Below are 41,791 nucleotides of genomic sequence, written 5' to 3' on the forward strand. Positions count from 1 at the left end.
GTTCACCACGATGCTGCCGCTCTGCTTCAGCTGGGCGCTGGTGTCCGGGTAGTACGGGTTGTTCACCTGGTCGAAGTAGCTGTTCTCCAGCACCATCTTGGTCGCACCGCGCGAGTAGTTGCCGTAACTGCTGATGTTCTGAAGGTAGTTGTTGTACAGGTGGGCGTAGGCGAGGTTGTCGGCGCTGGGGTTGCGCTGGTTGTTGTCGTGGAACCAGTTGTGGTGGATCGTCATCCGTGCGGTGACGTTGCTGGTCCAGCCGATGCCGAACGTCTTGTTGTGGTTGCCCAGTTGGTTCCAGGACACCGTTACGTAGCTGGTGTCCTTGCGTGAGTCGATGTAGCCGTCGTTGATGTTGGTGAACTTGTTGTGGTCGATCCAGACGTGGTCGGCGGTGTCCATCTGGATGCCGTCGTAGTCGTAGACCTTGTCGTCGGGGTCGTCGGAGGCCACGGCCGTGTCGCCGATGGTGAGGTTCCGGATGATCACGTTGTGGACGCCCGAGCCGAGGAAGAACCCACCGTTCTTGATCCGGCCGTTGGTCCCGACCCCCACCAGGGTCTTGTTCGAGGTGACCGGGATCTCGTAGCCGTAGTCCGGTACGGTGATCGTGCCGTTGACCCTGATCACATAGGCGGCGCCGGCTGTGGCGTACTTGATCAGGTCGGAGTAGGTCGTGACGGTGACCGTGGCGCCCGCGGCACCGCCGGTGGTGCCGCCGCCGGTGGAGGCGAACCCGTCCGCGGTGTTGGACCAGCTCCGGGCGGCGACCGACGTGGCGGCCTGCGACGACTGCGTGGTGAGGCCGACGAGCATGCCGGGTACAGCGAGGGCGAGCGCCGCGAGTGCGTAGCGCCGGTTTGCCTTGATTCCGGTCATGGTGGTGTCCCTTGTCCTTTCGGTGGGTGTGATGCCGGCTGGGTGGGTGAGATGTCAGCCGACGGGGTTCCAGCCGTCGGAGCCCGCGAGGTACTTCTGCGGGGTGTAGCTGGCCGCGGTCGAGTCGCTCATCTGCGGCCGGTTCGCGTTGACCGTCGCGCCGGAGCCGGTGTTCCTGTATTCGAAGAACCGGGCGTTCTTCCAGCTGTTGCTGGACATGTCGGTCCACGGCTGGGAGGTCTTGACCGTGGCGCTCAGGTTCGACTCGCGGTACAGCACCTGCGCGTCGGCACGCCACGGCCGGCCCAGGTTGGTGTTGTTGTTCGCCGCCCCGGTGATCGTCGACTTGTAGAACAGGAAGCCGTAGGTCTTGCCCGCCGCGGTGCTCGCGGCGGTGAGCGTGCCGCCCGTCGAACGCTTCTCGTGGATCGAGCAGTTGTTGAACACGATGGTGCCGCCGCCGAAGACGAAGTCGACGGTGCCCTCGACGTAGGAGTTGACCATGTAGGCGCGGGTGGCGTCGTTGACCAGGAAGGTGTCCTGGTCGCCCAGCAGCCGTACATTGCTGAACACCGCGCGGTCGGCGTTGAGATGCAGTGCCACCGCCTGCTGGCCGCTGGTCACCGAGCTCTCGTCGAAGTCGTTGGATACGGTCAGGTCGGTGGCCACGAAGTCGTGTCCGTAGGCGAACACGGTCGCGCTGCCCGAGGTGCCGTACGCGCCCGCGTAGTGGTTGTTCACGATGACGGTCGAACTGGCCGAGCTGCCCAGCCCCTGCAGGGTGATGTAGGGCTTGTTCGACGGAATCGTCACGATCTCCCGGTAGGTGCCCGGTTTGATCGTGATGACCCGGCGGGTCGTGTTGTTGGCCGGCACGGCGTCGACGGCCGCCTGCACGGTCCGGTAGGTGCCGGTGCCGTCGGACGCCACCGTGGGCGTGTTCGTGGACCCGGCGACGAGGTTCTTGGCGACCGCGAGCTGATACGTACCGCCGGCGACCGGGGCGGTCGCCGCCTGCGACGGCTGCGCGGCGACTCCGACGGCACCTGCCGTCGCGGCGACCATGAAGGCCGCCACGAGCGCGTGCCGCAGTCTTCTCAGTAGTCCTTCTGACACCTTGGCCTCCTGACCGAGGGCGGGGCGGGGGACGAGCGCGCCGTGGTGACCGGCACGACGGGAGCGCACGATGGGAGCGCCGCAATGGGAGCGCTCCCACCTCTGTAGATGCTTCGACGGCCGGGCCGACAACGGAAACTTCCGAGAAATTCGCCGTTCATCTCACGGCGGCCGGGACGACGGCGGCCGGCCGGGCGCCGCCGCGACGGCCCCGCCTGGCGTTCCGGCAGGCCACGCGGCATGCGAGGCTGTCACCGGGCAGACACCCGACACCTCCAGGAGCACCCATGGCCCTCGACGTCGCCGCCATCCGCGCACAGGTACCCGCGCTGAAATCCGGTACGGCCCGCTTCGACGCACCCGGCGGCACACAGACACCGCAGCCGGTCATCGACGCGATCGTGGACGCGCTGTCCCGTCCGCTGGCCAACCGGGGACGCGTCACGGAGGGCGAGCGCAACGCGGAGGCCATCGTCGAGGGGTCCCGCGCCGCCCTCGCCGACCTGCTCGGCGCACAGCCGGACGGCATCGTCTTCGGCCGCAGCTCCACGCAGCTCGCCTACGACGTCTCCCGCACGCTCGCCAAGGACTGGGGGCCCGGCGACGAGGTGGTCGTCACCCGCCTCGACCACGACTCCAACATCCGGCCCTGGGTCCAGGCGGCCGAGGCGGTCGGCGCCACCGTCCGCTGGGCGGACTTCGACCCGGCCACCGGCGAACTCCACCCCGAGCACATAGAGACCGTGCTGTCGCCGCGCACCCGGCTGGTCGCCGTGACCGCTGCCTCCAACCTCATCGGCACCCGCCCCGACGTCCCCGCCCTCGCCGCCCTCGCACACGGCGTCGGCGCGCTGCTGCACGTGGACGCCGTGCACTACGCCGCCCACGCGCCGGTCGACCTCACCGCGCTCGGCGCGGACACCCTGGTCTGCTCGCCGTACAAGTTCCTCGGCCCGCACCTCGGTGTCCTGGCGGCCCGGCCGGAACTGCTCGAGACGCTGCGCCCGGACAAGCTGCTGCCCTCCTCCGACGCCGTGCCCGAGCGTTTCGAACTGGGCACGCTGCCCTACGAGTTGCTGGCCGGGGCCCGCGCGGCGGTGGACTTCCTCGCCGGTCTGGCACCGCAGCCTTCCGGCACCCGCCGCGAACGTCTGCTCGCCGCGTTCGCGGCACTGGAGCCGCACGAGGACGCCCTGCGCGAGCGGATCGAGCGGGGACTGGCCGGCCTCCCCGGCGTCACCGTGTACTCGCGCGCCACGCGGCGCACCCCGACGCTGCTGTTCTCCCTGGACGGCCACGACTCCGCGCAGGTCGCGGCACACCTCGCGGCGCACGGCGTCGACGCCCCGGCCGGCTCGTTCTACGCCCTGGAGGCCTCCCGTCGGCTCGGCCTGGGCGACACGGGCGCCGTACGGGTCGGGCTCGCCCCCTACACCGACGAGGAGGACGTCGACCGGCTGCTGGCGGCGCTGGGGAGCCTCGGGGCGTGACGGCGTCCGGGGCCCCGAGACGATCCCCCAAGCCGACCGGCACGCCCCGGTGTAGCTGGACGCCTGGGTGTGAGGCCGGGTGGGTCCGGGCCCCGCGGTCACAGGCGGTCCCACCGTTCCTGAAGACTGAGCGGGAGTGAGTCCTGTCGCCAGACCTGCTGCTCAGCCGGACGCCCCGAGCGGTGTTGGGTGTCCTGGTCGCCCGCGTTCGCTCCGTGTCCGGCCCGCACGGATCGTGTCCGTGGTCCGTGGTCCGTGGTCCGTGGTCCGGGGGCGCGGGGGCGGGGTCCCTCACGCCCCGGGGCGCCCGGCCGGGCCTGGACGGTCCGATGCCCCTGCTCATCACTCCGGTGAGCAGGGGGCGGTACCGTCCTCCCCCAGTGCCTCGAGGGCCTGGGAGGTACCCCCAGCCTGATCGGGTGCCCCAGGGCGCGCCTGCCGATCGCCACGGCGGCTGCGTCGTGGCGGGTGGTCCTCCTGTTCGTGCCGGTGAGGGGTTTGTGCCAGTGCTGGGCGCCCCAGCGGCTCACAACCCCTCGGTCGGGCGTCCCAGCCAGGTGACCGGGCCGGCGTCCGGGACCGGGATCTCCTGGAAGCCCAGGCGGTCGTAGAAGGCGCGGGCGGGGGTGTTGGCCGTGCTCATGCAGAGGTGGACGGCCGGGATCCGCCGGTCGTGCAGGGCCCGCAGGAACGTCCGCATCAGGCCGCGGCCGTGGCCGCGGCCCTGCCATTCGGGGAGCAGGTCGATGTGCAGGTGGGCCGGGTAGGCGGCGACCTGCGGGACGACCATCCGCTCGGGGCGGTGCAGCAGGCGGACGATCGCCTCGTCCGGGGTGCCGGGCTCGCCGACCGGGTCGGGGTAGCGGTCCGCGACCAGCGGCAGCCACTTGGCGCGGAAGTCCTCGGCGAAGCGCGGCGTGTCGGCGGTGCCCAGGATGTAGCCGACCGCCAGGCCCTCGCCGTCGTCCAGGACGAACGCCAGCTCCGGCTCCAGATGGACGTACGGGTCGGCGAAGGTCGCCGGGAAGATCGAGGGGTCCGCGTAGAACGGCCGGCTGTCCTGGCCGACGTGCGCGGTGCGGACGCAGATGTCGTCGAGGGCCTCGCGGTCCTCGGGACGGTAGGGACGTACGACGGCAGACTGGGTCACCGCAGCATCCTGCCCGGCTGAGAGCGCTCCCACAAGGGGTACGGCGCGATGGGACGGGGCCCGGCACCGGCGCTCCCGAGCGTCGTGGGCATACCGGGACGGGGCCCGGCACCGACGCGGCTGGCGGGCCGCGTCTGGCGGCAGCAGGCCGGGGGCTCACCCGCGGCAGGAGGCCGGGGGCTTCGCCGCCCGCCGGGCCGGGGCCGGCGTACTGGCGTACTGGCGGCGCGCGCGTTCTGGCGGCGCGCGCTGCACCGCGATCCGCGGCTCTACCCCGACCGCTGGGGTTCGGCCCCGCCCGGTGGCTCGACCGCAGCCGGCCACCACTGTCGGCATTCCTGCCGTTGGCGGCCGGCAAGCACCGGTGCATCGGCGGCCGCTTCGCGCCGGTGGTGATCGCCGCCACGAACGCCACCGCGATCGCCGCCCTGGCACTGGCCCGGCCCTGGCCCGGCGGCCGGAGCCAGGGCCCAGGCAGTGCGTCCGCCCAGGGGCGAGCGCGACCGTACGGCCCGCCACCCTGCGGACGACCGCCTGCGGACGACCGTCCGGACCCGGCAGCGCTCCCCCGACGCGGCCTGGCCCGCGACCACACCCCGCTCCTGTCGTCACCCGCCCAGGTGACGCGCATCCGTCCGGGGCGCGGCGCGGCCCGGAGCGCCCGGGCCGCGGCGAAGGGCGCCCTGAAGCGGGACGGAGCGCCCGTCTGCGGCCCCGCGCCCGGGCGGGACCGCGCGCGCCGGGTTACGGCCGCAGACCCGGGCGCCTCTTCGCGTCACAAGAATCACTCTGTCCACCCGGATGCGCCCCGCGCCCGTCGTGGCGCATTCTTGCTGTGCCGCCCGCTCGGCGGCGCGCGGACGAGGTAGGGGCGATGACTGGGAGCGCCAGGGACACGGAGGGGATACCCGAGCAACTGGCCACGCTGCTGGTGGACGCCACGACGGATGCGATCAGCGCGGCCGACGGCCACTCGGGAGGGGTCTACCTGCGCTCCGGCGTGCCCGGACTGCTGCGGCTGGCGGTGCTCGCCGGGCTGCCCGGCGCCCTGTTCCGGCCCTGGTGGCGGCTGCACGCGGACAGGCCGTTCCCGGTGGCCGACGCCTACCGGCTCGGCGTCCAGGTGGTCCTGCCGAACGCCGCGGAGACGATGCGCCGCTATCCCCAGTTCGCGGCGGGGCTGCCGTTCCCGTTCGGGTCGCTGTACGTGCCGGTCGTCGGCGGGTCGACGACCTTCGGCGTCCTGACCGTGCTGCGCCCGCCCGCCGCGGACGCCGCCGAACTGCTCGCGCAACGCGACCGCATGGCACAGCTCGCCGAGGACCTGGGCACGGCGCTGCTGCGCCTGGAGGCCGGCCGGCGGACGGTCGCCTGGGACGACGACCCGGTGTGCGTCCGGCAGCCCGGCACGCGTCCGTCCGCGGGGCGGGCCGGAGGGTTCGCCTGGGACCCGGTGACGGACGTGGTGACCGTGGACGAGCGCCTGCCCGACCTGCTGGGCGTGCCCGCCGGGGACATCGCGGGGGTGGACGCGCTCGCCGACGCCGTCTGCCCGGAGAGCCCGGAGCAGGTCCTGACCGCGCTTCGCCAGACGGCCGGGGGGCGGCCACCGGCGCTGCCGCTGTACATGCGGACCGCCGACGACAGGCTGCGGGTGGTGGAGCTGTGGAGCCCTTACGCCGCACCCGTCCCGCACGGCCTCCCGTCCGGCGCGCACCCGGTCCGGGGCGTCGTCGTCGACCCCGGGCCGGGCGCGGCGGCCGACGCCGCGGCGGACCTGCTGCCCGACGGCGTGCTCTGCACGGACCGGCTGGGCCTGATCCTCTACGCCAACCCGCGGGCCGCCCAGCTGCTGGGCCGGCCGCGGTCGGAGCTGCTCGGCCGTCAGCTGTGTGAGAGCGTGCCGTGGCTGGGCCGGCCGCAGTGCGAGGACCATCTCCGCAGCGCCCTGCTGTCCCCCGACCCGGTGCACTTCCACCTGGGGCGAGCCTCGTCGGACGGCGCCGGGGCGGCGGACGAGGGCACCTGGCTCGACGTGTCCGTCCATCCGGGAGACACCATCCTGACGTACACGCTGCGCCCGTCGGGCCGGGTGGCGGACACCGCATCCGGTCTCGCACCCGTGCCCGAGCAGGACGGGAGCGGCGTAGCGGCGGCCTCCGGGGACGCGTCCATGGCGCCGGTGTACCGGCCCATCGTCCTGGCCATCGCGCTGACCGAGGCGGTCACCGCCCGCCAGGTGTCGGCGGTGGTGGTACGGGAGCTGCTGCCCGCGTTCGGGGGCGGCCGGCTCGCCATCTACCTGTTGCAGGACCGGCACCTGTACCTGGCCTGGGAGACCGGTTTCCCGCCCGGGTTCCTGACGCCCTTCGAGGGCGTGGGGCTGGACGCGCGGCTGCCCGGTGTGGAGACGCTGACCAGCGGCCGGCCGCTGTTCTTCGACTCCATGCAGCAGCTGGGCGCCGCCTACCCCGGCCTGCCGCTGGACGCGACCGAGGGCTCCCGCGCCTTCCTCCCCCTGATCGCCTCCGGGCGGCCGGTCGGCTCCTGCATCCTCGGCTTCGACCGCCCGCGCAGCTTCAGCACCGAGGAGCGCACGGTGCTCACCGCGCTCGCCGGGCTGATCGCCCACGCCATGGAGAAGGCGCAGCGCTACGAGAACGAGGCCGCGCTCGCGCGGGGCCTGCAGCAGGCCCTGCTGCCCCGTCGGCTGTCGCTGCACCCGCAGGTGGAGACCACCGGCCGCTACCTGCCGGGCACCCAGGGCATGGAGGTGGGCGGCGACTGGTACGACGTCGTGGAGGCCGGGGACGGGCTCGCCCTGGTCATCGGCGACGTGCAGGGGCACGGTGTGCAGGCGGCGGCCACCATGGGGCAGCTGCGCAGCGCGGTGCGGGCGTTCGCGCTCGGGGACCACCCGCCCGACGAGGTCATGAGCGGCACCAACCACCTGCTCATCGACCTCGACCCCGGTCAGTTCGCGAGCTGCTGCTACATCCGTCTCGACCCGGCCACGGGGCTGGCGCGGGTGGCGCGGGCCGGGCACCCGCCGCCGATCCTGCGCCGCGTGGACGGCCGTACCGAAGTGCTCGACCTGCCCGGCGGTGTGGTGCTCGGGGTGGACCCGCACGCCCGGTACCCGGTCGCCGAACTGCACGTCGAGCCGGGCGACATCCTCGCCTTGTACACGGACGGGCTGGTAGAGCGGCCCGGCATGGACATCGACGACGGCATCGCCGCCCTCCGGGTGGCCCTGGCGCGGGCCGGCGCCCCGGCCGCCCGCGCGGGCGGCCGGGGCCGCGCGCTGGCCGGTGTCGCCGAGCGGCTGACCGCGACGGCCCGGCACCTGACCGACCGGCCCGACGACATCGCCCTGCTGCTCGCCATCCGCCGCGCCCCGCAGGCCGCCCGGGCCGGAGGCCGGCACTGAACCGGCCCCGCGCGCGGCGTACGGTCTGTCACCTTCTGTGATGTCTCTCGCCTCTTGGGGCGCAACGGTGTAGACATAGGCGCATGGTCCGACTTGTGGGTCGCTCCGGGCCGCGGTCGACCCTCCGTTCCAGCGGTCCCCGCACCCGGCGCGTGCCCGGCTTCGTGCTCGAGGTGGACGGACAGCCGGCGCGGCGGGCTCCGGGCGGTGTGCCCACCCGGCCGGAACCGCACGGCAGACCGACGCCGGGCCGGGCCGCCCGGCTGCGGTCGGCGCTGAGCGGACGCAGCGTGGCCGGGCAGGTGTTCGTCCTGCAGGTGGTGATCGTGCTGTTGCTGGTCGTCGCCGCGGTGGTGGCGCTGGTCCTGCAGGTGCGGCGCGACAGCGACCTGGAGGCCCGCAACCGGTCGGTCGCGGTCGCCCAGGCGTTCGCGAACGCGCCGGGCACCCGTGAGGCACTCGACGCCCCCGACCCGGCGGCCGTCCTGCAGCCCCGGGCCGAGGCGGCGCGCAGGGCGGCCGGTGTGGACTTCATCGTTGTCATGAACACCAACGGCATTCGCTACACGCACCCCAAGCCGGACCGCATCGGCAAGCGGTTCGTGGGGACGATCGCTCCCGCGCTGGCCGGCCGGACCGTGACCGAGGAGATCGACGGGACGATCGGACGGCTGGTGCAGGCGGTCGTGCCGGTCAGGGCGCCGGACGGTTCCGTGGTGGGGCTGGTGTCGGCGGGCATCACCACCGACAACGTGGGCGGCGTCGCCAACCGGCAACTGCCCCTGGTCCTGGTCGCCGCCGCCGCGGCCCTCGCCCTGGCCACGGCGGGCACCGCGCTGGTGAGCCGGCGACTGCTGCGCCAGACGCACGGCCTCGGCCCGCACGAGATGACCCGGATGTACGACCACCACGACGCGGTGCTGCACGCCGTCCGCGAGGGCGTGCTGATCGTCGGCGGCGAGGGCAGGCTGCTGCTGGCCAACGACGAAGCGCACCGGCTGCTCGGCCTGCCCGCGGACGCCGAGGGACGCCATGTCCGCGACCTGGGCCTGGCCGCGGACACCGTCGGCCTGCTGGCCTCGGGGCGGGTCGCCACCGACGAGGTGCTCCGGGTCGGGGACCGGCTGCTGGCGGTCAACCAGCGGCCGACGGACACCCAGGGCGGCCCGCCCGGCAGCGTCGCCACATTCCGCGACTCCACGGAGCTGCGTGCTCTGTCCGGCCGGGCGGAGGCGGCACGCGAACGCCTCGACATGATCTACGACGCCGGAGTCGGCATCGGCACCAGCCTGGACGTCACCCGCACCGCCGAGGAACTGGCCGAGCTCGTGGTGCCGCGGTTCGCCGACTTCGCGACCGTCGACCTCTACGAGGCCGTGCTCGGCGGGGGCCAGCCGGAGACCGCGACCTCGCTGCGCCGTACCGCCGCCACCGGCATCCGCGAGGACTCCCCGCTCTACCCGGTGGGCCGGCACATCGAGTTCGTCGAATCCTCGCCGCACGCGCGCAGTCTCCGGGCCGGCCGGGCCGTGCTGGAGCCGGACCTGCGCGCGGTGTCCGGCTGGCACGAGCAGGACCTGGACCGGGCCGCGCGGATCATGGACCACGGCATCCGCTCGCTGATCGTCGTGCCGCTGCGCGCCGGGGCGCTGGTGCTGGGCCTGGTCAGCTTCTGGCGCTCGCGGAAGCCCGAGCCTTTCGACGCGGAGGAGCTGGCGCTCGCCGAGGAGCTGGTGAAGCGTGCCGCGGTCTCCATCGACAACGCGCGCCGCTACACGCGCGAGCACAGCATGGCCGTGACCCTGCAGCGCAGTCTGCTGCCCCGCAGCCTGCCGGAGCAGTCCGCGCTGGACATCGCCTACCGGTACCGGCCCGCGCAGGCCGGCGTCGGCGGCGACTGGTTCGACGTGCTGCCGCTGCCGGGGGCCCGCGTCGCCCTGGTGGTCGGAGACGTCGTCGGGCACGGGCTGCACGCGGCGGCCACGATGGGGCGGCTGCGTACGGCGGTGCACAACTTCTCCGCCCTCGACCTGCCGCCGGACGAGTTGCTCACCCTGCTGGACGAGCTGGTCGGCCGCATCGACCAGGCCGAGGCGCCCGAGCACGGCGGCGCCCCGGTCATCGGCGCGTCCTGCCTGTACGCGGTGTACGACCCGGTGTCCGCGACCTGCACGGTCGCCCGCGCGGGCCATCCGCCGCCGGCCGTGATCGGGCCGGACGGCGATGTCGGTCTCGCGGAGGTGCCCGCCGGGCCGCCGCTGGGCCTGGGCGGTCTGCCGTTCGAGGCGGCCGACATCGAACTGCCCGAAGGCAGCCGTCTCGTGCTGTACACGGACGGGCTGGTCGGCGGCCGGGGGCAGGACATCGACGAGGGCCTCGACCTGCTGCTCGGCGCGCTGGAGCGGGCCGGTCCCTCGCCGGAGGACACCTGCCGGGCGGTGCTCGACGGGCGGCTGCCGGCCCGGCCGAGCGACGACATCGCCCTGATCGTCGCCCGCACCCGGGCGCTGCCCGCCGACCGGATCGCGGAGTGGGAGGTGCCGTCGGACCCGGCGGCCGTCGGGGAGGTACGCGCTGCCGTCACCCGCAGGCTCGCGCGGTGGGGCCTGGAGGAGCTGACGTTCACCACGGAGCTGATCCTGAGCGAGCTGGTCACCAACGCGATCCGCCACGGCGGGGAGCCCATCGGCGTCCGGGTGCTGCTCGACCGGACTCTGATCTGCGAGGTCTCCGACGGCAGCAGCACCTCGCCACATCTGCGCTACGCGACCATGACGGACGAGGGCGGAAGAGGCCTCTTCCTCGTCGCCCAACTCGCCGAACGCTGGGGCACCCGCTACACCCCGTCCGGCAAAATCATCTGGTCCGAACAACCCCTCCCCTGACCCTCCGCTCAACTCATCCGAACACCGACGCAGGCCGCAGGCCGCAGCATCGCGGGACCCCGCCCGAGATCGGCGCTCAGGCACTCGCTGTCGGCCTCGCCCTCTTGCTGCTGCGCCTGATCAGCTCCGGCTGTGAGTAGTTGAGGCACAGAAAGTGCCGCTGAGATTGATCTTCCTCGGGTCCGCCTGCCGTGCGGGCGCTTCGAGCTGAGGAAGGACGGCGCCGGCACGCAGCTCGCGCGGATCCGGGATGTGGTTTACAGCGTGCCCGGGGGAACGCCCCCCGATGGCCAGCCCGATGCCACTGCTTCCCCCGGTGATGAAAGCTGTCTTCCCCGCAAGTCCCAGATCCACGGCGGCAGCCTGTCAGCGGACGCCGACACGATCAACCCACTTGATCCAACTGGTCTGGACTTGGTTGGGCGGTGTCGTTCGAGGTTGTTCCGGGTTTCGTGTGGAGGACGTCGCGGGCCTGGTCGGCGGCGCGGGCGAGGCTCTCGGAGACGTAGTCGAGGAAGCGGGCGATGTTCTCCAGGCGGACGGCGGCCGGGGTGCCGGGGACGAGGATGCCGACGCCCTGGCGGGCGGTTTCGGCGACCTGGGCGGTGGAGCGGACGCTGGCCATCATGGCCTGGTACCAGACGTCGTCGTCGATGGCGTAGCGCTCGCGGCGGCGTTCGTCGCGTTCCCGGCGGACGAGGTCTTGGCTCTCCAGGAACGCGATCGCCTTGGAGATGGACGCCGGGCTGACCTGGAGGCGCTGGACGAGTTCGGACGCGGTGAGGCTGCCCGCGTCGCTGGTGCAGAGGCAGGCCATCACCCGGGCCATCATCTTCGGCGTGCCCGAGCCTATGAAGACGGTGGTGAGCGTCTCCTCGTACTCGCGCACCGCCTCGGCGTCGCGCCCGTGGGCCTCCGGGGGCAGCGTCGCGTCACGGGGTGCGGCCGGCTTGCGCCGGTGGGTGCGGCGCTCGGTGGCGCGGTGGGCAAGGTCGGCGCGGTAGGCGGTGGGGCCGCCGTTGCGCATGACCTCGCGGGTGACGGTTGAGGTCGGGCGGTCGAGACCTCTGGCGATCTCCGCGTAGGCGAGGCCGTCGGCCAGTCCCAGCGCGATCTGCCGGCGTTCCTGCTGGGTGAGCCTGCCTCCCGGCATCGCGGTCTCCTTCACGGTTCGCGGTCCTTCGTGGTTCCTGGGGGCTGCAGCATAGCGTTCACCTTCAATTCATTGCAACGAACCGAATGAGGGGTTGTTGCGTTACAACCCAAGCCATTGCAACGATACATCGGCCTTCACCAGCACTTATGACGTCGAAATGCAACGAGGAGGTTGCCAAATATTCGAATGCAACGTAGCGTTTCCAACATCGGAAACGACGACCCCAAGGAGCGCACGATGCAGAAGTTCGCCACCCCCGCCCCGGTCTCCGCCGTCCTCGACATCCCCGCGGGACGCATCCAGTTCATCGCCGCCGACCGGGCCGACACCACGGTCGAGGTCCGGCCCGCCAACGCCGCCAAGAGCCGCGATGTGAAGGCGGCAGAGCAGGTCGAGGTCACCTACAGCGAGGGCGTCCTGCGGATCGAGACCCCGGAGGCGAAGAACCGGATCCTCGGCAACCCCGGATCCGTCGAGGTGACGGTCCAGCTGCCCGCCGGCTCCTGCGTCGAGGCCAGGGCTGCGAGCGCCGAGTTCCGTGTTGTCGGCCGCCTCGGCGACGTCGCCTTCGAAGGCGCGTACTCCCAGATCAAGATCGACGAGGCCGCGAGCGTCCGTCTCACCGCGGTCGACGGCGACGTCGAGGTCGGCCGGCTGGGCGGATCCGCGGAGATCAGCACCGCGAGGGGCGACATCCGGATCGCCGAGGCCGTGCGCGGCACCGTCACGCTCAGCACGCAGAAGGGCGACATCTCGGTGGGCGCGGCCCACGGGGTCTCCGCCTCCCTGGACGCCGGCACCGGCTACGGCCGGGTCAGCAACAAGCTCCTGAACGCCGACGGCGCCGCAGCCGGCCTCAACATCCGCGCCACCGCCTCCCACGGCGACATCACCGCCCGCAGCCTCTGAAGGAGCGGAACCAGGACCATCCGGCCGGGCCCACCGCGATCGCGATCCTCTCGGTCGTCGCCGAGGACCCGGCCGTCCCTCCCCAGGGGTCTGCGATCCAAGCGCAGGACCCGGAGAAGCCGCACAAGACGCTCTCACCCGACCAGGGGGAACACATGACGAAGAACAGCACTTCCTCGACCAGCTCGAAGTGGACCGGCATGGTGCCGGTTGACGACACGGCCCTGGCCGTCACCGACACCGGCAGTCCCGGTATCCCGGTCGTCTACCTCAATGGCCAGTTCGCCACTCAGGGGTACTGGCGACGGGTCATCGCCGAACTGGGCACGGGGTGGCGGCACATCACCTACGACGAGCGGGCCCGAGGCGCATCGAAGCGTTCGGCGGACTATTCGTTCGAGGCGGCCGTCCGCGACGTCGATGCCGTTCTCGCGGCCAGGAGTGTGGACCGGGCGCTGGTGGTGGGCTGGTCCTACGGGGCGCTTGTCGGGGCGCACTGGGCCGGCCGGAATCCGGAGCGTGCCTTGGGCGCGGTCCTGGTCGACGGTGCGTTCCCGTACGACTGGCTCGACGAGGCCATGGAGCAGCGGATCCGGAAGCTGTTCAGGCGGATGAGCTGGTTCCTGCCGCTGTTGCGCCCGACGGGCCTGGCCCCGCGGATGACCGCCGAACAGCAGGCCGACAGCAACATCGAGGTCGGCAGGCTCTCCCGCGAGCGCGAGCTGGGCCCCGTGCTGGACAACATCACCGTCCCGGTGCGATATGTGGTCGCTTCGGGGACGTCCTTCGGAAGCCGCGGCGACGAGCAGGAACGGATACGCACCAGCCTCGACGCGGTGACCGCCCGCAATCCGAACATCCAGATCGGCGCGAAGGTCGCCAGCAACCACGGTGCGATCCTCAAGAAGGACTTCCCGGCCGTCGCCAAGGCCGTACGCGAGGTCGCCGGCCTCGACCGCCGGGGGCGCTGAGGACAGACCAGCGGACTGACGGTCGGCCAGGCAGCGCCGGCCGTCAGTCCTTGTCCTCGTCGTCCTCGACGGCGTCTGGTTCCGGAGGGCGCGCAGGCCCTGGCCGGGGCCGCCGGCCTTGTCGGTCGCGACCATCTCCGACTTCACCCCGCCGCCGAGGTCCAGCAGGGTGTCCAGCGTGTACAGGCTGTCGCGCGGAGTGCCGCGCACGACCATCGCGCCGATCCCCGCGGCCTGGTCGTCGACAGCGTGCCCCTCTGCGGTCTGGTCGTCGGCCTGGTCCTCGTTCTCGTCATCGCCCGGCCGCTCACCGCAGCGACCACCCGCGGGGTCTCGGACGGAGGCTCCGACGGCCGACGGGCCCGGCGCGGCCTGTTCCCCCGCCAGACCGCGGGACGGGAAGACGGCCCATAAGTATGGCTGATGGGCTCATAGGGCGGACCCGTGTACTGACTTAGGCTTGCCTTAGCTTAGGCTTCCTGTTCGAGTCGCTTTGTCCTCGCTCGAAGGGAACCTGATCATGCCCCGCCCCCTGCGGGTAGCCATCGTCGGAGCCGGCCCCGCCGGGATCTACGCCGCCGACGCGTTGCTCAAGTCCGAGGTGGCCGCCGGCCCCGGTGTGTCCATCGACCTCTTCGAGCGCATGCCGGCCCCGTTCGGCCTGATCCGCTACGGCGTCGCGCCGGACCACCCCCGCATCAAGGGCATCGTCACGGCCCTGCACCAGGTGCTCGACAAGCCGCAGATCCGCCTCTTCGGCAACGTCGACTACCCGTCCGACATCAGCCTGGACGACCTGCGCGCGTTCTACGACGCCGTGATCTTCTCGACCGGCGCCACGGCCGACCGGGCGCTGCCCGTCCCGGGCATCGACCTCGACGGCTCCTACGGCGCGGCCGACTTCGTGTCCTGGTACGACGGCCACCCGGACGTGCCGCGGACCTGGCCCCTGGAGGCCGAGAAGGTCGCCGTGCTCGGCGTCGGCAACGTCGCGCTCGACGTGGCCCGCATCCTGGCCAAGACGGCGGACGAACTGCTGCCGACGGAGATCCCGCCGAACGTCTACGACGGCCTGAAGGCCAACAAGGCGCGCGAGATCCACGTGTTCGGCCGCCGCGGCCCGGCGCAGGCGAAGTTCTCCCCGATGGAGCTGCGGGAGCTGGACCACTCCCCCACCATCGAGGTCATCGTCGACCCGGAGGACATCGACTACGACGCCGGCTCGATCGAGACCCGGCGCGGCAACAAGCAGGCCGACATGGTCGCCAAGACCCTGGAGAACTGGGCCATCCGCGACGTCGGCGACCGTCCGCACAAGCTGTTCCTGCACTTCTTCGAGTCGCCGGTGGAGATCCTCGGCGAGGACGGCAAGGTCGTCGGCCTGCGCACCGAGCGCACCGCGCTCGACGGCACCGGCAACGTCAAGGGCACCGGCGCCTTCAAGGACTGGGACGTCACCGCGGTCTACCGCGCGGTCGGCTACCTCTCCGACAAGCTGCCCAAGCTGCCGTGGGACATCGACTCGGGCACGGTCCCGGACGAGGGCGGCCGGGTCGTCCAGGAGACCGGCGAGCACCTGCAGTCGACGTACGTCACGGGCTGGATCCGGCGCGGTCCCGTCGGCCTGATCGGCCACACCAAGGGCGACGCCAACGAGACGGTGGCCAATCTGCTGGACGACTACGCGAACGGCCGGCTGCACACCCCCGCCTCGCCCGCCCCCGAGGCGGTGGACGCGTTCCTCGCCGAGCACGGCGTCCGCTTCACCACCTGGGAGGGCTGGCACCGCCTGGACGCCGCGGAGAAGGCACTGGGCGAGCCGCAGGACCGCGAACGCGTGAAGATCGTCGAACGCGAGGACATGCTCCGGGAGAGCGGCGCGTAGGCAGCACGCGACGCGGCGGGGAGCCGCCGTGGAAACGTCGCGAACAGGGCCCGCCCCGAAGCGGATGGACGGGCGGGCCCCGTTTGCGGGGCCCAGTGTCCCCGCGCACCGGCCTGCGGCGGGACGAGTGAAGCGGTGCGGCCACGGGTGGGCCCCGCGCGCCCCGAGTGCGGGGACACGCTCCCGTGCGCCCACCCCCGGGTGATCGTCGGGCGGCGGCGGGCGCGATACTGGTGTGCGCACGTGCCCCCACTCCGAGATGGACCCATGCCCGCCTCCGCCACCGTCCACCCCGCGATTCCGCCGACCGTGTGGCTGGCTCGCGGCCGCCACCCCGGGCCCGACGCGCCGGACGTCGTCCGGGACACCCTCCGACGGCGCGGACAGCACCAGGTCATCGACGACCACCTGGAACTGCCCGATGGCCAGAACGCCTCGCAGCACGTCTTCGAGGCACGCTGGAAAGCCGCCGGGACGGTGACCGTGCGGGCCCGGCTCACGCTCGCCCGTGACACGGCCGACGGCCAGGAATGGGTGCTGGCGGCGGAGGCGGAGGCGCCGTGGGACCCGGAGTGGCCCTCGCCCGCCACCGTGTTCTGGCCCGACGCCCCGGACGCCGACTGGGACCACGACCCGGCGACGGGACTGCGCCTGGGCGGGGTCAACCGCCTCCCCCCGGACGACAAGGACATCCGGCGCCTGCTGCGCGCCTCCGTGCGCGACGGCTGGAGCATCGACGTCGTCGTCCACGAGGCGATGACCCCCGACGAACACGGCCGGCGACCGCTCGCCCCGCTGCTGCCGCCGAGCCTGCGCCAGCGCGTGCTGGAGCACCGCGCCGCGCCGGAGCAACTGCGCGTGGTCAACTGGGCCCTGCGTGAGTTCCACGTCGAGGTGCCGCGCGGCGGGGCGGTCCTGCTGCCGCCGTTCCCGGCCCCGGACGGGTTCGACGCCGGGGACTTCGCCGTGCGCACCGTCTTCCTGGACGGCTCGCGGCCCACCGAACTCATCGACGCCCTGACCCGGTTCGCCGCGCTGCCCCCGCCGCTGCCCCAGGGCGGCGAGGAGGCCCTGACGGCGTTGCGGGAGGACTGGCACCTGCGCACCCCGGAAGAGGAACTCGTCCACCAGCGCAAGCTCGTCGCCATGTACGCCGAGGCGCTGGAGGCCATGACCAAGTCCCGGGACCTGTACCGGGAGGCCGCTGAGCGCGCCCACGAGGCCCTGGCCGTCTACCGGGAGTCGGCGGGCGACCTCCCCGCGCGGCCGGACCCGTCCACCGCGCCGGCCCGGTCCCCGTTGCGGCAGCTGACCCGGACGTTCGAACGACTGAAGGTCACCGCCGCCAGGGTGCCGCGTCCCGCGTCGGACACGCCGGACGGCGGGCGCGACGACGACGGTGACGCCCCGTCGAGAACGGCGGAACCGTAGCGGAGCCGTAGCCGCGCGGTCAGCCGAGCCCGACCGTGACCGGATCCTCACAGGTGGTCAGGTACGTATGCGCGCCGGATGCGGGAATCCGTGAAGTGGGCGCGCCGGGCGGCACGCCGGATGGAGGAAGGTCCCGTGAGATCCACCACAATGATGATCACCGTCGCGGCGGTCCTGGCGGCCGTCGTGCTCGGGTTCGCCGTGGTGCTTCTGGTGCGGCTGGTACGGACCCGGCGCAGCCTGCGGCGCGCGGGGCTTCCGACCGGCCCACGTTGGGTTTTCTGGGGTGCCGTGCTCTATTTCGTGCTGCCGACCGACCTGCTGCCCGACCCGGTCTACCTGGATGACATCGCCGTCCTCCTGCTCGCGCTGCGCACTTTGCGCGGCGGCGTCGGCCGGGCGAATGGTCACGAATCGTCCCTTTGACTACGCAGAGTAAGGCAACCAATCACAAGTTCGATTCGTATAAGTGACTGGAAGGGCAAGGCAGTCGGCGGACCAGACGGAGCCACGATGAGGGGGACCGTCTGATCGGCGCAGCACCGACGAGGGAGAGACGATGCAACCGTTCACGCTCAACTACGCACGTCCAGCGGTGGAGTTGGAAGCCACCACCCCGTACGTCTACGACTCCGGGCTGCAGTTGAACGTGCTTTTCGACGGCCGGGTCGCCGCGCGCGACCTCGCGCTGCTGAGGGAACTCGGCACCACGACGTCCACAGCGGGTTCCAAGACTCACTTCGACGACTGAACACGGACCCACCGACGATGACGGTGCTGATCCTGACCTCCGAAGAGGACGTGACGGCCGACATGGTCGTCGTGCACCTCAACTCGTCCGGTGCTCCGGTGGTCCGGCTCGACCCCGCCGACCTGACCGCCGGCGTGGCCCTGTCGGCCGAGTACGTGCACGGGGCCTTCCGCGGCCATCTGCAGTCCGCGGGACGCCTGGTGAGCATCGACGGTCTGCGGTCCGTGTGGGTCCGCAGACCCGGTGCGGCGGCAGCGCGGGCCGCCGCACCGTCCGCATGGCTGACGGAGGAGTCCTCCCAGGCCCTCTACGGCATGCTCCGCGGCTCGGGGGCCCGTTGGATGAACCATCCCGACGCGGCCCGCCGGGCCCGGCACAAACCATGGCAGCTGCGCCTCGCCCAGCGCTGCGGGCTGCCCGTCCCCGCCACGTTGATCACGACGTTCCCGCAGGCCGCCCGGGATTTCGCCGAGCGCTTCCCGGACCTGGTGGTCAAACCGGTCTCCGGGGCGCATCCGCAGGATCCGCCGCGGGCGGTGCCGACCAGCCGGGTCGCACCGGACACGGACTTCTCCGCGGTCGCCTACGGGCCCACTCTGCTGCAGCGCCGGGTCGCCAAGCGGGCCGACGTCCGCCTGACCGTGGTGGGCGAGCGGATGCTGGCGGCCCGCAAGGCCGTCGCCGAGGACGCCGATCCCGACGAGGTCGACGTCCGCTTCGCCTCGGGCGACGTGCCGTGGCGCGCGGTCGACGTCCCGCCGCGGGTCGCCGACGCGGTCCGCCGTTACGTCCGTGAGGCCCAATTGTCCTACGGCGCCTTCGACTTCGCCGAGGACGCCGACGGCACCTGGTGGTTCCTCGAGTGCAACCAGTCGGGGCAGTTCGGCTTCGTCGAGGTGGAGACGGGCCAGCCGATCGCCCGGACCATCGCCGAGTGGCTGGCGCGACCCGGTCCGCGGCCGGACACCCGCCAAGACGACTCCAGCCGGACGGTGTGCTGAGCGCCGGTCAGTGCGGCAGCGAGCCGGGCAGCAGGGCCGTGCGCTGCCAGCCGGCCCCCGGGGCGGCCTGGCGATCGGCCGGCGCGAAGGAAGCGGAGGACCGCAGGGGCCGCATGACGTACTCCAGCTCCCGGTTCACCCGTTCGGCCTCGCGGCGGGTCTGTGCGGGGACGTCGCCGCGCTCGGCGATGAGTCTGTCGTAGATGGGGGACTCCTGGAACACCCGTCAACGCGCCTTTCGTAGTGCTGCCCACGCACATGGGCACGAGTGCCGAGTCTAGGCGCCGCGGCCACGTCGGAGGGCGGATTCGGCGGGAGGAGGTGACGTCCGCTCGGGAGCGCGGCCGGGCCGCGGGGTCCGTCGCACGCCGGCCGTCGAGCCGGGCCGGACGATCACCGGCACCGTGACGGTGACCCGGAGCAGGCCTAACGCACCCGTGAAGGGGGCGAGTTGCACGGCGTCCGCCCGCTCCGCCGACTGCCCGTCACCGAGTCGGCCGAGGAGTGCGTGCCGGCGGGGCAGGGCTCGGGCGACCAGGATGCCGGCGGCCACGGCGGTCAGGGTGACGGACGCCACAAGTCGTCCGCCGCCCGGGCCACCCGTCGCCGAGGCGGCGGCCAATCCGCGGGGAAGCCGCGGGCGGGCACGGCCCGGCCCGACGCCGGAGCGGACCCGGCGGACGGCGTGCGGCACCCGGACGGGGCCAGGAAGGAGCCCGTGCCGGCTCCGGCTCCGTGCGCGCAATAGGGCGCCCGCGCCTCACACGGCGAGCGGCAGCCCGCAGTCCGCGCGGCCGGCCCGACGGGAGGCGAGCAGCAGGGCGTCGGCCCTGGCTATCGCCTCGTCCAGGTCCGCGGCGCCCGTGATCGCGCACAGCCGGTCGCCCACGACGCGCACCTCGCGTGCGATCTCGGGGCTCTCCCGCTCCGCCTGCGCGATGCGCAGCGTGGCGTATCTGGTGAGCAGTGTTCTGACGGCCTTCGGATCCGGAACGAGCACGGGCGCCCCTTTCTTGGTCTGCGGCTCGTGTTCCCGGACACGGCCGGACCATGCGTCCCCCTGGCACCGAGTGCCACGATTGACGCGATGTCACCTCCGACCCGATTCCCCTCGCGTCCTGGCGCGTTGAGCAGAAGGCAATCCTCCGAGCACGAACGGTGACCGACCATGAACCGCTCAGGCCGCCTCCTCAGCGCCCTCTACCTCGCCACCAGCGGCGGGCTCGCCTGGACCACGCTCCTCGAGTTCCGCCACGGCCCGCTGTGGGCCGGATTCCTGTTCGCCGCCGCCAGTCTCGTCCCGCTGATCGGGGTCGTCCGCGAGTCGGTCGTCACCGACCTGTGCCGGGCGACCGCCGAACCCTCCCGGCCCGGCGGCCCGGGAGGCCCCTACGGCTCCAGCGGTCCCGGCGGCTCCAGCGGTCCCGGCGGTCCCGGCGCCGACGCGATCGTCCGCGAGGAGCTGGACGCCGCGTGCTGCGAACGCTGGTGGACGAGCCTCGGCTCCGACCACGACACGACGTGCCGGCACCGCGTGCCGCGCAGCAGCGCCGCCTGACGGGCGGGCGGCCGCCCGTCCGCCCGTCAGGCGACCTGTCCGCCGTGCAGGGCCGTGTAGGCGCCACCGCGTCGCAGGAGTTCCTCGTGCGTGCCGGTCTCCAGGATCCGGCCGTCGCCCATCACCACGATCCGGTCCGCGCCGCGCACCGTGGACAGCCGGTGCGCCACCACGAAGGTGGTCCGCCCGTGCAGCAGCCGGGCCAGCGCCTGCTGCACCAGGGCTTCGGAACGCGTGTCCAGTGCCGAGGTCGCCTCGTCCAGGATCAGCACCCTGGGGTCCCTGATCAGGGCGCGGGCGATGGCCAGGCGCTGGCGCTGACCGCCGGACAGGCGGGCGCCGCGCTCACCGACGAGGGTGTCGAGGCCCTGCGGAAGCCGGTCGACGAACTCCAGCGCGTTCGCGTCGCGCAGGGCGGCGCGCACCTTCTCCTCGTCGGCGTCGTCCATGCCGTAGGCGACGTTCTCGCGGATCGTGCCGTCGAAGAGGATCGACTCCTGCGGCACCACCGAGACGAACCTGCGGTAGGTGCGCAGGTCGAGGGTGTTCATGTCGGTGCCGTCCAGCAGCAGCCGGCCCGACGTCGGACGGATGAACCCGATGACGAGGTTGAGCACCGTGGACTTGCCCGCGCCGGACGCGCCGACCAGCGCGATCGTCTCGCCGGGCGCGACGGTGAGGCTGAAGTCCCGTACGGCGTAGCGCCCGTCGTCGCCGTAGGCGTAGCCGACGTCGTCGAAGGTGACGGCGCCGCGCAGCGAGGTGAGTTCCGACTTGCCCTCGTTGTCCTCGAGTTCGGGCGCCTGCAGCACCTCGCCCACGGAACGGACCGACTCCAGACCCTTGGTGACGACCGGGGCCAGGCCGGCCAGCGTCGTCGTCGAGTTGGTGAGCGTGGTCAGGAAGGCGCTGAGCATCACGACGTCGCCGGGCGTGACACCCCAGACGCCGTAGTACGACACCAGGGCGGCGCCGGCCAGGACCATGACGCCGACCACGTTGAGGACCACCCAGGCCAGCGAGCCGAAGCGGCCGTTGACGAGGTCGAGCCGCATGCCGGAGGTCAGCAGCCGGTGCAGGGTGCCGTCCATGCGGCGCAGCGCCTTGCCCTCCAGGCCGTGGGCGCGGGTGACCGGGATGAGCCGGGTCATCTCGGTCACCCGCGAGGACAGGGTCTCGACCTCGTGGCGGAAGTGCTCGTTGTGGGCGCGCAGCCGGGCCCTGAGACGGGCCACGACGAGCGCGGCGGCGGGCACGACGACGAGGAAGACGGGGAGGAACTCCGGTGTGCGCACCCCGATGATGACGAGTCCGCCGGTGAGCACGGTGATCGCGCCGAGCCCGGTCTCCGCGGTCTGCTGCACCATCTGCTCGACCGTCTCGACGTCGCGGACCACCTTGGCCTGCAGCACGCCTGCGCTGACGCGCGAGTGGTAGCCGATCGAGAGCTGCTGCATCCGGGTGCACAGCGCGGAGCGCAGGGCGGTTCCCATCCGCCGGACGCTGCCGTACAGCAGCCGCACGTACAGCAGGTGCAGGGGGTAGTTGACCAGCAGGATGAACATGATGACGCCGGTGCTCAGCCAGAGCCTGCTGATCGGCTGGTGCTGTACGACGGTGTCGACGATGGACGCGGTGATCAGCGGCAGCAGCCAGACGGGGCTGTGCTTGACGGTGAAGACGCCGACCGCGGCGACGAGGCGGCGACGGTCGGCGCGCAGCAGGTAGGCGAGCGTGCGGAGCGGGTGTTCGTCCCGGTAGCGGTGGTCGAGCGGTCTTTCCAACGGCGATGCCATCGGCGGTTTCCTCCCCGGTGACCTGTGGCGGCAAGCGCTTTCTCCCCATGTCGCGGGGAGCTACGCCTGTGCGCGCGAGGCAGCGTCAGACGGCGTCGAGTTCGGCGAGTTCGCCGGCGTTCAGGACGAGGTCGGCGGCGGCGACGGAGTCTCGGATCGTCTCCGGGCGGCTCGATCCGGGGATCGGGACGACGACCGGCGACTTGGCGAGCATCCAGGCCAGGCACACCCGCTGCGGGCTCACGCCGTGGGCCTCGGCGATCCGGGCGAACGACGCGTAGGCGGAACCCAGTTCGCGGGCCCGGGAGATGCCGCCGAGCGGGCTCCAGGGCAGGAACGCGATGCCGAGTTCGTCGCACAGCCGCAGTTCCGGCTCGCTGGAGCGGAAGGCCGGGGAGAACTGGTTCTGCACGGACACCAGCCGGCCGCCGAGGATCTCACGGGCCTGCCGGATCTGGTCGGGGTTCGCGTTGGAGATGCCCGCCATGCGGATCTTGCCCTCGTCCAGCAGGTCGCGCAGCGCGCCCACGGAGTCGGCGTACGGCACGCGCGGGTCGGGGCGGTGGAACTGGTAGAGCCCGATGGCCTCGACGCCCAGCCTGCGCAGGGACGCCTCGCAGGCCTCCTTGAGGTGGCGGGGGCTGCCGTCGACGGTCCAGCTGCCGTCGCCGGGGCGCAGATGGCCGCCCTTGGTGGCGACCAGGACGTCCTCGCCCCGCTCGTGGGAGGCGAGGGCCTTGGCGATCAGGGTCTCGTTGTGACCGACCTCGTGGGCGTCCCGGTGGTAGGCGTCCGCGGTGTCGATCAGCGTCACGCCGACGTCGAGGGCGGCATGCAGGGTGGCGAGGGAGCGCGCCTCGTCCGGCCGCCCCTCGATCGACATGGGCATCGCGCCCAGGCCGATCGCGCTGACCTCGACGTCACCGATGCGGCGGGTGTGCATGAGCTCGTGACCTCTTCGGGCTGTCGCGGACGGATGGGCCTCCGGCACGCCGTGGTTCGACCGCGGCGCATCGGAGCACGCCCTCCAGCCTGACCCGCCCGACGGCCCAAGGTCCAATAGAGGAAAGAGAACGCATTCAGCAGCCCGGGCACTGAATGGGGGCCGGGCCGGGTTCCGGAACGGGCCGGAGTCGGGGCCGGCGCCGCCCTGTCGTGCCATACGAGCCCCAATTGGCTTGCCACGAGCGGTCGTTGGAATCCAAGAGGACGGTGGAGGCAAGCTCGACGAACACATCGACACGGAATCATCACCAATTCTTGACAGGCGGTCCGCCCATGAGCCGCGCGCATACGAGCACCCGGATTGCGTCACCGGTCCAAGGGGTTGTCGTCGTGATATTCGTCGCTGTACTGCTGTTGCCCTCGCTGTGCGGGATGCTCGTGCTGATGGACCGTCTGGAGGACCGCCTGCTCGACCCGGCACCGGCCCGCCGCCGGCACGCCGGGCGGCGCAGGCATCTGCGTCTGGTCTCGAGCCGTGACGCGGCCCATGCCGGCGCCGACGTCGCGCCGTTCGTCGGCGAGTCCGCCACCACGGACCGCCGGGCGGCCTGAGCGGGCCGCCGCGGCCGGCCCCGCCGGTCACCGCGGGCGCGGTCCCGGACACCCGGCCGCCCCGGTCCTGCCGGACCGGGGCGGCCTTCTTCGCGCTTCCCGGCGGTTCGCCGCGCGTCGCTTCCGGCTCGCGGGCTGCCCGCGGGGCGGACGCGTGTGCGAAGCTCGATCGCGGACGGGTCGTGCGGGCCGGTCTCCGGAAGGCCCGGCGAACATGACGACTTGGCGATGTGGACACGTGGACACGTGAAGAAGTGAAGACGTGAAGACGTGACGACGTGACGACATGACGACGTGGAGAGGCGACGGAATGCGGATCGGACTGCTCGGCACCGGCCCCTGGGCGAAGACGGCGCACGCGCCCGCTCTCACCACGCACCCGGAACTGGAGTTCGTCGGCGTGTGGGGCCGTCGTCCGCAGGCCGCGAAGGAACTGGCCGACCGTCACCGCACCCGCGCCTACGACGACGTGGACGCCCTGCTCGCCGAGGTGGACGCGGTGGCCGTCGCGCTGCCCCCGGCCGTGCAGGCGGAACTGGCCGTGCGGGCCGCCCGCGCCGGCTGCCACCTGCTGCTGGACAAGCCGCTGGCGACGACGGCCGATCAGGCCCGGGCGGTCGTCGAGGCCGTGCGGGAGGCCGGTACGGCCTCGGTCGTCTTCTTCACCACCCGCTTCCAGCCGGAGCCGGAGGCATGGATCGCCGAACAGGCCGAGCGCGGCGGCTGGTTCACCGCGCGGGCGCAGTGGCTCGGCGCGGTCTTCACGACCGACAGCCCGTTCGCGGCCTCGCCGTGGCGGCGGGAGAAGGGCGCGCTGTGGGACGTCGGCCCGCACGCGCTGTCCGTCGTGCTCCCGGTGCTCGGTGACGTACGGAGGGTGTCGGCCGCGGCGCCCGGTCCCGGGGACACCGTCCACGTGGTGCTGGAACACGCCTCGGGCGCGTCCAGCACACTGGCCCTGAGCCTGACGGCGCCGCCCGCGGCGGCGGGGTCCGCCGTCGAACTGCGCGGCGAGTCGGGGGTGACGCTGCTGCCGCACAGCCCGCACTCGGTGGTCGAGTCGCTGACACGGGCCGCGGACGCGCTGTGCGCGGCTGCCCGCACGGGGCGGCCGCACCCCTGCGACGCCGCGTTCGGGCTGCGGGTCACGGAGATCCTCACCGAGGCCGAGGACGTACTGCGGCGGTCGGCCCTCCACGACTGACCGGGCCCCGTCCCCCGGCCTCCACCGCCCGGCAAGGACCCCACCAGGGGGCCACCGCCCGGCAGGGACCCCACCAGGGGGAGCAACACCGGGCGGGGACCACCACCCGGCGGGGCCGCTACGGGGCGGGGCACAGGTGCCGTCACCCATCGGAGACCACCACCCGCAGGGACCGCCACCGAGCGCGGAGCCGCCACCCGGCAGGTACCACCCCGGGCACGGGGGACCGCTCCCGGCACGGGCTCCGCCACCCGGCGCAGACACCGCCACCAGGCACGAGGGCTGCCACCCCGCAGGAACCACCACCGAGCGCAGAGCCGCCACCCGGCGCAGACACCGCCACCAGGCACGAGGGCTGCCACCCCGCAGAGACCGCCACCGAGCGCAGAGCCGCCACCCCACAAGGAACGCCACCGAGCGCGGAGCCGCCACCCGGCAGGTACCACCCGGGCACGGGGACCGCTCCCGGCACGGGCTCCGCCACCCCGCGCGGGGCTGTCACGGGGCGCAGGACGGTCACCCGGCGAGAGCCGCCTCGGCGGGATGGAAGTTGACCCGTTCCCGCACGACCGGACAGCCCGCTCTGGCGAAGTGGGCGGCCATGGGGGTGTTCGCCCGGTCCGTGGCCGCGGCGACGAACTCGGCGCCCTGTTCCACGAGGAAGCGGGTGCACTCCACGAGAAGGTCGTAGGCGTAGCCGTGTCCGCGCTGTTCCGGCAGGACCCCGATGAAGGCGACGCAGGGGCCCGAGGGGTTGTGGGCGGGGATGTGGATGCCGACCGGGTCTCCCCGGGGGGTGCGCGCCACCTGCCACCAGTGCCGGGGTGACGGCAGCCAGTGGAAGAAGTCGAGCTCCTCCCGCGCCGCCCGGTCGACGCCGCCGAGCGCGACGGCCCTGAGGGCGTGGGCGTCGAGGGTGGCCGAGTGGATGCGGCGCAGCGCGTCGAGGAAGACCGCGTCGTCCGGCTCGGCCGCGAACCGCAGCCGCCCCGGCCGCTCGGGCAGCCCGCACTCCGGCGTCCAGCGGTACAGGAAGCGCTCGGCCAGCAGCTCGTAGCCGGCCGCGCGCGCGGCCCTGAAGCGCGTCTCGGCGGCGGTCCGCAGGGCCGGTACGTCCCGCCAGTGGGCGGGCAGCGTCAGTTCCAGGTCGTCGACGTGCCAGGGCGCGGTGCGCAGGAGCCGTGCCCCCGCCTCCTCCTCGCCCTCGGCGACGTCGAACCAGTTGATGTTGACCGGCCGCGTGTCCTCGGGGCCGCCCCACCATGCGCCGCGGGCGACGACGGTGCCGTCGCGCAGGGCGACGCGCTTCCAGTCGGGGCGGTGACGTGTCAGCCGGTGCGCCTCGCGGGCGCCGAGCGGGTCCGGGTGGGCGTCGAAGAGCGGAGCGTCGTTCTCGTCGAGCGTACGGATGACCAGTCCGGTCACGGGATCCTCCGGGATGCGTGCTGCGTGGAGCGCTCCCGGCCGGGTCAGGCCATGCACGCGGGGACGTCCGCGAGGGAGCGCTGGGTGAGGGTGGACTGCACGGCACTCGCCTCCTTTCGTCCGGTCCTGGGCGTGACCCCCGACAGTACGGAGCACCGCTCCCCCGCGTCCAGCGGATTTCCGCGCGACCGGCGCTCTCCGGCCGCGCTCGGGACGTACTCGCTGCTGTCCGGGGCCGCACGGCTGGGCCGAGCGGCCCCAAGTCCTCACCCGGCGTCCTTCGGGGCCCCCGGGCCTCTTGAGCGACGCCCGTACCGGATGCAGGGTGGGCAAAGGGGGTTCAATGGTGGTAGCGGACCCGATGACCGCACCGGGCCCGAAGAAGTGATCCGGACTCGAGGAGCAGAGATCATGTCGACGTCACAGCCCGAAGCGTCCGGGCCGTCCGAGGACGGCGTCACCCCGGACGACCTGCTTCACGCCCGCACCGGCACCGATGTGTCGGCGGAGGACGTCGTCCTTGCCGCGGGCAGGGACCTCAACCCGCGCAACCTCGCGTGGGCCCAGCGCAAGCTGGACGCGGAGGGCCCCGCGGCCCTCGACAAACTGCTGCCGTAACCAGCGTCCGCCCACCCGCCCACCCGCCCGCGGGTCCGGCGTGGGAAGCGCAGGGCCCACGGGCGTGACGCGGCGCGGAGCGCCGGTGGCGGGCGGCGCCGGTTCGGTGCCCGTCCGCCCTTCCGGAGGGTGCCTGGGGGCTGCCAGACTCCTGAGGTGCCCGACTTCGACATGCTCGTCATAGGATCCGGCCCGGGCGGCCAGAAGGCCGCCATCGCCGCGGCCAAGCTCGGCCGCCGGGTCGCCGTCGTCGACCGCCCCGACATGGTCGGCGGGGTCTCCATCCACACCGGCACCATCCCCTCCAAGACGCTGCGCGAGGCGGTGCTCTACCTCACCGGCCTGACCCAGCGGGATCTGTACGGGCAGAGCTACCGGCTGAAGGAGGACATCACCGTCGCCGACCTGATCGCGCGCACCCAGCACGTGGTCGGACGCGAGGTCGACGTCATCCGCAGCCAGCTCTCCCGCAACCACGTCGCCCTCTTCGCCGGCACCGGCCGCTTCGCCGACCCGCACACCGTGGCGCTGCGCGAGGTGAACGGCGACGAACGGCTGATCAGCGCCGAGCACATCGTCATCGCCACCGGCACCCGGCCGGCCCGCCCCGACAGCGTGGAGTTCGACGGGCGCACGATCATGGACTCCGACAACGTTCTCACCCTCGAACACGTGCCGCGCTCCATGGTCATCGTCGGCGCCGGCGTCATCGGCATGGAGTACGCCTCCATGTTCGCGGCGCTCGGCAGCAGGGTGACGGTGGTGGAGAAGCGCGCGGGCATGCTCGACATGTGCGACCTCGAGATCGTCGAGTCGCTCAAGTACCATCTCAGGGACCTGGCGGTGACGTTCCGCTTCGGGGAGACGGTCGCCGCGGTGGAACGCCATTCGCGGGGCACGCTCACCGTCCTGGAGAGCGGCAAGAAGATCCCGGCCGACGCGGTGATGTACTCGGCCGGCCGGCAGGGCCTGACCGACGAGCTCGACCTCGGCAGGGCGGGCCTGACGGCGGACGCGCGCGGCCGGATCGCGGTCGACGAGCACTACCGCACCGCCGTTCCGCACATCTACGCCGTCGGCGACGTCATCGGCTTCCCCGCGCTGGCCGCGACCGCGATGGAGCAGGGCCGGGCCGCGGCCCACCACGCGTGCGGGGAGCCGGCCGGGCGGATGCACCAACTGCAGCCGATCGGCATCTACACCATCCCGGAGATCAGCTTCGTCGGCCGGACCGAGGACCGGCTCACCGAGGAGCGGGTGCCGTTCGAGGTGGGTGTCTCCCGCTACCGGGAACTGGCCCGCGGGCAGATCATCGGCGACTCGCACGGCATGCTGAAACTGCTCGTCTCACCCGAGGACCGCACCCTGCTCGGCGTGCACTGCTTCGGCGCCGGGGCCACCGAGCTGATCCACATCGGGCAGTCCGTGATGGGCTGCGGCGGCACCGTCGACTACCTGGTCGACGCGGTCTTCAACTACCCGACGCTGGCGGAGTCCTACAAGGTCGCCGCCCTGGACGCCACGAACAAGCTGCGGCACATCGACCGCCTCGGAGACTGAGGGAAGCGGCTGAGGGACCGGGGGGCCGCGAGAGGTGGCTCAGGGACCGGAGCGGACCGCTGAAGGAAACTCAGCGACCGGGACGGGACCGCGGGAAAGGACTCAGGACCCGCAGGGGAACCCGGCGTCAGCGGCCCCGCTCGGCGCCGGGCAACGCCGTGTCGTCGACGACGTGGACGGCGGCCTCCTCGGCGCCGGCGGCTCCGCCGTCGACGCCCACGTCGGAGGCGACCTCCTCCTTCGTGGTGTTCGCATGGGCTCCCTCGTCCGGCGCGACCAGACGCCCGGCGCGGTCGCCGCCCGCCTCCGGGTCGGTCGGCTCCCCCTCGCCCCCGGGCAGGTCCCCGACGTCGTCCCCGGCGGGCACACCGGTGTCCGGCACCTCCTGGGCGAGCCGCTGGTCGAGGCTCTCGCCCGCGTGCTGCTCCGCCGCCGTGGTGCCGTACTTGGTGACGCCCAGCGGCCTCTCGGGCGGCGACCAGCCCTCGTCGAGGGTGTCGTCGTAGGTCCGCTCGTCGACGGCGTCCTGCAGGTCGAGCGGCGCGGCGTCCGCCTGCTCCTCGTTGGTCCCGGTCGGCTGGTAGGCGTCGTCGCCCATCGGCGCGGGGGCGGTCTCCTCGCTGCTCATGGTGGTCTCCTTCGCGCACTGCGCCTGATCGGATCCGTCGGGTGTCCCGATCCGCGTTTCCCGAAGCGCGCCGTCCAACCCCGCCCGTCCCCGAGTGACTCAGGAGGTGGGCGTTGCCAGAGGGACGAGGAGGGCTATCATCACTCGCACACACGCTGTGATCGCCCGGCGACGCACCGACCGGGCGGGATCCACCACGCCATTTCGCCGCTTTTGGCCCGAGGGCGACCCTCACGGGTCAGGAGTGCGTGGAGTGCGTACCCCCCACCCCACCGACGACGTCGGGGTCAGGTCGTCTTCGCGACGTGCACGACGGAAAGCAGCGCAACGATGAGCAACAACAGGGGCAGAGGGCTCCAGGCCAACGCCCTCGGCACGTTCGACACCGTGGTGATGGCCGTCGCGGGCAGCGCCCCGGCGTACTCGCTGACCGCGACCACCGCGGTCCTCGTCGGCGCGGTAGGGCTGGCCAGCCCGGCGGCTCTGCTGTACTGCGCGATACCCATGCTGGGCATCGCGCTGGCCTTCAGCTACCTCAGCCGCATCGACGTGAACGCGGGCGCCAGTTACTCGTGGGTGGGGCGCACGCTCCACCCGTTCCTGGGCTTCATCAGCGGCTGGGCGCTGGTGATCTCGACCACCATCTTCATGGTGGCGGGCTCGCTGCCCGCCGGCTCGATGACCCTGGCCCTGTTCGACGACGATCTCGCCGGGAACACCGCGCTGTCGACGGCGGTCGGCGCCGGGTGGTTCCTGGTCATGCTGCTGGTGGTGCTCGGCGGTGCCCGGCTCACCGCCCGCGCACAGCTGATCATGTCCGGTGTCGAGCTCGCCATCCTGGGCCTGTTCGCGGTGCTCGCCCTCTTCCACACGGACAACGCGCGGCCCTTCGACTGGTCGTGGCTGGGCTTCTCCCACTTCGACGGAATGACCGGTTTCGCCTCGGGCGCCCTCATCGCCGCCTTCTACTACTGGGGCTGGGACGTCACCAGCAACCTGAGCGAGGAGACCCGCAACAGCCGCCGTACCACGGGCCTTGCGGGACTGATCGGCGTGGGCATCGTCTTCCTGCTCTTCGAGGTGTTCACCATCGCGGTGAACGTCATCCTCAGCTCCCGGCAGATCGAGGAGAACGACGCCAACGTGCTGACGGTGCTCGGCGAGGAGCTCTGGCCGGGCTGGGGCGGCAAGCTGCTGCTCGTGTCGGTGATGCTGTCCACCATCGCCACCCTGGAGACCACGCTGATCCAGGTCACGCGTTCGCTGTTCGCGATGGGCCGCGACCGCACGATGCCGTCCGCGCTGGGCAAGGTGCACCGCACCTGGAACACCCCCTGGGTGGCCATCACGGTGGTCGGCGCGGTGGCACTGGTGATGATGGTGGCCTCCAACGCCCTGGGCACGGTGGGCGACATCCTCTCCGACGCCATCTCGGCGATCGGCCTGCAGATCGCCGTGTACTACGGACTGGCCGGTCTCGCGGTGGTCGTCGCGTACCGCAGGATGCTACTCAAGTCCCCGGCCAACTTCCTGCTGGGCGGACTGTGGCCGCTGTTCGGCGCCGGGTTCATGTTCTGGGTCTTCGTCGAGTCGCTGGGCGACCTGAGCACCGCGGCCATCGGGATCGGCATCGGCGGACTCGCCGCCGGCCTGGTGCCGATGCTGTGGTACTGGCGCCGGGGCAGCGACTACTACCGGCCCGCCCGCCTGGACGCCTCCCGCACCGTGGAAGCGGACTACGTCGTACCCGACGCCTACGCGCCCGCGGGCACCCGGGCCCACGAAGGTCTTCCCACCGACTTCTGAGGGAGACCCAGATGGCGCGCGAACGCTTCACCCCCCACTACGACCCCGACTGCGGCGACGCCTCCCTCACCTCCAGCCGTCAGGACATCGTCATCGGCCGCTGGCAGGGCCTGCGGGAGCTGCTGCGGGCCACCGGACCGGACTGGCTGGCCCGGGGTCACCGGATCCGCCTGCTCGCACAGTCCTGCGCCGGGAACTCGACGGTGGAGACGTGGCTGGCCGCCGAACCCCGCAACGCCGACGCGCTGGTGCTGCGGGCGGCGACGGAGACCGCGCGGGCGTTCAACCTGGCCATCGCCGCGGGCCGGGGCGTGCCGATCGACCAGCAGCGCATCGACACCGCGGTGATGGCCTGTCTGCAGGCCGCCGAGGCCTGGCCGGACGACCCCACCCCCTGGGTCTCCCTGATCTCCGTGGCACGGCTGTACCCGGCGGGGGTGCGGCGGCAGGAGCTGGCGCGCTGGTGGGACGAGTTGCACGCGCGCGACCCGTACAGCGTGGAGGGCCACCTGCAGGTCCTGCACTACTACTCGGCGCGCTGGCACGGTTCGCACGGTCTGATGTACGACTTCGCCCACGACGCGGCGGGCGTCGCGCCGCCCGGCTGCCCGCTGCCGGTGCTGGTGCAGTACGCGCGGGTCGAGGAGTACCGCCACCTCCTCGACGCGGTCGACGGCGGTCAGTCCGCCGTCGGCCACGCACAGCACTGGAGCCACGAGGGCGCGGTCAGCGCCGTGCGCCGCACCTGGCAGTGCTGGATGTCGGTCCGGGACGACGAGGCCATCGCGCCCGGCGAGCTGCGCGACCTCAACCACCTGGCGCACGCGGCCTGCCATGCGGGCGTGCAGGACATCTCGGCGGCTCTGCTGCGGATGCTCGGCCGGCGTGCCACACGGACCCCCTGGTCGTACACGGGCGACCCGGACCAGCAGTTCGCCAAGTTCCGCAAAGAGGCCAAGCTGCGCACCTGACCGACGGTCCGGGATGGCCGCGCCGCACACCGGTGGCGCGGCCCTCCCCGGTATCGGGATCCGGGCGCGGGGTCAGCGCCCGCCCGGTCCGCGGTGCGGGGGCTGCGCGGGGGCCGGGCGCACCGGCGTCGGCGGCATCGGGCACACGGCCGGGCCGTCGCCGTTGACCCTGACCCGTGTGCCGTGGTGACGGATCGACACGGACGGGCCGGACAGCAGCGTGTACGCGGCCTTGTCCGGGCCGATCTCCACGCGCAGCCGGCTGCCGAGAAGCTGGACGTGGAAGGCGAGGCGGCTGAACCTCTCGGGCAGCCGGGGCGCGAACGCGAGGCTGTCGCCGTCGCGGCGCAGGCCGCCGAAGCCCGCCACCAGGGCCGTCCAGGTGCCCGCCAGCGAGGCGATGTGCAGTCCGTCGCGGGTGTTGTGCTCCAGGTCCGCCAGGTCCATCAGCGCAGCCTCGACCGTGTAGTCGTAGGCGAGCCGCAGATGGCCCGCCTGCGCGGCGATCACGGCCTGGACGCAGGCCGACAGTGAGGAGTCGCGGACGGTCAGCGGCTCGTAGTAGGCGAAGTTGCGGGCCACCTGCTCGTCGTCGAAGTGGCTGCCGCACAGGTACATCGCCAGGACGAGGTCGGCCTGTTTGACGACCTGCTTGCGGTACAGGTCGAAGTAGGGGAAGTGCAGCATCAGCGGGTACTGCCCGGGGGCCGTGTTCTCGAAGTCCCAGCGCTGGTAGCGGGTGAAGCCCGCATGCTGTTCGTGCACGCCCAGATCGGCGTTGTAGGGCAGGTGCACGGCTTCGGCCGCGTCCCGCCAGGCGGCGGACTCCTCCTCGTCGACGCCGAGCCGGGCGGCCTGCTGCGGATGGCGTTCGACCGCGTCGGCGGCCGCGAGCAGGTTCGCCCGGGCCATGAGGTTGGTGTAGGTGTTGTCGTCGACGACGGCGCTGTACTCGTCGGGGCCGGTGACGCCGTCGATGTGGAAGGTGCCGTGCGCGTCGTGGTGACCGAGCGAGCGCCACAGGCGGGCGGTCTCCACCAGCAGTTCGACGCCCGTCTCGCGCTCGAAGCCGGTGTCGCCGGTGGCCGCGACGTAGCGCACCACGGCGTCGGCGATGTCGGCGTTGACGTGGAAGGCCGCGGTCCCGGCGGGCCAGTACGCCGACCCCTCCGAGCCCTCGATGGTGCGCCAGGGGAACGCGGCGCCGTCCAGGCCGAGCTGGGCGGCGCGCTCGCGGGCGGCGTCGAGGGTGTTGTGCCGCCAGCGCAGCGCCTCGGCCACGGCGTCGGGGGCGGTGTAGGTCAGCAGGGGCAGGACGAAGGTCTCGGTGTCCCAGAAGGCGTGGCCGTCGTAGCCGGATCCGGTCAGGCCCTTCGCGGGTATCGCGCGCCGTTCGGCGCGGGCGCCGGCCTGCAGGACGTGGAAGAGGGCGAAGCGTGCGGCCTGCTGGATCTCCTCGTCCCCGTCCACCTCGACGTCGGCGCGCGACCAGAAGTCGTCCAGGTAGTCCCGCTGGTCGGCGAGCAGGCCGTCCCAGCCGCTGTGCGCGGCCGCCGCCAGGGCCGCCTCCACCTGGCCGCTCATCGCGGGCCGCGAGCGGACGCCGGACCAGCCGTGGGCGACGAGCTTCTCCACGCGCAGCCGTCGGCCGGGCTCCAGCACGGCGGTGACGGTCAGCCGGGCCACGTCGGCGTCGCTCTCGCCGCTGGTCGCGGTCCGCGGCGGGCCGGTGACGGTGTGGTCGGCGGCGACGGCGACGCGCAGGCCGCTGCGCCGGGTGCGGTGCACCAGGCGCAGCTTGTTGCGGGAGGCGAAGTGCTCCTCCGGCTCCAGCGGCGACGTCAGCGCCCGCGCCGCGCGCGGGTCGCCGTCCGGCTCCGGCAGGCTCTCGTTGGCGACCAGCTCGGACTGGATCACCACGCGGCAGCGGTCGCCGACCGCCTCCACCTCGTAGGCGACTGCCGCCACGGCCCGCTGGGTCAGCGACACCAGCCGGGTCGAGCGGACCCGGACCGTCGACCCGGCCGGCGAGGTCCACTCGCAGGTGCGCTCCAGCACGCCCCGGCGCAGGTCGAGGACGCGTTCGTGCGCGACGACCTGCCCGTAGCGCAGGTCGAACGGCTCGTCGTCGACGAGCAGCCGCAGGATCTTGCCGTTGGTGACGTTGATGACGCTCTGGCCGGACTCCGGGTAGCCGTACCCGGCCTCGGCGTAGGGCAGCGGGTGCAGTTCGTGGACGCCGTTGAGGTAGCTGCCGGGCAGGCCGTGCGGTTCGCCCTCGTCGAGGTTGCCGCGCCAGCCGACGTGCCCGTTGGACAGGGCGAACACCGACTCGCTCTGGGCCAGGACGTCCAGGTGCAGTTCCGTCTCGCGCACGCACCACGGCTCGACGGTGTACGACCGGTGGGTGATCACGCACGCCCTCCCAGCTCGGCGAGGTCCTTGACGACGATGTCGGCGCCGTGGGCGTACAGTGCCTCGCTCTGCCCGACCCGGTCGACGCCGACGACGTAGCCGAAGCGGCCGGAGCGGCCCGCGTCCATGCCGGCCAGGGCGTCCTCGAAGACGGCCGCCCGCGACGGCTCGACGCCGAGGTCACGGGCGGCGGCGAGGAAGGTGTCGGGGCGCGGCTTGCCCGGCAGCCCCCGCTCGGCGGCCACCACGCCGTCGACGCGGACGTCGAAGAGGTCCTCGATGCCGGTCGAGTGCAGCACGTCGCGGGTGTTGGCGCTGGAGGAGACGATGGCGGTCTTCAGGCCCCGCGCCCGCGCCGCCCGGATGTAGCGCAGCGTGCCGTCGTAGGCCTCGACGCCCTGGGTGCGGATCCGCTGCAGCAGCAGGACGTTCTTGCGGTTGCCGACGCCGTTGACGGTCTGCGCGTCCGGCGGGTCGTCGGGGTGGCCCTCCGGCAGTTCGATGCCGCGGGAGGCGAGGAAGGTGCGCACGCCGTCGGCGCGGGGGCGTCCGTCGACGTACTCGTCGTAGTCGGCGCCGGCGTCGAACGGCCGGAAGCCCTCGCCCTCCCGCTCACGCAGGAAGGCGTCGAACGTCTCCTTCCAGGCGGCCGCGTGCACCACCGCCGTCTTGGTCACGACCCCGTCGAGGTCGAAGAGGCAGGCCTGGATGTCTTCGGGGAGACCGAGCTGCGTCATACCGGACACCTTTCCCCATCGGGGCCGGTGCAGCGGGTGGTTCCGGCCACATGTGCGCAGCGGAACAGGCCGAAGCACGCGGTTGGTCCGGTATGTGTCGGTACGGCACAACGCGCCGCGGGCGGGTCGCGGCGCCGGTGGCACACTCTGGGGTGTGCCGACGACGTTCGACGACCTCCTCGCCCGTGCCCGTGCCCTGCCCCGGGCGGGCCGCCGTGCGGTGCTCGGCATCACCGGCAGCCCGGGCGCGGGCAAGACGACGCTCGCCGAGCACCTGGTCCGCGAGCTGAACGGCGACGGAAGGCCGTGGGTGGCGCACGTCCCCATGGACGGCTTCCACCTCGCCGACGCCGAGCTGGACCGGCTCGGCCGCCGTGCCCGCAAGGGCGCGCCGGACACCTTCGACGCCGCCGGGTACGCGGCGCTGCTGCGGCGGCTGCGGGACGACACCACGGACGTCGTCTACGCGCCGGGCTTCGAGCGGGTCCTGGAGCAGCCGGTCGCGGGCGCGATCCCGGTGCCGCCGACCGCCCGGCTGGTGGTGACGGAGGGCAACTACCTGCTGCTGGACACGGGCGCGTGGGCGCGGGTGCGGCCGCACCTGGACGAGGTGTGGTTCTGCGAACTGGACGAGGACGAGCGGGTGCGCCGGCTGGTCGCCCGGCACGAGGAGTTCGGCAAGGACCACGAGGCGGCCGTGGCCTGGGTGGAGCGCTCGGACCAGCGCAACGCCGAACTGGTGGCGGCGACGCGCGAGCGGGCGGACCTGGTGGTGCGGGCTCCGGGGCGGGCGGACCGGCCCTGAGCGGAGCCGGGGTCCCGGGACGCCGTTCCCGGGACCCGGTTTCACGCGGTGGCGCGCAGGGTCAGTTCCGGTTCCGCGTGGGCGTCGCCCGCCACCGGGCCGAGCACGGCGGTGAAGGCGTCCGCGCGGACGGTGAGGGCGTCCCCGTCCCGCTCGAAGACCGGGGCGAACGCCTCCCGTGAGCCGTACTGAACGGCGAACACGCTCAGGTCCTCCGGGGCGCCCGGGGCAGGCCCGGCCTCCAGCGCGCTGGAGGCGACCAGGTGCCGCCAGCCCTCGTCGGGGTCGCCGTAGCCGCGCGGGTCGGCGGCCAGGGCGAACGCCGCCTGCTCCTGGGTGAGTTCGGCTCGGGCGTCGAAGTGGTCGGGACCCGGTGTTCCGGGGTGGGTCAGCCGCAGCGCGCCCGCCGAGGCCACGGCCCCGTCGGCCGTGCGGCGCACCCGGTCGCCGTCGTCGGCCGCGTACGGCAGCCCGGCCAGCAGGTACGGCGCCCCGGACAGCCGCTCCACCGCGACCACCGTCCACAGGCGGCTGCCGTCCGTGACGTACAGGGAGCGGATATGGCGCAGCACCTGGTCGGGGCCGACGACCGGCTTGGTCACCAGTTTGGCCGCCAGGCCGTCGGCGCGCACGTCGCGGACTCGGACCTCCCCCATCGGGCGGCACAGCAGGAACCCGTCGGTGACCGGGCCGAACCCGTGCCTGCGGTTCACGGCCGCCGCCAGCCAGTACGTGCCGTCCGCCTCGACCAGGGAGGGGGTCATCCGGTCGTCGAAGGCCACCGAGACCGTGCCGGCCCGCAGCTGGTGCCGGGCCGGCGCCGTCGACGGCGTACGGTGCCAGCGCGTCGTGTCCTGGATCTGCCAGACCAGCATCCACGCGAAGTGGCCGTCGATCCCGCCGTCCGGCTTCACCGCGTGCCGCCCCCACCGTGTGTCGCCCCGGTAGCGGCCCAGGTCGGCTCCGATGCGGGCGCCGAAGTAGCGCAGGCCGAGGACGGACTCGAAGGCGGAGTGCTGCTCGCTGTAGCGGGGGCCGCCGTTGTCGAAGCCGCCGCCGGTGAGCCGGGCGTCGATGTAGCGGGCCAGGGCGTCGCCGTCGGCGGCGAAGACCTCCTCGCCGCTGACCCGGTGCGCCTGGGCGAGGAACGACAGGGAGATCGGACCGTAGTTGTTGTCGTAGGCGCCGCCGTGCTCGGGGGGCAGCAGGGCGCCCCGGTCACGCACGCGGTGGGCGCGGATCTCGTCGGCGTAGAGCCCGAGGGCGCGTTCGCGGACCCGCTCGCCCTCCGCGTCCGGCAGGTGGCGGGCCAGCATCAGGCCGCCCACCACGCAGCCGATCGCCTGGTTGGCGGCCTCCTGCGGGTTGAAGAAGGTGGCCTCGGTCAGCCAGCGCCAGTAGCCGCGCGCCACCTGGAGCAGCCTGCCCCGCTGGTCGTCGTCCACCAGACCGTCGGCCAGGTCGAGGACGTTCACCGCCTGAAGCAGCGCCCACACGGTGCTCGGCCAGTCGCCGATGGGGTGGGCGCCCGCCTGGAGGACGTACCGGGCGTACGGGAGGCCCGAGTCGCGGACCCTGAGGTTGGGGTAGCCGGGGTTGTCCTCGGTGAAGACCCGCTGGTCCAGGTGGAAGGCGAGGCTGCGGCGCACCGCGTCCGGCAGGCGGGGGTCCTCGGTGCGCTGCCAGGCGAGCGCCAGCAGCGAGGTGACGCCGAGGGAGGTGTCGCCGATGTCGTCGGTGCAGTCGGGGTGTTCGAGGCTGCCCTCGGGGGTGAGCCGGGCCAGGGCTTGCTCGGTGACGTCGGCGAGGACGGCGTCGTACGCCTCGGGGGTGTCGGGGAGGTCGTGCAGCGGGGCGCGCTGGTGTGGGAGGTGCACGGGGATCAGCCCTTCATGCCGGATGTGGCCATGGCGTGGGGTCGGGGTCACCCGACGGGTGCGGGCCGGTGGGCGCGCAGCGCGACGGTCAGTGTGTGCGGGCCCTGGCCGCCGACGTAGACGCGGTTCCCGGCCGTCGCGTCGGTGCCGCCCACCACGGTGTGGTCCTGGCCGGGGTCGTAGCGCAGGACGTCGCCGCGGTCCGGCCCGGCGAGCGGTTCGCCGGCCTCGACGCGGACCTCGGCCCGGATCTCGTCCTCGCCGGCCCGGTAGGTCATCGGCCCGGTCGTCAGGCACCAGCGTCCGTCGCCGATCGGTACGGCGCCCTCCGGCACGCCGCCCGGCCGGAAGGTCAGTTCGAGGGCCCAGGGCACAGGCGGTCCGCTGATGTCGATCCGCAGGTCGGCGCCGTCCTCCCTCAGGTCCACCTCCACGCGGGTCGTGTGCGAGACCTCGTCCCGGGGCCGGTCCGGGAAGGCCATCGCGGCCGAGAAGCGCCCCTCGTCAGCCATCAGGTAGGCGCCGTCGTCCCGCCGCAGGCCCGGCGGGAGCGGCTGGTAGTAGGCGGCCGTGAGGGTTTCGGTGAGCCGGTAACGGGTGTCGGTGAGCCGGTGCATGTCGGCGGCGCGGAAGGGGCCGAGGTCGAAGAAGCCCCGGGAGAGCCGGACCGCGTCGAGGACGGCGCCGCCGGCGAACAGGCGCAGGAACGTGGGATTGCAGGCGAGGCCCGAACGGATGCGCCGGTGCTCGGGCACGTCGGAGCCGCCGTACACCACGGTGTGCACGCCGGGCGAGGCGTGTGCGGCCAGGCGTGCGGAGGCGATGTACCGGTCGCGTGGGAGTCGCTCCGCGGCCGGGGGCGGCAGGACGTGGCACAGGTCCGGGGTGAGGAGGGTCTCGGCGAGCAGGCCGGGGTCGTCGATGCCGTCGGCGGCCGCCAGCCGCGCCGCCCGGCTGAAGTCGCCCCGGCCGGTGCGGATCGCGAGCAGCCGGTAGTGCGGCAGGTAGGGCGCGAGCGGGAACGGGTGGTTCTGGTCCTGCCGTCGCGAGTGGACGGTCTCCACCGTCGCGTCCGGCCTGATGAGGTCCAGGGTCGTGGCGAGGTTGCGTTCGACGGCGTCCAGCAGGTCGGCGCGGCCGAGAACGTCGGCCAGCAGCAGCAGCGACGGGTTGGACACGTGGGCCGCGTAGTTGGCGCTGCGTTCCGAGTACAGGCCCTCCGCGTCGATGTCGACGCCCTCGCCGAGCCACTCCTCGACCCGGGCGGGCAGCCGGTCGTCGGGGAAGGACCGGTGCAGCCGGGCCAGCGCCGCGCACAGCTCCCAGCGGTGGTTGGGGGTGTGCACCCCGCCGGTCAGAAGGCTGCCGGTGGCGGCACGGGCGATCTCGGCGAGCGCGGCCGTGACGTCGCGCAGTTCCGGCCCGGCGCCGGCGGCGAGGACGTGCGCGTCGCACACGTCGTTGACGGTGAACGCCGAGTCGGGGGGTGACTGCACGTTGTCGCCGCCGGCGAAGAGGCCGGTGGGTGTCTGCGCGGCCCGCAGGGCGCGGAGGTGGGTCATCGCGGCGGCCACGGCCCGCTCGCTGCCGTGCAGTGCCGAGTCCGGGGAACGGTAGGCCGCGACCAGCGTCTTCACCCGGCGCGCCAGGGCGCGGTGGGGCGCCCCGGCGGGTTCCTCGTCGGGGCCGGCCGTCAGCGGGACGGCCGACCGGTCGGCGGCGCGGGCCGCCGCGCGGACGAACTCGTGGTCGAGCGGGGTGGGCACGGTCAGTCCTTCAGTCCGGCGTTGATGTCGGCGCCCATGACGTAGCGCTGGAAGACCAGGAAGATGGCGATCAGCGGGATCATGGAGATGACCGACGCGCCGAGCAGGACCGACCAGTTGATGTTCTGCGCGCCGACGATGCTCTGGATGCCGATCTGCACGGTGAACTTGTTCGGGTCGTTGAGCATCAGCAGCGGCCAGATGTAGTCGTTCCACCGCCACTGGAAGGACAGGATGGCGAGGGTCAGCATGATCGGCCGGGACAGCGGCACCATGATCCGCAGGAAGATCGACAGTTCGCGGGCGCCGTCGATGCGCGCGGCCTCCACGAGTTCGTCGGGAACCGTCAGGAAGAACTGGCGGAACATGAAGCATCCGGTCGCGGTGAGCACGGCCGGCAGGACGATGCCCGCGAAGGAGTTGTAGAGGCCGAGGTTGCGGACGACCAGGAACTCCGGGGCGAGCATGACCTCGGACGGCAGCATGGTGGTGGCCAGGATGCAGATGAAGAACGCCTTGAGCCACTTGTTGTCGTACTTGGCCAGCGCGTAACCGGTGCAGCAGCTGACACCCACCGTGAGGATCGTCGTGATCACGCACACGAGGGTCGTGTTGACGAAGTACTGGGAGAAGTTGGCACTGCGCCACGCCGTGAGGTAACCCGACAGGGTGGGGTTGTGCGGAACCAGCGTCAGCGGATACGAGAACAGGTCCGAGGCCGGTTTGAGTGAGCTGAGGATGAACCACAGCACCGGCAGCCCGTACAGGCATGCGAGGATCCACAGCAGGGTCGTCGCGGACACCGCCCGCCGGAGCCCGCCGCCGGCCGCTCCGCGGGGGCGCTTCTTGGCGACGGCCCGTCCGGGACCGGCGTCGACAGGGCGTGGAATGTCTGTGGTTGTCATCGGTTCTCCACCCGCCGGTTGACGATCAGCTGGATGATCGCGACGGCCATCAGAATGAGCATGAGCACGAATGACGCGGCGCTCGCGTAGCCGATCTGACCCCGTTTGAAGCCGGTCTCATAGATGTACTGGACGAGCAGGTTGTTCGACGTTCCGGGTCCGCCGTTGTTGAGGGCCACGAACACCGGGTATTCCTTCATCGCGTTGATCGTGTTGAGCAGGATGACGATGAACGAGGTGGGCGCGATGCTCGGCAGGGTGATGCTGACGAACTGCCGCCAGGGGCCCGCTCCGTCGAGGGAGGCCGCCTCGTAGTACGAGGTGGGCACGTTCTTGATCGCCGCTATGAACAGCAGCATCGAGAAACCCGTCCAGGCCCACGATGCCGCCATCACCACCACCAGCAGGGACAGGTCCGCGTTCGACTGCCACGGTACGGCGCTTCCACCGAGCTTCTCGATGACGTAGTTGACCAGTCCGAAGTTCTCACCGAACAGCCACCGCCACAGGACACCCACGACGATGGGCGACAGCAGCCACGGGATGAAGAAGATGACGCGGGCGACCGACGTGCCCTTCGCGTGCTTGCTCACCACCAGGCTGGCGGCGGCCAGCGCGAGCGCGAAGTTCAGCGGTACGAAGAGCACCGCGTACAGCAGCGTCCGCGTCAGCGCGTCGTAGAAGGTGGAGTCGCCGAACAGGTTGTGGTAGTTGTCCAGTCCGACGAACTGGAACGCCCCCACGCCCGTGTAGTTCGTGAAGGAGTAGACGAGCCCGATCACCGCCGGCCACACGAAGAACAGCGCGAAGAGCACGACATTGGCCGCGATGAGGACGAGCGGCGCAAGAATGTACTTACTGCGTCTCCTGGGCGGGCTCGCGGACAAGACCGAGGCGCGTTTTGTCATCTTCCTGACTCCGTGCTGGTGGAATGGGTTCCTGTGGGCTCGGGCCATGAGCCCGGCATCACGTGGGCGCCCAGGGCCGGGCGGCGGGGTATCGGCCCGCCGCCCCGCCCGGGGGCCATCGCTGCGCCGCCGCCCGGGGGGGTGTTGCCGGCCCCGCTGTTGTCCAGATCGGAAGAGCGGGGGGTAGGGGAAGAGTGTTGA

The 41,791-nt window shown here is 72.6% G+C and carries 34 protein-coding genes and 1 pseudogene (1 of these 35 only partly in view); 18 read left to right on the forward strand and 17 right to left on the reverse strand.

The window, feature by feature from the left end; translation table 11 throughout:
- Nucleotides 1-879: the 5' portion of a pectin esterase gene (locus AB0G63_RS20275; RefSeq protein ID WP_360751923.1), read on the reverse strand. The gene continues 135 nt to the left of window position 1, outside the view; 879 of the gene's 1,014 nt are visible here — the first part of the coding sequence; its start codon is at nucleotides 877-879; its stop codon lies beyond the left edge, outside the window.
- A 54-nt stretch (nucleotides 880-933) separates the two neighbouring features.
- Nucleotides 934-1,995, reverse strand: a complete 1,062-nt coding sequence (locus AB0G63_RS20280) for a pectinesterase family protein (protein ID WP_360751926.1) — start codon at nucleotides 1,993-1,995, stop codon at nucleotides 934-936.
- A 287-nt stretch (nucleotides 1,996-2,282) separates the two neighbouring features.
- On the opposite strand from AB0G63_RS20280, the gene AB0G63_RS20285 reads away from it, so the two are divergent.
- Nucleotides 2,283-3,485, forward strand: coding sequence for a cysteine desulfurase-like protein (locus AB0G63_RS20285; protein WP_360751929.1), 1,203 nt, complete (start codon nucleotides 2,283-2,285; stop codon nucleotides 3,483-3,485).
- A 98-nt stretch (nucleotides 3,486-3,583) separates the two neighbouring features.
- Here the strand turns inward: AB0G63_RS20285 and AB0G63_RS20290 are convergent.
- Nucleotides 3,584-4,012: pseudogene (locus AB0G63_RS20290) on the reverse strand (hypothetical protein); the annotation flags it as partial.
- Nucleotides 4,012-4,635, reverse strand: coding sequence for a GNAT family N-acetyltransferase (locus AB0G63_RS20295; RefSeq protein ID WP_360751932.1), 624 nt, complete (start codon nucleotides 4,633-4,635; stop codon nucleotides 4,012-4,014). The gene AB0G63_RS20295 and the pseudogene AB0G63_RS20290, both read right to left, overlap by 1 nt.
- An 874-nt stretch (nucleotides 4,636-5,509) precedes the next feature.
- Here AB0G63_RS20295 and AB0G63_RS20300 point away from each other — a divergent pair.
- Both AB0G63_RS20300 and AB0G63_RS20305 read left to right on the forward strand, forming a co-directional pair.
- Entirely contained in the window at nucleotides 5,510-8,065 is a 2,556-nt protein-coding gene (locus tag AB0G63_RS20300) for a SpoIIE family protein phosphatase (RefSeq protein ID WP_360751935.1), read from the forward strand.
- A gap of 83 nt (nucleotides 8,066-8,148) precedes the next feature.
- Nucleotides 8,149-10,950: a SpoIIE family protein phosphatase gene (locus AB0G63_RS20305; protein WP_360751939.1), complete on the forward strand. Its 2,802-nt coding sequence runs from the start codon at nucleotides 8,149-8,151 to the stop codon at nucleotides 10,948-10,950.
- Nucleotides 10,951-11,335: 385 nt separating this feature from the next.
- On the opposite strand, the gene AB0G63_RS20310 is transcribed toward AB0G63_RS20305, so the two are convergent.
- Nucleotides 11,336-12,103, reverse strand: coding sequence for a helix-turn-helix domain-containing protein (locus AB0G63_RS20310; protein ID WP_360752009.1), 768 nt, complete (start codon nucleotides 12,101-12,103; stop codon nucleotides 11,336-11,338).
- Nucleotides 12,104-12,343: 240 nt separating this feature from the next.
- On the opposite strand from AB0G63_RS20310, the gene AB0G63_RS20315 reads away from it, so the two are divergent.
- From AB0G63_RS20315 to tgmB, 7 genes are all read left to right on the forward strand, one after another.
- Nucleotides 12,344-13,015: a DUF4097 family beta strand repeat-containing protein gene (locus AB0G63_RS20315; protein ID WP_360752011.1), complete on the forward strand. Its 672-nt coding sequence runs from the start codon at nucleotides 12,344-12,346 to the stop codon at nucleotides 13,013-13,015.
- A 155-nt stretch (nucleotides 13,016-13,170) separates the two neighbouring features.
- Nucleotides 13,171-13,986: an alpha/beta hydrolase gene (locus AB0G63_RS20320; protein WP_360751942.1), complete on the forward strand. Its 816-nt coding sequence runs from the start codon at nucleotides 13,171-13,173 to the stop codon at nucleotides 13,984-13,986.
- Nucleotides 13,987-14,506: 520 nt separating this feature from the next.
- Entirely contained in the window at nucleotides 14,507-15,871 is a 1,365-nt protein-coding gene (locus AB0G63_RS20325) for an FAD-dependent oxidoreductase (protein WP_360751945.1), read from the forward strand.
- Nucleotides 15,872-16,138: 267 nt separating this feature from the next.
- Nucleotides 16,139-17,302, forward strand: a complete 1,164-nt coding sequence (locus tag AB0G63_RS20330) for a hypothetical protein (RefSeq protein WP_360751947.1) — start codon at nucleotides 16,139-16,141, stop codon at nucleotides 17,300-17,302.
- Between the two features lie 135 nt (nucleotides 17,303-17,437).
- The gene (locus AB0G63_RS20335; RefSeq protein WP_360751950.1) at nucleotides 17,438-17,728 is read left to right on the forward strand and encodes a YkvA family protein; all 291 of its coding nucleotides are present in this window, start codon (nucleotides 17,438-17,440) and stop codon (nucleotides 17,726-17,728) included.
- A 133-nt stretch (nucleotides 17,729-17,861) separates the two neighbouring features.
- Nucleotides 17,862-18,053, forward strand: a complete 192-nt coding sequence (gene tgmA, locus AB0G63_RS20340; RefSeq protein WP_324788242.1) for a putative ATP-grasp-modified RiPP — start codon at nucleotides 17,862-17,864, stop codon at nucleotides 18,051-18,053.
- 17 nt (nucleotides 18,054-18,070) lie between these two features.
- Nucleotides 18,071-19,054: an ATP-grasp ribosomal peptide maturase gene (gene tgmB, locus AB0G63_RS20345; protein WP_360751954.1), complete on the forward strand. Its 984-nt coding sequence runs from the start codon at nucleotides 18,071-18,073 to the stop codon at nucleotides 19,052-19,054.
- 7 nt (nucleotides 19,055-19,061) lie between these two features.
- On the opposite strand, the gene AB0G63_RS20350 is transcribed toward tgmB, so the two are convergent.
- Nucleotides 19,062-19,277, reverse strand: a complete 216-nt coding sequence (locus AB0G63_RS20350) for a hypothetical protein (RefSeq protein WP_360751957.1) — start codon at nucleotides 19,275-19,277, stop codon at nucleotides 19,062-19,064.
- A gap of 537 nt (nucleotides 19,278-19,814) precedes the next feature.
- Nucleotides 19,815-20,054 (reverse strand): DUF5133 domain-containing protein, encoded by a 240-nt coding sequence (locus AB0G63_RS20355; RefSeq protein WP_360751959.1) that lies wholly within the window; start codon nucleotides 20,052-20,054, stop codon nucleotides 19,815-19,817.
- Between the two features lie 168 nt (nucleotides 20,055-20,222).
- Here AB0G63_RS20355 and AB0G63_RS20360 point away from each other — a divergent pair, with 168 nt between their 5' ends.
- A complete protein-coding gene (locus tag AB0G63_RS20360) occupies nucleotides 20,223-20,612 on the forward strand; it encodes a hypothetical protein (RefSeq protein ID WP_360751962.1) in 390 nt (129 codons plus the stop codon).
- A gap of 26 nt (nucleotides 20,613-20,638) precedes the next feature.
- On the opposite strand, the gene AB0G63_RS20365 is transcribed toward AB0G63_RS20360, so the two are convergent.
- Nucleotides 20,639-22,408: an ABC transporter ATP-binding protein gene (locus AB0G63_RS20365; RefSeq protein WP_360751964.1), complete on the reverse strand. Its 1,770-nt coding sequence runs from the start codon at nucleotides 22,406-22,408 to the stop codon at nucleotides 20,639-20,641.
- 85 nt (nucleotides 22,409-22,493) lie between these two features.
- On the reverse strand, nucleotides 22,494-23,351 hold the full coding sequence (locus tag AB0G63_RS20370) for an aldo/keto reductase (RefSeq protein WP_360751966.1): 858 nt from the start codon (nucleotides 23,349-23,351) through the stop codon (nucleotides 22,494-22,496).
- Nucleotides 23,352-23,743: 392 nt separating this feature from the next.
- Here AB0G63_RS20370 and AB0G63_RS20375 point away from each other — a divergent pair, with 392 nt between their 5' ends.
- The gene (locus tag AB0G63_RS20375) at nucleotides 23,744-23,965 is read left to right on the forward strand and encodes a hypothetical protein (RefSeq protein WP_360751968.1); all 222 of its coding nucleotides are present in this window, start codon (nucleotides 23,744-23,746) and stop codon (nucleotides 23,963-23,965) included.
- Nucleotides 23,966-24,275: 310 nt separating this feature from the next.
- Entirely contained in the window at nucleotides 24,276-25,169 is an 894-nt protein-coding gene (locus AB0G63_RS20380) for a Gfo/Idh/MocA family oxidoreductase (protein WP_360752013.1), read from the forward strand.
- Between the two features lie 516 nt (nucleotides 25,170-25,685).
- Here AB0G63_RS20380 and AB0G63_RS20385 read toward each other — a convergent pair.
- Nucleotides 25,686-26,594, reverse strand: a complete 909-nt coding sequence (locus tag AB0G63_RS20385) for a GNAT family N-acetyltransferase (protein WP_360751971.1) — start codon at nucleotides 26,592-26,594, stop codon at nucleotides 25,686-25,688.
- Between the two features lie 411 nt (nucleotides 26,595-27,005).
- Here AB0G63_RS20385 and AB0G63_RS20390 point away from each other — a divergent pair, with 411 nt between their 5' ends.
- Nucleotides 27,006-27,212, forward strand: coding sequence for a hypothetical protein (locus AB0G63_RS20390; RefSeq protein ID WP_324788233.1), 207 nt, complete (start codon nucleotides 27,006-27,008; stop codon nucleotides 27,210-27,212).
- A 156-nt stretch (nucleotides 27,213-27,368) separates the two neighbouring features.
- Nucleotides 27,369-28,772, forward strand: coding sequence for a Si-specific NAD(P)(+) transhydrogenase (sthA, locus tag AB0G63_RS20395; RefSeq protein ID WP_360751974.1), 1,404 nt, complete (start codon nucleotides 27,369-27,371; stop codon nucleotides 28,770-28,772).
- Nucleotides 28,773-28,899: 127 nt separating this feature from the next.
- Here sthA and AB0G63_RS20400 read toward each other — a convergent pair whose 3' ends face one another.
- Complete coding sequence (locus AB0G63_RS20400) at nucleotides 28,900-29,400, reverse strand: DUF5709 domain-containing protein (RefSeq protein WP_360751977.1); 501 nt, start codon at nucleotides 29,398-29,400, stop codon at nucleotides 28,900-28,902.
- A gap of 330 nt (nucleotides 29,401-29,730) precedes the next feature.
- On the opposite strand from AB0G63_RS20400, the gene AB0G63_RS20405 reads away from it, so the two are divergent.
- Together AB0G63_RS20405 and AB0G63_RS20410 are read left to right on the forward strand one after the other, a co-directional pair.
- Entirely contained in the window at nucleotides 29,731-31,206 is a 1,476-nt protein-coding gene (locus AB0G63_RS20405) for an APC family permease (protein WP_360751979.1), read from the forward strand.
- Nucleotides 31,207-31,217: 11 nt separating this feature from the next.
- A complete protein-coding gene (locus AB0G63_RS20410; protein WP_360751981.1) occupies nucleotides 31,218-32,177 on the forward strand; it encodes a hypothetical protein in 960 nt (319 codons plus the stop codon).
- Between the two features lie 72 nt (nucleotides 32,178-32,249).
- Here AB0G63_RS20410 and AB0G63_RS20415 read toward each other — a convergent pair whose 3' ends face one another.
- Both AB0G63_RS20415 and AB0G63_RS20420 read right to left on the reverse strand, forming a co-directional pair.
- Nucleotides 32,250-34,592 carry a glycosyl hydrolase family 65 protein gene (locus tag AB0G63_RS20415; RefSeq protein ID WP_360751984.1) on the reverse strand — a complete coding sequence of 781 codons (2,343 nt, stop codon included), beginning with the start codon at nucleotides 34,590-34,592 and terminating at the stop codon, nucleotides 32,250-32,252.
- Complete coding sequence (locus tag AB0G63_RS20420) at nucleotides 34,589-35,329, reverse strand: beta-phosphoglucomutase family hydrolase (protein ID WP_360751987.1); 741 nt, start codon at nucleotides 35,327-35,329, stop codon at nucleotides 34,589-34,591. Before AB0G63_RS20420 ends, AB0G63_RS20415 begins: the two co-directional genes overlap by 4 nt.
- Before the next feature lie 154 nt (nucleotides 35,330-35,483).
- Here AB0G63_RS20420 and AB0G63_RS20425 point away from each other — a divergent pair, with 154 nt between their 5' ends.
- Complete coding sequence (locus AB0G63_RS20425; RefSeq protein WP_360751990.1) at nucleotides 35,484-36,134, forward strand: nucleoside/nucleotide kinase family protein; 651 nt, start codon at nucleotides 35,484-35,486, stop codon at nucleotides 36,132-36,134.
- Between the two features lie 41 nt (nucleotides 36,135-36,175).
- Here the strand turns inward: AB0G63_RS20425 and AB0G63_RS20430 are convergent, their stop codons facing one another.
- The 4 genes from AB0G63_RS20430 to AB0G63_RS20445 are packed head-to-tail and all read right to left on the reverse strand — an operon-like array spanning nucleotide 36,176 to nucleotide 41,590.
- Entirely contained in the window at nucleotides 36,176-38,011 is a 1,836-nt protein-coding gene (locus AB0G63_RS20430) for a hypothetical protein (protein ID WP_360751992.1), read from the reverse strand.
- Nucleotides 38,012-38,058: 47 nt separating this feature from the next.
- The gene (locus AB0G63_RS20435; RefSeq protein ID WP_360751995.1) at nucleotides 38,059-39,777 is read right to left on the reverse strand and encodes a hypothetical protein; all 1,719 of its coding nucleotides are present in this window, start codon (nucleotides 39,775-39,777) and stop codon (nucleotides 38,059-38,061) included.
- A gap of 2 nt (nucleotides 39,778-39,779) precedes the next feature.
- Nucleotides 39,780-40,682 carry a carbohydrate ABC transporter permease gene (locus tag AB0G63_RS20440; protein ID WP_360751997.1) on the reverse strand — a complete coding sequence of 301 codons (903 nt, stop codon included), beginning with the start codon at nucleotides 40,680-40,682 and terminating at the stop codon, nucleotides 39,780-39,782.
- Nucleotides 40,679-41,590 carry a sugar ABC transporter permease gene (locus AB0G63_RS20445; RefSeq protein ID WP_360752000.1) on the reverse strand — a complete coding sequence of 304 codons (912 nt, stop codon included), beginning with the start codon at nucleotides 41,588-41,590 and terminating at the stop codon, nucleotides 40,679-40,681. The genes AB0G63_RS20440 and AB0G63_RS20445 overlap by 4 nt, the downstream gene beginning before the upstream one ends.
- Nucleotides 41,591-41,791: the final 201 nt, after the last annotated feature.

It is taken from the genome of Streptomyces sp. NPDC020996 (genome assembly GCF_040641355.1).
In the GTDB taxonomy this organism is placed as follows: Bacteria; Actinomycetota; Actinomycetes; order Streptomycetales; family Streptomycetaceae; genus Streptomyces.

Coding starts and splice junctions, on each gene's coding strand:
- AB0G63_RS20285 (WP_360751929.1), top strand. CDS start 2,283: ATGGCCCTCGACGTCGCCGCCATCCGCGCACAGGTACCCGCGCTGAAA.
- AB0G63_RS20300 (WP_360751935.1), top strand. CDS start 5,510: ATGACTGGGAGCGCCAGGGACACGGAGGGGATACCCGAGCAACTGGCC.
- AB0G63_RS20305 (WP_360751939.1), top strand. CDS start 8,149: ATGGTCCGACTTGTGGGTCGCTCCGGGCCGCGGTCGACCCTCCGTTCC.
- AB0G63_RS20310 (WP_360752009.1), bottom strand. CDS start 12,103: ATGCCGGGAGGCAGGCTCACCCAGCAGGAACGCCGGCAGATCGCGCTG.
- AB0G63_RS20315 (WP_360752011.1), top strand. CDS start 12,344: ATGCAGAAGTTCGCCACCCCCGCCCCGGTCTCCGCCGTCCTCGACATC.
- AB0G63_RS20320 (WP_360751942.1), top strand. CDS start 13,171: ATGACGAAGAACAGCACTTCCTCGACCAGCTCGAAGTGGACCGGCATG.
- AB0G63_RS20325 (WP_360751945.1), top strand. CDS start 14,507: ATGCCCCGCCCCCTGCGGGTAGCCATCGTCGGAGCCGGCCCCGCCGGG.
- AB0G63_RS20330 (WP_360751947.1), top strand. CDS start 16,139: ATGCCCGCCTCCGCCACCGTCCACCCCGCGATTCCGCCGACCGTGTGG.
- tgmA (WP_324788242.1), top strand. CDS start 17,862: ATGCAACCGTTCACGCTCAACTACGCACGTCCAGCGGTGGAGTTGGAA.
- tgmB (WP_360751954.1), top strand. CDS start 18,071: ATGACGGTGCTGATCCTGACCTCCGAAGAGGACGTGACGGCCGACATG.
- AB0G63_RS20360 (WP_360751962.1), top strand. CDS start 20,223: ATGAACCGCTCAGGCCGCCTCCTCAGCGCCCTCTACCTCGCCACCAGC.
- AB0G63_RS20365 (WP_360751964.1), bottom strand. CDS start 22,408: ATGGCATCGCCGTTGGAAAGACCGCTCGACCACCGCTACCGGGACGAA.
- AB0G63_RS20370 (WP_360751966.1), bottom strand. CDS start 23,351: ATGCACACCCGCCGCATCGGTGACGTCGAGGTCAGCGCGATCGGCCTG.
- AB0G63_RS20380 (WP_360752013.1), top strand. CDS start 24,276: ATGCGGATCGGACTGCTCGGCACCGGCCCCTGGGCGAAGACGGCGCAC.
- AB0G63_RS20390 (WP_324788233.1), top strand. CDS start 27,006: ATGTCGACGTCACAGCCCGAAGCGTCCGGGCCGTCCGAGGACGGCGTC.
- AB0G63_RS20400 (WP_360751977.1), bottom strand. CDS start 29,400: ATGAGCAGCGAGGAGACCGCCCCCGCGCCGATGGGCGACGACGCCTAC.
- AB0G63_RS20405 (WP_360751979.1), top strand. CDS start 29,731: ATGAGCAACAACAGGGGCAGAGGGCTCCAGGCCAACGCCCTCGGCACG.
- AB0G63_RS20410 (WP_360751981.1), top strand. CDS start 31,218: ATGGCGCGCGAACGCTTCACCCCCCACTACGACCCCGACTGCGGCGAC.
- AB0G63_RS20420 (WP_360751987.1), bottom strand. CDS start 35,329: ATGACGCAGCTCGGTCTCCCCGAAGACATCCAGGCCTGCCTCTTCGAC.
- AB0G63_RS20440 (WP_360751997.1), bottom strand. CDS start 40,682: ATGACAACCACAGACATTCCACGCCCTGTCGACGCCGGTCCCGGACGG.
- AB0G63_RS20445 (WP_360752000.1), bottom strand. CDS start 41,590: ATGACAAAACGCGCCTCGGTCTTGTCCGCGAGCCCGCCCAGGAGACGC.